The organism is Flavobacterium rivuli WB 3.3-2 = DSM 21788 (genome assembly GCF_000378485.1).
Lineage (GTDB): Bacteria > Bacteroidota > Bacteroidia > Flavobacteriales > Flavobacteriaceae > Flavobacterium > Flavobacterium rivuli.
In genome coordinates, this window is sequence record NZ_KB899968.1 from 403700 (window position 1) to 461243 (window position 57544).

Consider the following 57544-nt stretch of genomic DNA (forward strand, 5'->3'; position numbering starts at 1 on the left):
TAAGGAAAGTTTACGGTGTCGTAAAATTAGGAATAATTATGAGATATAAAAAAAGAACTTATATAATACAATATAATGTTTTTCAGCGTGTGTCGCAGTTTATATAATCTTTAGGGTAAGGCGAAAGGCTTACCTTATCTACAAGCAAAAATATATCTTCTCCGGCAGTAAAAACCTCAAGCGGTTCGCTTAGTGCGGCTTTATTTAATGTTTTCCTGTGGGTAGTGGTATCATACTGGCCAGATGTTTCGCTTATATGGTAGTTAAACGAAATAAGGCTGTTGTAATCATTTTTAAACTGCACCTGCCATACATGCTGCTCGCCACGCTTGCCCTCATGCTTAAGCCTGAACGATATGTTGCTGTAGCAGCTTGTTTTTTGCCATTCGTCCCATCCATCCTGAACCTGCGCAAAGGTTGTGTTGCAGCTTATTGCAAAAATTAGTAACAGTAACATCTTTTTCATAGCAGTGGTTATAAAGTTTCAACTTTTACAATAGTTACATAAAAATCAGCGCTTTTTTGTACAAATGGGTACCAGCCGGTAATTTCTTTACCGGGTTTTACCTTGTCTTTAAGCGTATAGTAAAGGTTTGTAACAGGCTTGCCGTCATCTTCCAGCTTTTCATATTCATCCAGTGTTACCAGTTTATAGTCGGCTGTAATTGGCTTCTCTGTAACAGTATAGGTTATGGTCGCCTCTTTATCAGATGTAAAGAATATTTTTTTACCATACTGGTTTATACCATCTTTAACTTCACTAAAGTACGATACTTTATAGTTAATCCCGCTTGCATCAGTAATCCATTTATCATATTTACCGGCACTATTTTTATCTAAAGCAGGCAGTGGTTTTGCAGTTGTTACCGGTGCCGGTGCGGCGGTGGTAGCAGGTAAAATTTGGGTACGGCCTAAATCAAAGTAATTTACTATTTGTAAACCGCGTTTGTAAGGTATCGCAATAGTATCGGTATCAATACCCTGCGGGCCATATTTTTTAATTACAAAAGTATTTTCTGCACCCGGAGTAAGCGGTACCCTGGCATAACCTATCGTAGCCGGTAGCGATTGCCAGTTGCGTGTATCGGCCTTTTCGGTAAGGGCACCGGCGGCATCGGCACTAAAGCGCACAATATCTTCGGCATCATTTCCTAAAGCTTCTTTAGCAATGGCAGCAAGCAGCGCACTACCTCCTTTTTTTGCAGCAAAGCGCGTTACAAGGTCTATGGTTTCCCTAAGCATGCGGTCTTTAAGGCATTGTTTAGCCACGGTATAAAAATCCTGTGCGGGCTCAAAATATTGTTCTTTACCATTTACAACAAGTGCCGCTCTGCTGTAATAACTTGGGCGGCGGCGGTATTTAGGTATGGCAATGGCATTAACGCTTCCTATATTAATACCGGACGGAATAGGAATCAAAATGTCCTGGGCAATGCCATCGTCAAAATAACTTGCATAGAAAAAACTCCCCGCGCCCGATGCTGTTATAACGATCTGGTCTTTAGCAGGGGCAAGGCCATTTTCCCAAAACACAATCGCTTCGCCCGTAGGCGGGGCAAGTGGTGCTTTAGGTGCAGGCAGGTTAAACTTTTTAAGGTAATCGTTGTACTCCTGTGTAAAGCCAAGCTGTTTTGATGTGCGAAGCAGGTCTTGTTTTAGCTGCTCCGGCAGGGGCACGCCAAAGTAAGTGCCGTTATTACGGGTGTAAATCTCTTCGGCATTGCGGTAAGCAATAAAGGCATTGTTAATATCGCCGGTACCTTCATACAAAATACCCTGTAGTATTTGCGAAAAAGCATCTTCGGCATATTTATTCTTGTTGTTTTTGTACTTATCGTTAAGCTGTAACAGTTTAATGTTTATCCTTTTTGCCTCTACAAGCGCCTCGTTTGGCTGGCCTAAAAAGAAATAGTTAAGTGCCATATAATAATGTATGGTCACTTTCTCAAAATCTTCCCCTTTGTAAGGCTCTGCCATGGGGTTTGTAAATTTTGCTGCAATTGCCTGCCCCGCATTGGTACGTATCCTGTCATCTATAAGTATGTATGCTTCTTCCAGCAGCTTATTGCTTTCGGCATAATTACCGCTAAGGTGTTCCATCTTGCCTTTCTCAAAAAGATAAAGCAGCCTGTTCCTTTTTGCTTTCAGAAACTTATTGGCATCGATACTTTCTGAAGCTTTTTGAAACTGTCCGGTTACAAGCTCGTTCTCAATATTGGCAGTTTTAGTGTTGTAAGTGCTACAGGCCGGCAGGGTAAACAACAGCAACACAATTGCCGCTTTGTGTAAAGCGGCAACGGTTTTATTGGTTGTTTTCATATAGTGATGAATTAGCCTGAGCTTATTTTATCATTTTTTTGATCTTTTTGTCGCCTATCCACACTTTGTCGTTTGTCTGGATGTTTGTAAGCTCAAGATCTATCTGGTAGTAAACTGATTTTTCTTTTTTATTCTCGTCTGTAATAGAGTTTATTGTACCCTGAAGCATAAAATCGGCACCGTTTTCAAGTCCGAATTTTTTCATGGTAGACTGAGATGCGTTGTTTTGCTGATCGGCTCTTTCTGCCCTGATTTCTTCGCGCATGTTACCTGCCTGAACAAGCTTAATACGGCCGGAATTGATAATTGCTTTTTCAATGTCTTTAGAAAAAGTCTCAGCAGATATATGCTCGTGCGATTTGTTGGTAATAAGCCCTACTATAATAACGGGTTTTTTACCTGCATTTTCGGCTGCATAGCTACTGTACCATGCATGGTCCATAAGCTCTGCGGTAATTTCTTCGGCGGTAAGCCTTGAGTCGGTTTCATTCCAGCGGCCGCTAAGGTCGGTAACGGTAGTGTCGCTAACGCGGGTTACTTTAGGGCTTCCGCAGTTTGTAAGAGAAAGAGATAATGCTAAAGCCGCTACAAGGGAAAGAGAAATGTGTTTCATGATCGTTTTATTTGGTTATGGGTATTCAAAAGTAACTAAAAAATTTGTGTTAATATAACTACAAATACAAACAATGTGCCACTATTAAGAAGTGTAAAAAGTAGTATAAATAAAAAATACCCCGAAGGGTATTTTTTTGTCCTAAACCAACTACAAATAACTAAAATAAAATTTTAGTCTACCTGCTCTTTAAAAGAGTAAGCCTGGTGCAAATGTGAGGAATATATTAAAACAAAAAAATACCCACTAATGGGTATTTTTAAGGCCTGGAGGCAATGCACTATGTTAAAATTCGTACTTTTTTTCCATAGAGTATCTAATAAGTTCACTTTTGCCCTGAAGGTTTAATTTTTTCAGGATGTTTTTACGGTGTGTATCTACTGTGGTTTTTCCAATAAACAGCAGTTCGGCTATTTCCAGCGATGTTTTTCCCTGGCCTATAAGCCTTACAATTTCTTCTTCGCGTTTGCTAAGGTGCACTTCCTGCTCTATAGCCATATTAGCAGGGTCTAATGACTCATCGAAAAAAGTTTCCCCCCTGTAAACCGCTCTTATTGCTGAAAGTACAGTTTTTAACGAAGAATTTTTAAGTATGTATGCAGATGCCCCTGCTGCCTGCATTTGATGCATAGCCTCATCCTGCTCAAACATGCTAAAGGCAATTACTTTGCACGCCGGAAATTCTTTTTTTATGATGCGGGTAGCCGCAATGCCATCCATTTTAGGCATGCGTATATCTGTAAGTACCACATCGGGATTTTGGTGGCGCACTATTTGCAGCAAATGTTCGCCATCGTTGGCTTCGCCTACAATGTTTATATCGCTTTCGTATTCAAAAAAAACCTTGAGCCCATCAATAAGCGACTGGTGGTCTTCGGCAATTACAAGATTTATCATATTGGCAGGTCTATAATTATGGTTGTACCCCGCCCCGGGGTAGAGTCTATTGTAAGGGTACCGTCCAGTTGTTCGGTCTTTTTTGTTATCGAGTTAAGCCCCATACCATCGGCACGGGTAAGTTTACTGGTATCCATACCCACACCGTTATCTTCAAAGATAATGTTTATATTAGTATCATGTTGTGTAAGGTGCAATGTAGCCTCTGTAGCACCGGAATGTTTAATAATATTGGTGCCTAATTCCTGTATCATCCTGAAAATGGCAATTTCCAGCGTGTTATCCAGTCTTTCTGTAAAGCCAAAGGGTATTACGTTAATTTGCAGTTTACCGGGAATAGATATTTTTCCTGCAAGTTTTTTTATGGCAGGTATAAGCCCGTCATTAGCAAAAACCCCTGCGTTTTTAGCATGTGCCAGGCGGCGCACTTTTTGGTAAGCCTCCTGTATAAGCTCGTCTGTTTTTTCGTAGAGTTTGTTCTCTTCCTGTCCCTGGTCTGTTTTGCGAAGCCTCAGGTTTTCAAAATTCAGTTTTAAGGTAGCCAGCATGCTGCCCAGGTTATCATGCAGGTCGTTAGCAATGCGCTGGCGTTCTTTTTCCTGTCCCGTAAGCATAATATCAATGCTGCTAAGTTCATAGTCTTTAAGGGCTTTTTCAAACCGCTGCTCGTCTATAAGTTTTTGCTGCAAAGCTATTTTTTCTTTTCTGCGGGAGTTCATAACAATTAATATCCCTATTACAAGAGAAGCTATAAATAAGCCTATTATTATGTATAACACTATATTATTAAATTTCATGTTGTTTTTTAAAACACTGTTTTCCCATTCTTTTTCTTTAGTCTGGTACTTTGTTTGTATATCGTTTATTGCAACATTTTGTTCGGTTACGTTAATGCTGTCGGCAAGCTTTTGCTCAAGCCTTAAATATTTATAGGCTTCTTTAAAATTATTTAGTTCGGCATAGTTAACATGCATGGCTCCATACGCAGCTTCTTTGTACTTTAAAGGATCGCTCTTTAAGGGCAGGCTATCCAGTTTATGTAATAGTTTTAAAGCCTTAGCATAATTTTTTAAGTGATGGTATGCCCCGGCCTGATTTAAATAATTATAATAAAGATCGTCTGGGTCATTACCATTTATTTTAATTGCTTCTGCATTTTTTTTTAGGTAAAATAATGCAGAGTCAGGCATTTTTAGGTTTTCAAAATATAAATTTGCCAGATTATTAATTAAAGATGACTTCATTTTATCGTCATGCCCATCAGTAAATAAAGCCAGTGCTTTTTTATAATACATAAGGCTTTGGTCATACTTACCCGCCCGCTGCTTAAATACAGCTACATAACCATAGCCGCGTGCAATCTTTGATGCATTTTTTGTTTTAACCCAATACGATAAATATTCGTTTATATAATGCCAGTATTCTGTAGTGTTCTTTTCCTGAGAGTCTATCATGTAAGCTATATCCAGGTTAATATCCATAGCTTTTTCCAGACTGTCTGCTTTTATGAATAATTTTTTTGCCTGTATGTAATAGCTCAATGCCGTGTTTTGTTCTGTCTGTTCAAAAATCCCTGCATTTATGTAAGTATATAAAGCCTTATTTGGCAGGGATAATTTTGCAGTATCTATACTTTTAAGCAATGTTGAGGCCTTGTTAGTCTCAAAATCTTTAATGTTTTTTTCTGCCAGCAGTAACTTTTGGTTATATTGAGAATAGCCCTTGCTTACGTATAATAAACAGGTAAAAAGGGCTATTCTTAATAGTATCTTCATATTTTATCTTACATTTTTTTTAGAGCGCCTAACCCTGATTTACTTGGCCCCGATGCGGCGGCAGGAGCAGTTACAGTTAGAGATGCTGAAGTACCAATGGTGTTAAGGTCTAAAAATATTAGCTTTGCAATAGCCTGGTATACTGCCGGGTTTGCCTCATGGAAGGTAAGCAAAATAAAATTATTAGCATAATTAAAGGCAGAGGCTGTTAGTCCTGTATCTGTAAATAGGGGTACAGCGTCAAGATTTATATCTATTGTTTCATAGTTTAAACTGGCCGATGCCAGCGCAGTGCCGGAGTCGGTATTCTTTTTAATAAAAATGAGCAGTGCATTGTATGATGCGTTCGAGATATTTTTGCACTCATACTTATAGCCATCTGCGGGGAGTGTAACCGGCAGTGGAAGCGATATCTCTACCTTTGCCGTTTTTGCAGCGCCATTAAAATACCCAAATCCTGAATATACTTTCATGTTGTTAAATTTACTGATTTATACTACAAATTACAGTAACTTAATTGAATTAAAAAATCCCCATTAATGGGGATTTTTTAATTATTTTTCAAGATAAATTTAAGAGTTATCTTTTGTTAACAACTTAATGGCGAATAGCACCGCTATAAAAGCTAAAAAGGCAATAAGTATGCGGTAAGTGCCCTTGTAATATTTTTTGTGTACTACAAAATCTTTCCTATATACAAATATTAAAACGGTTACAAAAACAATTATAAAAGCTACTGCAAAAATAAGCTGCCCGGTACTAAACATAGTAAAAATATTTTTTGCAAAGTTAAGGTATTACACCTTTATTTTTGGTTATTTTTAGGCCTCAATTTATGCAATTATGAAAAAACAGTTAGATGCCGTTAAGCAGTTTCATACATCCTTTAAACTGGGTATGAGCGAAACCCCAAAAGACTGCCTGGGCGAAAGCGTAAACTTATTGCGCTATAACCTTATGAAAGAAGAAAATGAAGAATACCTGGAGGCAGTGCAAAATAAAGATATTGTAGAAATTGCCGATGCCCTGGGCGATATGCTGTACATACTGTGCGGCACCATTATAGAGCATGGCTTGCAATATAAAATAGAAGAGGTTTTTGATGAAATACAGCGCAGCAACATGAGTAAGCTGGATAACGAAGGCCTGCCCATATACCGCGAAGACGGTAAGGTAATGAAGGGGCCTAATTATTTTAAGCCCGATTTTTCTAAGATACTTAAGGGAGATATTTAAGATTTTAGAATTCAGATTTCAGAATTAGCATCACTCTAAATAAGAAAAAGTGTAGTTCAATCTGAAATCTAAAATCTAAAATCTGAAATCAAAAAATTATATCTTAACCGTCCACCCAAAGGTGTCTTCGGCAAGTTTATGCTGTATGTTAGTAAGCTTGTCTTTTATTTGTAACGATATGGGGTTGTCCTGTTTTGGCAGCTCATAATACGTATCCTGGTAGCTAAAGCCTACAATAGGGTTAATAACTGCGGCAGTTCCTGCGCCAAAAATCTCTTTTAGCGAGCCGTCTTTCGCAGCGTTAATAAGTTCTTCAACCAATACAGATCGTACTTCTACCTTAATATTTTCGCGCTCTGCAAGTTCTAAAATACTTTTACGGGTTACACCGTCAAGTATCCTTTCGCCTGCGGGGGCAGTATAAAGGGTGTCGTTTATTTTAAAGAAAACGTTCATTGTCCCTGCCTCTTCCAGTTTGGTATGGGTGGCATCATCCGTCCATATTACCTGCTGAAAGCCTTTTTCGTTAGCAAGCCTTGTAGGGTAAAATTGTGCCGAATAGTTACCTGCAGCTTTCGCAGCACCTATGCCGCCATTTGCCGCACGGCTGTAATGTTCTGCAATAAGCACTTTAACCTCTCCCTGGTAGTAAGAGCGTGCAGGCGATAATATGATCATAAAACGGTATTGGGCAGATGGTGCTGCAATAACGCCATGGCCTGTAGCTATCATAAAGGGGCGCAGGTACAGCGAGTTGCCTTTACCTTTTTTTACCCACTCTTTATCTATATTAATAAGGTGTTTTAAGCCTTCCATAAAAATCTCTTCAGGAACTTCGGGCATAGCAAGCCTTGTAGCCGACTTGTTAAAGCGGTCAAAATTCTGGTCGGGCCTAAAAAGCCAAATTTCATCGTTCTCGTCCCTATAAGCCTTCATCCCTTCAAAAATAGCCTGCCCGTAATGAAATACCCTCGACGAAGGATCCATAGGCATAGGTGCATACGGCTCTATAACCGGATCGCCCCATGCGCCATCTTTATAGTCGCTATACAGCATATGATCAGTAAAGATGCTGCCAAAAGGAAGGTCGTCAAAATTAACCGAACCTATCTTTGATGTTTCAGCTTTATTTACTTTAATAGTGTAAGTTGGGTTTTCGCTCATCAGGATTTTTTTGTAGTTAATGGTTAGTCGTGTTATGGCAAATTTACTAAAAAATCATCTTAAAGGGCTTTTTAGAAATTAAAAATGAAAATTAAAAAATTAATATGCTGAAACAAAGAGATATAAATAATGGCGTTGCGTTGCAGGGTTTAAAGTTTCTGTATAAATTTGTCACATTAATTTTAATTTTCGTTAAAAAATGAAAAAGACATTTATAATAGGAGCGGCACTTTTAACCCTTGCTGCCTGCAAAAAAGAAACCGAAGTTAAAACCGAAAATACCGTAATAGAAACCGCCACAGATACTCTTAATGTAGATACTGATACTATAAGCAATACCGAAACTCCCGAAGCACCGGAAGCACCGGAAGCTGCTGAAAAACCGGAAGCCACTGAAGCTAAGGAAAAAGCTGAGAAAATTGAAAAGCCCGAAGCTGCTGAGAAAAAAGTTAGCGTAACGGTGACTAAAGATGCAAAAGTAGATTATGCTGCCTTTGGCGATAAAATTGTAGCCGATAAAGCACTTAGCCAGGAGCAGATGTTTGCCAAATATAAAAGCCTTAAAACCGGCGATACTGTAAACATTAAGTTTAAGACCAAAATTAAAGACGTTTGCCAGAAGAAAGGCTGCTGGATGGCTTTGCAGTTGCCCGATGAAAAAGAATCGTTTGTGAAGTTTAAGGACTACGCCTTTTTTGTTCCGCTTAATGCAGCAGGGCAGGATGCGGTAGTAAGTGGCAAGGCATTTGTAAGCGAAGTTTCTGTAGCGCAGTTAAAGCACTATGCTAAAGATGGCGGACAAAGCGATGCCGAAATAAATAAAATTACCGAGCCTAAAAAAACGTATGGTTTTCTTGCCGATGGCGTACTTATAAGTAAGTAACAGGCAACAAGCAAAGGGCAATGAGCAATAAATAATAGGCAATAAGCATAATGCAATTTTGTGTTGTTGTTTGAGCGGAAGCCGCTATGTCATTCTGAACGAAGTGCAACGGAGTTGAAGAATCTCCGGAATAGCCAATTTTTATATCAATAAATGAAAAATAGTTGCATAGCCATTGTGCTCACAATAATTGTTTTTGTTACTGGCTGTACCAAAAAGGAAGCAGCTAAACCCGAACCTGAAAAAGAGGCTGCCGCCAAATGCACCAAACCTCAAAAAAAGGAGTTTAAAATGTATGAGATGAGCCAGATGGCTGCTCTCATGGAGCAAATGTATGTAGATAACCAGCGCCTTAAAGAACGTATTTCCAATGGCGATACCATAGGTGCATTCCCTAAACACATTTTAAACATTCATACGTCGGCATTGACAGATGAAGATGATAACGATGCTTTTTTTAAAGAGCAGGCTGCAAAATTTATAAAGGCGCAGCAACTTATTTACAGCGACTCGGCTAATGCCAAACAACATTTTAACGATGCGGTTTCCAGTTGCGTGCAATGCCATGAAGGTAAGTGTGAAGGGCCAATACCACGCATTAAAAAATTGTATATAAAATAGCCTTAGATGGAATTTTTTGGAGGATTTATATTGGAGTTTTATTCAACGTAGTACTATGCTTTTCCGGAGCTTTATTACGTTAGCTATTTTTATGGAAAAAGAGGAGTTACACATCATTATTAGAAGATAATCAACTAAACTTTTTTATTAGTATATTGTTAATCTTAGTGCCGATTGTAGTTGTAACTTTGTATAAACATTACATATAATTTGAAAAGAGAGATCATAACTACCAATGACGGTTCTGTTACCATATACCTGCCCGAAATGCAGGAAACCTATCATTCTAAATTTGGTGCTATACAAGAGGCTAACCATGTGTTTATACAAAATGGGCTGCACTTAAAACAAGGGCAGCCCATTTCCATTTTAGAGATTGGCTTTGGCACGGGCCTTAATGCATTCATCACATTTTTAGAGTCGGTTGCAACTAACCAGGTTATAAATTACACCGGGGTAGAGGCATACCCCGTAGCGCCGGAACATAGCGCACTACTTAATTATGTAGTCCAAATGGATGCTGCACAACATCTTGACACCTTTAACGAGATGCACAGCAGCCCGTGGGATACTGAAATTGCCCTGAATGACAACTTTAAACTGACGAAGCGCAAACAGTTTTTTGAAGATATAAACGATGTAAATAAGTACGACCTTATTTATTTTGATGCTTTTGGCTATCCATCGCAGCCGCATTTGTGGAGCGAGGAAATATTTTTTAAAATGTATACAGCTCTAAAACCGGGAGGCATTTTAGTAACCTATGCGTGCCGATCAATTATTAAAAACAATATGAAGGCAGCGAGTTTTACAACAACTAAGCTGCCGGGTCCACCTGGTAAACGCGAAATGCTACGTGCAGTAAAATGATAAATTTTTGTTAAAAAATTATTATATCGTGAAAGTCGATATGCTAAAAGTATCTAAAAAAACGTTGTAGTTAAATATTTATCTATACATTTGTTTGTAGATTACAAATCACCTATAACTTAATTACTTAGAGAATTATGCCCGCATCTATGTTTAGCTACACCAAAACCGTGCTGGAAAGTGTAAGTTTCGACCCAAAACTTTTTAGCAAGGAAGTAGAAAAAGCAATAAAAATGCTGCTGCCTTATGAGCTTGAACAATTAGTGAACTGGCTATATAGTTTTACTACCGCCAGGCCAGAGCTTAAGGGATGTCTTGCATACGTTGCAGAATAACAAATATTAAAAAGGCTTTGAGCCACTAATAACTAAAAAAGGTTGCCCTTGTATAAAGGCAACCTTTTTTAGTTTATAAAAACTATAGTTTTATTGCAGGTCTTTAATAAGGCTGCCAGAACCTTCTGGTGTGTTTTCTATATACATTTCGTTACCAAAACGGCGTGTACTCCTTGGGTCTTTAAATTGCTTAAAATCTGTACTGTAATCAGGGGCAGCATATCGTCCGCCAGGAGCAATTATTGATAATGCTTTGGCAAGCAATGGCTCATTAGGATCGCCCAGCGTACCCAGTGTACGTACAGTTTCTTTAAGCTGGTTTAGTGTAGATGGCTCTATTCCATCGGTATAATCGCCAAAACCCTGTGCATTAACCGTTTTTATAACAATAGGCTGCATGGCATAGGTATGACTCCCATTACGGCCGCGCGATGAAAAATCGGGAGAATCGTATAACGTAACCGATCCTACGTTTTTACCCACTGTTTTATCGCCTATTTGTATAACCTCTATATAAGGTTTAAGGCAGTTAATAACAAGCTCGCTGGCAGATGCTGTTGCGGCAGATGTTAATATATATACCTTTCTGAGACGTAAACTGTTTATAGCGGCCCCGTCTGACAATTGTGATGCAAATAAGTTTTGTATTGCCGCAGGGTTTTCGCGTTCATACTTTGCCTGTAATTTTGCATTCCACTGTTGTTTTGCAAAAAGGCGGTTGCCAAACTGCCCTGTAATCATACTGGCAAGATAAGTGGCTGTGCGTACAGAGCCACCGCCGTTATACCTTAAGTCGAGTACAAAATCTGTTACATTAGCCGAATTCAGCTCACCAAAAGCAGCATTAAGCTGTGTATCATAATTACTGTAAAAACCGGTATACATAAGGTAGCCTACGGTGTGGCTGCCACGGGTAATGGTAGTAACTGTATTTACAGGATTTTCAGAAAACTCTGTCCTTGTAAGCGCAACAGATCTTCCGTTTGGCGCTATGCCTCCATCTACAGCGGTAGCAAGGTTAAGCGTATAGTTGTCGCTATTTAACAGCGACTGGTAATTGCTCGATGTAAGCGATACGCCATTTACAGCGTAAAAAAGGTCGCCACGCCTTATGTCTTTGCCGGAGGCATCACTATCAGGCATTATATATTTTACATACCCAAAAATAGGTACATTAGAAAGTCCTTCATCTGACGCATTTACATAAGTAAGGCCAAATTCTACACCATTGCTTTTAGCCACGCCCTGCAGGGCGTTTTCTAAAACATGAAAATCAGGAAATATTACACTAAAGCGGTCAATTTTATTACCTAAAACATCCTGCCTGTAAAGCAGGCTTTCAAACAACGATTCGGGACTGCTGTATGCCTGCAGGAAATTGTTAAGCTCTTCCTGGTTGCCAAAGCGCTCATCGGCAAGGTTAGGCACATCGGCCTGCCATAAATAATAGGCATTAAGGCCTTTCCATATAAAATCGTTTACGGGAACAGCATTATCATCCTGGTCTTCGCATGACTGAAAGGTTACGGCAGCCATAGCAAGCGAAAACAGTAATACAGTTATTTTTTTCATTTAGCAGTTTTGTTTATAAAACGTAAATTTAATTATTTTTAATATCTGTGTAACAAAAATAATCACTATTCGTCTTCATATTATAAACCAATAACAAACCAACCCAATAATGAATCAGGCGGAGTTTATAAAAACCATCTCCCCGTTTAAAGACAAGGTGTTCCGGCTGGCCAGGAGGCTGCTCGTGAGCATTGAAGAAGCGGAAGACGCCACCCAGGAGGTGCTGGTAAAATTATGGAATAACAAAGAAAAACTGCAGGGCTACGGCAGTGTAGAGGCAATGGCCATGACAATGACAAAAAATTATTGCCTGGACCGCCTTAAAAGTAAACAAGCCAGCGAGATGCGTATAGTGCACAGCAACTATACCGACAGGCAGGCAGGGCTGCAACAGCAAACGGAAGACCGTGACAGCTGGGAATGGGCCGAAAAGATAATGAAAAACCTGCCCGAACAGCAAAAGCTTATCATGCAGATGAGGGATATAGAACAATATGAATTTGAGGAAATTGCCAAAATAATGGATATGAACGAGACTGCCGTACGGGTGGCACTATCCAGGGCAAGAAAAACAATGAGAGAAGAATTGACAAAAACACACAGCTATGGAATTAAGAACAATTGAACAATTACTGGATAAATACTTTGACGCAGCAACCAGTACTGCCGAAGAAAATCAGCTTAAGGAGTATTTCTCTTCGCCGGGTGTGGCGCCGCACCTGCAGCAGTACAGGCCTATGTTTGGGTACTTTGCCCATGAGGCAGCGCATAAGTTTGATAAAACCGTACCATTAAAAACCAAAAGGCATTATGCCAAATGGATATCGGTGGCAGCAAGCCTTGTGCTCATGATGGGAATGCTTTTTTACTTTAACTACCAACCCGTTAGCCAGGACAATGACCTGGGCACTTACAACGACCCTGAAGTTGCCTTTAGGGAAACGCAAAAAGCGCTTAACATGGTTTCTAAAAACGTAAACGTAGGGGTAAACAGCATGAACTACATTGGAGAATACGAAAAATCAAGAAAAACAATTTTTAAAGAGTAATAAATCACTCATCAATTAACAATTACTCATGAAAAAAATCATCATCGTTCTATTACTTGCAGTATTACCTACTGTAGCATTTGCACAAAAAGCTTTCAGAAAGCTTAGGCATACTGATGGTATAGCCGCTATAAATGTAAGCAATGGCGGTTATAATGCACTTAACGATAAAGATAAGGTGGCTTTAGGTAGTGTAGCCCGAGATTATTTAAGTAGTGCAAGCCATCTTGATAATCTTAATGTCTTTATATCGTCAGAGAAAAAACATGCTCGAACTATAAAAAGGGCCATGCTGGATTATTTAGGCGAAAAGCAAATGGAAGAGCTAATAAATTTTGAACAGGATGGGTCTGGTATAAGCATTTATATGAAAAAAGACACATCAGGTTCTGATATTACAGAGATGCTGCTGTTTGTAGAAAACAGACAAAAAAATGAATCGGTACTTATATCTTTTACAGGTACCTTGGGTTTAAACAAAAAATAAATAAAAGTCATCATCAAATTTAAAATCAATAATCATGAAAAAAATCATAATCACTTTACTGTTAGCTGTTATGCCTGCAGTAACATTTGCCCAGAACGCTTTTACAAAATACGAAGGTAAAGAGGGTATAGACGTTGTAACCGTAAACAAAAAAATGTTCGAACTGCTGGGAGGCATAGAAACCAGCGGCGGTGGCGAAAAGGCAGATAAATACCTTAAACAGGTTAAAAACCTTGATAACCTTAAAATATTTACTACCACACAGCTTAACTATATTGCTGATATGGAGACAACGGTAGCCAGCTATTTAAAACAAAATTCGCTTGAAGAGCTTATGACATTTAACGATGGCGGTGCTAAAACCAAACTTTACGTAAGATCTGGCAAAAAAGCATCTGAGCTTAAAGAATTCCTGCTATTTTCGCAGGGTGGTAAAAAAAATGAGGCTGTGCTCATGTCCTTTAGCGGCAACATAGACCTTAATGGCCTTAAGTAATTAAATAACCAGCCGGTTGTTTATAAAAGGCAACCGGGGTTATTGCCCCAAAACAAAAACTATTTTAAAATCTGTACAATGAAAAAATTATTTGTAGCCTTTGTATTCCTTCTTATCCCAACTATATTCTATGCCCAGTCGGCATTTACAAAATTTGAGGATAAGACAGATATTACATCGGTAATTGTAAACAAAAAGATGTTCCAGCTTATGGGTGAAATGAAAATGGATCCTAAAGATAAAGAGGCTCAGCAGTACCTTAATATGGTAAAAAAACTGGATAACCTTAAAGTGTTTACCACCACAAACACTAAAAATGCCAACGAAATGAAAGCTACCGTAGATAGCTACCTTAAGGCAAACCCGCTTGAAGAGCTAATGCGTATTAATAAAGATGGGCAAAATATTAAGATCTTTATAAAAAGCGGTGCATCATCATCTCAGGTAAAAGAGTTGCTTATGTTTATGGATGGCAGTGGTAAGGCAAACACGGTATTAATGTCGCTTACCGGAAATTTTGACCTTAACGATATATCTGTACTTACCGATAAAATGAGCCTGCCCGGCGGCCCCGAACTTAAAAAAGCAGCTGCTAAAAAACAATAACATCATGAAACGTACCATAGCCTTATTAGCCCTTACTGCCTTATTATTAACATCGTGCAACGGTAAGCCCACGCTGCAAAAGTATTTTGTAGATAAAGCCGAAGACAAAAACTTTTTAGCGGTAGATATTTCGCCAAGCTTTATTAAGACCGATAAACTACAGCTTACACCAGAGGAGGAGACAGCATTAAAATCGCTTAAAAACGTTAACATTATAGCTTTTAAAGCCAATGATAAAAACGTGGGTGCTTATGAAAAGGAGCTTGAAGATGTGAAAAAGATTTTAAAAGACGATAGTTATGAGGAGCTTATTAAGTTTAACCGTGGTGCTACCGGTGCCTCTATAAACACTAAGGGCGAAGGCCAGGATATAGAAGAGTTGGTTTTGTTTGCCAATGATAAAACTAATGGCTTTGGTGTGGTGCGCGTTACCGGAGAGAATATGACTCCAAATAATGTGATGACTATAGTGGGCCTGCTGCAAAAAGCCAACCTTGATATGGAGCAGCTTAAGCCACTAAAAGCAATGATAGAACGAAAATAGATTTTTTAAAATATAATAAATCCCTTGTAATTAAAGTTGCAGGGGATTTTTTGTTTGGGATAGAACGATTTTACTTCCAATCTCTAATTTCAATTTTCAAATCTTCGATAGTTTTAAATCTTCCATTCTTAAAATCATCTTCCGACTGATCAATACGCCTGTTTAATTCTTCAACTGTCATAGGTTTAAAATCAGGCTGAATTTTTTGGTTTCCTTTTTAAGTAATTTCTCAAGTTGGATAATTACCTCTTCGCTTTGAAGCTTAAGGAATGCCTGCACAAATTCTATTTTTCTTGATTGTAAATCCATGGTCACTTCTTTTTTTCAAAAATACAAAATTAATTGAAAGTAATATATTTAGTTTTTTGACTACATGCAATCATTACTCAAGCAGTTTTTCTATTTCAGTTTTTAATATAGGAATTTGTTTGACTACAATGCCCCAAATAGTTTCATCTGATACGGAATCATATCCATGAATAATCCTGTTTCTTACGTCTACAATTTTTCGGGAATTTGAAATATCTAATGTGTCTGATTGTTTAAGTATACGGCTCATAGCCTCGCCGATAATTTCAAGATTTCGCTCTACAGCCCGTTTTGTCCTGATGTCTCTTTTGTAATAATTAAAATCATGAGGAATATCTATAAAGAAGCTTTCAATTTCGAGAATTGAATTGTGGATATCAAAAAGCCAGGTTTTAACATCTTTATCCATAAATCAACTGACGTTCTTTTTCAAGGCTTTGCCTAAAGTATGGATTTTTTATAGCTGTTTCTTCAAGAAGGTCAACAGGGCGTTTAAGAATTTCCTGTAGGGAAAATTTAAGATCATAATAATTATCTCCGTATTCTAAAATTTCCTGTGGTTGAAAATCTACAACCAAATCTATATCACTATCATCATTAAATCTGTCTGTAAGCACAGATCCAAAAGCATATAAAGATTTAACTTTGTGACTTTTACAAAGTTTATTAATAGCATTTATATGATTTTGTATAAAATTCATATTCAAAGATATAAAATCTATTGATAAATTAGCTTGCTACTTCTTAAAATACTTTAGCGGAAACATCAACATGCCAAAGCATTCGCCCTGGTCTTTACCTAAATGCTTGTGGTGCATTTTGTGGGCACGGCGCACGGCCTTGCCATAGCGACTGGTGGCATTGCGAAATATTTTAAAACGCTGGTGTATAAAAATATCGTGTACTAAAAAATAGGTAAGGCCGTAGGCAAAAATACCCAGCCCAATGGCAAGGCCTATTTTTAAAACATCATACTGCCATAGCAGGAAAAACCCAATGCTTATAACAGCGTAGAATATAAAAAAAGTGTCATTACGTTCAAACCAGGAGTCGTGGTCTTTGCGATGATGGTCGGCATGCAGGCTCCATAAAAAGCCGTGCATAACGTACTTGTGGGTAAACCAAGCCATGAATTCCATCATGAAAAAAGTGAGGAAAAAAACTAATATATAAAGCCACATAGCGGTAACTATTAAATAAATTTAAAACGGTAATCAAGATAGCATTTAGCAAGCAATGTTAGCTTTTGGTAATCAGGCACCCGGATTCGGGTATTTTTAATTTCCAGTGGCGGTGTATTTTTAAGCTTGGTAAGTAACTTTTTGTAATATACATAAGCGGTATAAACACCAAATTTAGCTTCGGCAGGCAACTGCACAATACCTTTATAACCTTCGTGCAGGTCGGCTTCAATTTCTTCAACAATAGCCCTTTTGGTGGCATCGTTAATTTCGTCGAGGTTAAGGGTAGGGAAGTAGTTACGCTCCAGCCCTTCCATATCGGCCTTAAGGTCGCGCAAAAAATTTATCTTCTGAAACGCTGATCCCAATCTCATTGCCGGGCCTTTCAGCTTTTCAAAACGTTCAGCGTCATTAGCTACAAATACCTTTAGGCACATAAGCCCCACAACATCGGCACTGCCGTAAATGTACTCGTTATATTCGGCAAATGTTTTGTAATTTTTCTTAACCAGATCCTGCTTCATACTCTTCATAAAAGCATCAACCATCTCCCGCGGAATATTATAGCGGATAGCGGTAAACTGAAATGCATTGAGAATAGGATTTAAGCTAATACCATTTCTCAATGCGTCATCAAGATCTGTTTCAAGAAGCGAAAACAACCACTCCTTATTGTAGTCATGAAAAGAATCTACAATTTCGTCGGCAAGTCGCACAAAGCCATAAATATTGTAAATGTCCTGCCTTATTTTAGGCGATAGCATTTTTACCGCCGTAGAAAACGAGGTACTGTAGGCACGGGTTACATTCCGGCTGCAATCAAAAGATATAGTGTCAAAAATAGATTTCATACTGTTGATTCAGTTACGGTTTTTTTACTTAATCCGGTATTTTGCTTATTTATTAGTCCTGCAACCAGCTTGCCCGAAATTAAGGCAGGGGGCACGCCCGGCCCCGGTACAGTAAGCTGCCCTGTAAAGTATAAGTTTTTTACTTTAGGGCTTTTAAGCTTGGGCCTTAAAAAGGCGGTTTGCAGCAAAGTATTGGCAAGACCGTATGCATTCCCTTTATAAGAGTTGTAGTCTTTTACAAAATCGTTAAGGCAAAAAGAGTCCTTAAACAATATGTCACCTTGTACTTTCTGGTTGGTAAGCCTCTCAAAACGTGTAATTATTTTCAAGAAATATTGTTCCCTTAATTTCGGTGTATCTTCAATTCCCGGTGCAAGAGGGATAAGAAAAATTCCTGCTTCCTGACCTGCCGGTGCTGCATCTTCATCTGTTTTAGAGGGAAAGCTTGCATAAAACAAAGGCTCATCGGGCCAGCGTGGAGTATCATAAATATCCCTTGCGTGAACATCAAAATCAGTATCGAAAAAAAGTGAATGATGTTCTACATTATCTATTTTTCGGCCAAAGCCCACGTAGAACAATAACGATGATGGGGCAAAGGTTTTATTGTCCCAGTATTTTTCAGAATAGGTACGGTCACTTTCATCAAGCAGCGTTTCACCGTGATGGTAATCGGCTCCGCATACCACAACATCTGCTGGTACACTTACACCATTAACATCTATAGATTTTACATTCCCATCAATACTATGTATTTTTGTTACATTAGCATTAGTATGAATAGTTACCCCAAGCTCTTTAGCCAGTTTAACCATACCCTGTACTACGCTGAACATTCCGTTTTTAGGATGCCATGTTCCAAGGCCAAAATCGGCATAGTTCATAAAACTATAAAAAGAAGGGGTATCGCTGGGTTTAGCGCCCAAAAAAAGCGCAGGGAATTCTACTATCTTGACCAGCTTTTCATTTTTAAAACGCTTTTTAGCATCGCGCGATATATTACTTAAAAACTGGCCTGCTTTAGTAATTGTTTTTGGCGTAACTAATTCCAGAGCAGATTCTCCGGGACGGTAAACCAAATCTTTAATAGCAATATCATAATTACTTTTAGCTTCGGCCATAAAATCCAAAAGCACCTTACCGCTTCCGGTTTCTATAGCTTCAAAAGTAGCCGCAATAGCTTCGGGGCTATCGGCAATGTTTACAAAGTCGCCATCGCCAAAATATACGCGATATGCAGGTGCCAGCTTTATAAGGCTGTAATAGTCCTGCGGAGTCTTATTAAAATCGGCAAAAAAACGTTCAAAAACATCGGGCATCCAGTACCATGTAGGGCCCATGTCAAATGTAAAACCATTTTTCTTTAGTTGTCTTGCCCTGCCACCTATTGTCGCATTTTTTTCGTATATTGTAACAATATTTCCTGCTTTAGCAAGGTAGCATGCTGCCGCTAAAGATGAAAATCCTGAGCCAATTATTTTTATATCTCTTTTCATATCTTGTTTAGCAAAAATAGGTTAATTGTTAAACAAAACAATTCAAATGTTGCTTAAATGTTTGTTAATTAGAGGGTGTCTGCAAAATCTTTTATATTATTAAAGGTTTTAATCTTAGTGCTAATTTTTGCATCTACGCCGGTAGCTGTTCTTCCAAATACATATAACTCTGTATGTTCGTCGTTAAGCACCTCTTTTGTCATTGTTTCAATATACCGATTTACCTCTGCGTGGTTGGGCTCCAGCGTAATATATGTAATATAGGTAACATTGTCAAAATAGTTTTTAACGTCTTTAACCCCTGCTATAGAAACATTTTGTCCTACATAAATGGCTTTATATCCGTTAAGTATAAGTTCGTAGTTAAGTAACATAAGGCCTATTTCATGTACCTCACCCTGCGGTAAATACAATGCAAACACCCTGTCTGTTTTTATGGGTGGGGTAGCCTGTATCTTTTCGGTATTTGCCGCAATCTTTTGTTTAATGAGGCTGCTTATAAAGTGTTCATGAGCCGGTGTTATAGTGTCTGTTTGCCATAATACGCCTATTTCTTCCAGTAGCGGTATAAAACAGCCGTAAAATATTTCTCTAAACGATTTTTCGTTAAGCAGGCTGTTATAGGTGTTAAAAAATAATGCCTGGTCAAAATTCATCATAGCCAGTTTAAAATTATTTATTACGTGGCTGTTTAATGTTTTGTTAGAGAGTATTTCCCTTACCATTACAGGTATTTTTTCTTCGGCTAACTTTGCAATGGTGCTTATCTTGTACCCAAAAGAATGCAATGCGCATATATTAAGCAGCTTTTGCAGGCTATGCATATCATATACCCTTATGTTGGTATCTGTACGCATAGGTTCAAGAATGTTATATCTTTTTTCCCAGATCCGTATGGTGTGTGCTTTAATACCCGACAGGTTTTCCAGGTCTTTAATAGTAAATACATTCTTTGGAGTGTTCATGCTTTTAGGGTAAAAGTTAAACAAATGTATTAAATTATCATTCATTTTGTTCTGCTTTTGTGATTATTTTGGCGGATAGCTATACAGCTTTTACTAATTTTGGAATATAGTGATGGTGGTGATTTTGTGTAACGTTTTAATTGTAAGGTTAATAAAATGGTTACTTTTTTACAGATCATAATCCGGTAGTTAGTCAGGATATATCTGTATTTTTATTTAAACATGCCTGCATTTGAGGGATGCATACATGTTGTTTATAGTTTTTACGATATTTAACAGAGGGCGGTTTTGTAAAAAAAATGTTAATGTTTTTAAGTGAATTTTAAACTAATGAAATACAGCAACTTGGTACCCTATGTAGAGCTAAAATAAAATTTGATAAATACATTCTACTTTAATTTTATGTACAATTTACACTGTACTCTAAATTTATTTGTGAGTCTTATAAATACTGTTTGTGTAAAGAAACCATTATTAAATGTGTGCCGGCGCAATACATTTATTACTAATATGATAACCCTAAGCTAATACACTCGCATTAAAGTTTTTTTTCTCGAAAAAATATGTACCTTTGCAGCTTCAAAAAAAGACTGATGGCTGATATTAGAAACATTGCAATTATTGCCCACGTTGACCACGGTAAAACTACGCTGGTTGACAAAATTATGTACCATTGCCAATTGTTCCGTGATAACGAGAACACAGGTGACCTGATACTTGACAACAATGACCTGGAACGCGAGCGTGGTATTACCATTACCTCTAAAAACGTTTCTGTTGTATATAAAGGTACTAAGATCAACATTATTGATACCCCGGGTCACGCCGACTTTGGTGGTGAGGTAGAGCGTGTTCTTAACATGGCCGATGGTGTTTGCCTTTTGGTGGATGCTTTTGAAGGCCCAATGCCACAAACGCGTTTTGTACTTCAAAAAGCGTTAGACCTTGGCCTTAAGCCTTGCGTGGTTATTAATAAAGTAGATAAAGAAAATTGTACTCCGGAAGAAGTACATGAAAAGGTATTTGACCTGATGTTTGAATTAGGTGCAACCGAAGAGCAATTGGATTTCCCAACTGTTTACGGATCGGCTAAAAACAACTGGATGTCTGATGATTTCAGGAACCAGACCGAGAACATTGAGCCATTACTTGATATGGTTATCAATAATGTACCTGCACCAAAAGTATCTGAAGGTACTCCGCAGATGCTTATTACTTCATTAGACTTTTCTGCATTTACAGGCCGTATCGCTATTGGCCGTTTAGAAAGAGGTGTTTTAAAAGAAGGTATGCCTATCTCTCTTGTAAAAAGGGATGGTACGGTTACAAAATCAAGAATTAAAGAACTACACACTTTTGAAGGTCTTGGGCGTAAAAAAGTACAGGAAGTAATTGCAGGAGACATTTGTGCGATTATTGGTGTTGAAGGTTTTGAAATTGGAGATACTATCGCTGACTTCGAAAATCCTGAAGCATTACAAACTATCGCTATCGATGAGCCTACAATGAGTATGTTGTTCACGATTAACGATTCGCCTTTCTTTGGTAAAGAAGGTAAATTTGTAACTTCACGCCACATTAGGGATCGTTTAACCAAAGAGTTAGAGAAAAACTTAGCGATGAAGTTAGGTGAAACTGACTCTGCTGATAAATTTATGGTTTTTGGCCGTGGAGTACTACACTTGTCTGTTCTTATCGAAACGATGAGAAGGGAAGGTTACGAACTACAAATTGGTCAGCCTCAGGTTATCATCAAAGAAATTGACGGTAAAAAATCTGAGCCTATAGAAGAATTAACTATCGATTTACCTGAAAACCTTTCTGGCCGTGCTGTAGAGTTTGTAACTATCCGTAAAGGAGAGCTACTTTCTATGGAAGCTAAAGGTGAGCGTATGATCGTTAAATTTAATATTCCATCTCGTGGTATTATTGGTTTAAGAAACCAATTGCTTACAGCTACTGCAGGTGAGGCTATTATGGCTCACCGTTACATTGGCTATGAGCCTTACAAAGGCGAAATACCGGGACGTAACAATGGTTCATTAATATCTATGGAGAATGGTAAAGCTATTCCTTACTCTATTGATAAATTACAGGACCGTGGTAAATTCTTCGTTAACGCTAACGACGAAATTTACGAAGGCCAGGTTATTGGAGAAAACAGCCGTAGCGATGATATGACTGTAAACGTAACTAAGATGAAAAAACAATCTAACGTACGTTCTTCAGGAAATGACGAAAAAGCAAGGATTATCCCTCCAATTATCTTCTCTCTTGAGGAAGCTTTAGAGTACATCCAAAAAGATGAGTATGTAGAGGTAACTCCTAAGAGTCTTAGGGTTCGTAAAATTTACCTGAGCGAAACCGACAGGAAACGTTACAAATTCTAATCTTTTAGATTATAAATATTGAAAAGTCCCGCCATTGGCGGGACTTTTTTTTATATATTTTCGGGTTTTGATTAAATGAGAAGTAGGAGATGTTTACTTGCTACCTGAAATTTTTTTCGTAAAATTTACCTTTAAGTTGGATTTTCGTATTCCTAATCCTTTCCAAAAACCTGCCGGATATTTTAATTGAAGGCTATCCGGTTTACCCATCCAGCCATTTGTAAGGTTTAGTTCGTACCCCTCATTAAGTTTTTTGTATTCTGTAGAATTAACAGCCATCTCGTCCCAGTCACCTTTAAATTCAAGGCTATCCATCGAGGCCGGATAATAACCATGCCTTAATTTATATAATTCGATAAGTGATATGGCAGTTTTAAAATGCTGGTCGCCAAATTTCTGATTTGCTTCCTCCTCAAATTCCTTCATTTTTTGAGTGCAGCTGCAAAGCAACAGGGTGGCGAGTAAGGAAATAAGTAGTAATTTCTTCATAAAAACTGGTTAGTTAAATTTGATGCGAATATAGCAAGATTTAAATATAAACCAACTTTAATAGAAATTACCGTATCAACGCAAAATGCCCTTTTACGGTACGTCCGTCTTCAAGTGTAATAACAAACCAATAATCTGTAGCGGGGAGTTTGCTCCCGTTTAAAGTACCGTCCCAACCTAATGACGAGCCATTAAAGTTTTTTATCAGTTTGCCAAAACGATCATATATTATTACAGATATTCCGGGGCGGTTCCTCATAAAAGGAAGTGTCCACAGTTCGTTTATAGCATCCCCGTTTGGTGTAAAGTATTTAGGGTAATCTAATACGATCACTGATTTTTTTAGTATTGGGCCACAACCATTTTCGTCTTTTATATATACTGTATATTGTCCTGCCGATAGGTCATTAAATACGGGGCTGTCCTGATAATTTATACCATTAAGCGAATACACATAAGTGCCAACTCCCTGAGGGGTAACAGTAATAGTGTTGTTATCGCCCGTAAAATCATCTATCCTTATTTCTGCATCTGTAGCCTGTCCTGATGCTTTAACTGTAAAGGTTTTTGTTCCTGTACAATTAAACGTATTAGTTACCGTAACTATGTAAGTTCCGGGCTGTACAACGGCAAGTGTTTGGTTTAATATAGGGGGGGTGGTATTCCAGGTGTAAGATGTAAAGCCTGAGCCTGCATCCAACAAGATGCTATTTACATTTTGGCATAAAAACAGCTCTTCATCCCTTAGGGAAGTACCAAAAGAATGTACCACAAGTTTAACCTGTGCAGTACCATAACAATCGCTGCCACTGCTTATGCGGGCATATAGTGTTTGGTTGTATGCAATAGTATTTGTAAAATCCTGCGGGTTTGCAATACGATTTGTAAACGTTAGAGCATCATTATAAGTTGGGTAATAATCTACGTTTACGCCTGCCGGTAGCGCAGCAGTAATTTGAGCAGATGTAGTGGTAAGGTTAAAGGTTGTAAAACCATCATCATTACCATCGGTATCGCATTCTTCAACCACGTCAGGATCAGTAACCGTATTGGCAGATGTTGCCAGTGTTACCGTAGCAATACCCACGCAGCCATAGCGGTTTTGCATCCTTACATAAATATCCTGATTTGCGCTTGTGTTGCGGTATGGGGTATTAGCAGGCAATTCGTTAGTATTAGCCTGAGCATCGCTAAGCCCTGCAAAATAGTTAACGCTGCTAAGGCCGGGCTCGCTGTTCTGTACCAGTTCGCCGGCCTTTATTAAATTGAATGTTGTAAGGCCATCATTGTTATCGTCGCATTGTAAAAGGGTATAGGTGCCCAGGGCTATTGCAGGGGCATATTCCAGTTTAATGTTGCCCGTTGCAATGCAGCTTGGTGTAAAAGTTACTTCTACCTTATAATCTCCTGCCGGCGTTGCATCTATAGCAGGATTTACGGTATAGACGGCATTTGTAGCTCCGGTTATTGCGGTGTTGTTTTTATACCACTGATAGCCGGTTGCGCTCGCCGTTGTAGCATCTATGTTAAAGACCTCGCCATCGCATAGGGGGTTAGATGTAGCTAACAGTCTGTCCGCTCCCAGTTCTGTCTCCATATTAAAACTGCCGCCGCCTATAAATATGGCCGAATCATAGCGGTAGTTGCTTTCATCGGCAATTACAAGCTTTATATGGTAGCGTACTCCGGCGGTTACGCTTGCGCTTGCTGTTAATACTGCTGTTTGCCCATTAAAGTTTGTAGGATGCTCCTGCCCGTTAAACGCTCCAAAATATTGCTCGTTTATTGCCGGGCAATTGCCTGGAATATCAGGGTGAACAGATGTTACTTTTACAGGTGTATTTGTTCCCGGTATTACCGCAAGGTTTTGATATGGATTTGTACTGCCGGCTTCTTTAAGCAGGAATGCAAACCCATCTGAATAGCGGCAGGGTGCATTATCATGATACTCTTCAGACGACAGCATGTAATCGAAACTAATGTGGTTAGAGAGTGGAATAAAATCAAACTCTAATACTGTTGCATTTACAGAGTTATTTAAATCTAACGCTGCCTCAAGGTCGCGGTCGCCCACCCAGCTGCTGTCGTTACCATCGTCTAATAGTGAGGTGTTAGGCCCCTGTGCCATAACAGCCCTGCCCGTACTCAAAATAATACCGTTGGCGAAAGGGAAACCCGATCCGTTGCCGGAAAAGTAACCATAACTTTGCGCGCCATTAATTGTAAAACCTGTAGCAGAAATATTTGATACCGATGCACAGGCATTATTTATAAGCACATCTTCTACAAGTTGTTGCGGAGTATAAGTGTCGTTAACCTGTATGTACTGTGCTGATGCTATTGTGCTTAACACTAAAAGCAGCAGCGTAATGCCGTAGTGAAATCGTGTAATCATAGAGGGCGCAAATATACTTTACAAATCCCTCTTTTTCAAAATCCTATATGACATTAACATAAATATAATGGTCCATACTATAACTACTATAACATTGTCCCAGTGAATACTGTAGTCTTTAGGCAGGGCATTGGCATTCATTTGTGTTTCTATAGCTTTATAGGCCTTAAAACGTGTAACAGGTTCTACTATAAGGTTGCTTATAGAAATTAACGGAAAGTATCCTGTTACCTTATTTGTAAGGTCCATATTGTTGAATACTTTGTTAAGTAAGAAACCGTATGTAATCCACTCGGCTAAGTACCATACCACTATAAAACCAATAGCAAATGCCGACCTTTTTATTAATATACCTGCAAAAAGACAAAATGAAAAGAATGCCAGCAGGTCTAAAAAGAAGGCACCTAAGTAAGCAATATCCTGAAATACTATAGAGATTTCTGTAAAGGACGAAAAGCTATACCCCAGTATAAGTGTAAGCAGAAAAATAAAGACTGTAGATGAAAGCGCAAACAGGAAAACTACCAGGAATTTAGATTGTATAATTTCTTTTTTGCTTAGCCCGTCTATAAGGTTTTGTTTTAGCGTGCCATAAGTATATTCGTTAGCCATCATAGACACTATTACTATAGCAAGAAATGCCTTTAAGTATACAGCCACATACGTATTAAAATGCCATATATAAGGGAAGTTAAAAATACCCTGATCGGCTAATTTAAATTCCATTCCAAAGAAATCCAGTTTTACAGATGCAATTAGCGCTATAAAAGATAGGATTATAAAATAAGAAAGTATAAGTACTTTACTCGACCTGTTTTTCCAGAGTTTCTGGAATTCTATACTGATTAGTCGTTTCATGGCGGTAAATTATTTTTCTGGTTGGTTAGATGTTAACTGGATAAATTGTTCTTCGAGGCTGTTTTTGCGTTTAACCAAATGATTTAAATATAAACCATTAGTTGCTAAATAGCGGTTAAGCTCGGCAGCCTCAAGAGAGCCTTTAAGGTATACGGTAAGTTTACCGTCGTGTGGCTCTATTTTATCTACCGCTGCATGCTGCTGTAGTAACGCGGTTAGCTGTGCATTATCATCAGCCTGAAGTTCAAAAAATCCTTCGCTGCTAATCATCCCGTTTACAGTACCGGTATACAATATCACTCCTTTGCGTAATACCACTACGTGGCTGCACACTTTTTCTACCTCGTCAAGCAAGTGCGAAGCAAGTAATATGGTAGTTCCCTGAGAGGCTATTAGTGTTATAATATCCCTTATCTGGCGAATGCCCTGTGGGTCGAGGCCATTGGTAGGCTCATCTAATATTAATATTTCGGGGTCGTTAAGCAGGGCAGAGGCTATGGCAAGGCGCTGTTTCATACCCAATGAAAAATTACGAAATTTGCTGTCTTTGCGTTCCAGTAAGCCTACAAGAGCCAGTTTTTCGTCTACTTTGCTTACGGGCGCACCTTTTATTTTGCATACCAGCCTTAGGTTATCATAAGCGCTCATGTATGGGTAAAAGTTAGGGCGTTCTATAATGGCACCCACTTTTTTAAGGGCATCGTGCGTTTCTGTAGTGCCGCCAAACCAACTGTAAGTACCGGCAGTTTTGTTTACTACGTTAAGCACTATACCCAGGGTGGTACTTTTACCACTACCGTTAGGGCCTAAAATGCCGTATACATTGCCCTTTTGTATCTCGAAAGAAACATTGTTTACAGCGTGTATTTTGCCAAACCTTTTATGAAGTCCGCTAATTGATAATATCGTTTCCAAAATGTGTGATTTATTGGTTGTTAAAGGTTAGACGATAACACCTCACTTTTGTTACGGATATTTGTTAAAATAAAATAATTTGCAATAAGCAATTGGCAATAAACAATTGGCAATAAGCGATGGCAATAAGAAATAAGCAATTGGCAATAAATAGACAATAAGCAATTTAAAAGTTCCAGCAACTACAAACTACAAACCACAAACCATCAGCTAATAACTACTTATATGGCACAACATCGGGTTTGCCCACCTGGAAATCAGGCAGTATGATATCATTGTTTTGCAATGTGTTTGTCCTGAATACATTGTAACCACGCCCCGGTAAGTTTGGCGAGAAAGAAAATGAAAGCTGAAAACTATTGAATATAAGGTAGTCATTATAAATAAGGACTCCTATGCCTATTGTACCGTATGCTTGGCTTTCATAAAATTTCTTAGCTTCGGTACTAAGTACTCCAACAGTTAAATTTGCGAAAGGATTTATACGAAAGCCAAGCACATTCCACGGAGAGTAGGATTGTGTTTGCAGCGTAAGCACAAATTTTTTAGTACCCTGTACCTGCTTTTCGCTCTGGTAAATACCCAGCTCATTTACAAGGTTAAGCTGATCTGTAATTATGGGCAGGCGATGATCGCCCAGGATAAGTGCCGGTTTTATAAAATGCCTGAAACGCCACTTACCCCAGTTACGTATATTGGTAAAATACAGCATTTCCAGGCTAAGGGTAGTCTGGTCGGTACGGTCGCCATAAAAAAAGGAGCCTACTTGTATATTAGCGCTAAAAAATCCCCACTTGTAATAGTTACCCCAGGCATACCGCCCGCCCAGGTAAAGGCGCCGCTCGTTATTTTTATCCTGTACACCAAAGGTTGCACTATATACTTTACCAATAGGTATATCCTCTACAATGTCATAATTAAAAAGGAATTTATCCTGCACGAATTTTCGCGATGTCAAACCTATGCTGCCCATATAAAACCGCTCGTTAGAGTAGTAACTTATAGAGTCATATTCTATAGTTGGCCTTTCGCTGTATAGTCTTGCAAAATATCGGGCCGTTGTTACAAGCCTTGTAGTACGGTTTTCTTCGCCGTCGCCCTTATAGATCTGGAATGCATAACCACCCCAAATGTCGTGCATGTTAGATTTAAAAACCTGTTCTTTCCACTCTTCCTGCGCGTTAGGTAATGAGTCGCGCTGAAACCGCGACTCTACATAAACCCCGCCTGCCCACTTGGTATAGGCTGAATAAAAGTCGCGCTCAACATCAATACTCTTAAGTGAATTATAGCTTTGCCATATCTGGTATTGTACGGTGGTGTTTATGTAAGTGTTCATGATATTGGGCACGCTGTACCGGGCAAGGTATGCTGTCTCGCCGGTATTAAAACGCTTGTCAAAATCATTTTCGAACTCATGGCCAAGGCCAAAAAAGTTCCTTTCGGTAATTTTAATTGAGGTGCCGGAGCTGGATGCCGACCCATTGGGGATAAGGCTCCAGGAATCGAGCACACGTATGTAAACGTCTACCGAATCTTTAGTAGTGGCGATTGTTCTTGGTGTAATGTTAACCCGCCTTACATAGCGCTGCTTACGTATTAAACGTTCAGAGTCGAGTACGAGAAGTGAATCGAGTGGTTTATTACGTTTAAAAAGTAGCAGGTTACGTATAGTAAGTTCCTTGGTTTTTAAATGTATACGATTACCAAATCGTTCAACACCATTATTTGGTTTGCGTGTAGTATCTGTAACCGAGTTACCAAAAGGATCGAGCGTTTCGATAATTATCTTTCGCACTATCTTACCCTCATATCTTTCATAAGTGTTTAAAAGCTCCGGAGTTTTATTTTTTATGTTTTTACGTGTTGTAGAAAGCTTTTGTGGCTGTACCGACCTGAATATTAACTTGTGTAAAAACTTTGTAAATTTTTTGCGCTTGCTGTAATCTTCCAGCTGCTGGTACATTTGGTCGCGCCTGTCTTTTACGGTATCTTTAGGTTGTACAGGCTTGTCCTGTGCCCGCAGGGGCGCTATGGCAAAAAACGCCAGCAGTATTAGCAGCCTGTAATGTAATGTCATTTTATATCCCTCCAACTATTTACTGCGAAAATAAGGTAATAAAGCTCTAATAAAATCCTAAAGCGGGCTTAATACCTCTAATTTACAATAGATTTAACAAGACAAACGTAGTTTTTATTTTCTACATCGTCCTATGTTTTTAAAGCATATTATAACCCGTAGTTTTTTATAACTTTGGCGTTAATACAAATTATTATGGGACTTGATATTTTAGTAATTACAGATAATTTTGAACAGATTGTTAACGGACATGTAAATGAGTATACTGATGTTTCTAATGAGCACAGCCTGAGCAGGACCTTTTGCGACTTTATGTGTCGCAGGGTAATTGTAGAGCATACACCCGAGCTGGATCAAATAGGCAATATAACAGGAGTAGACATCATTCCGTTTTATGATATGGAGGCATACCCTGACCAGGAAGGCCTGGAGTTTTTTCTTGAAACTGCCGAAAGCGAAGAGGAGCGCATGCAAATTTTAGCCGAAGCCGAAACTGATAAAGCCAAAGTAAGTAACAATATAGATTTGATCTTACAAATACTATCAGTACTTATAGAGCGGTTAAGCACCATAGATAACCTGCCGGATTTATTACTGGAAACGGATGTAGATACCCTTAATAACGCAACTTACTTTGCCGATTTCAATATTGATAAAGGTGAAGGGTACATAGGTAATAACTTTGGGCAGGACCTGCGTAATTTTAAACGTTTTCTTGAGTATGCAAAATTACATGGCAGTAATACGGTTTGGTTTGAGTATAATTAACATAAGAAAAAATTAAAGAAGCCTGCAATTATTAAGTTGCAGGCCTTTTTTTAATCTTTCAGGATATGTCTGTCATTTCCTGTTTATTATCTGGATATCACTACTCCAGTATATTTAAAAATTTAAGGCCAAAAACAATACCATCAGTTTGGTAACCGCCCTGGTAAGCACGCACATAATCTATGCGCAGCATCCTGAATTTTCCAAAGCCTATGTTATCAAACCCGGCGGTAAATTCCTGGTATGGTTTATTATCGGGAGTAGCAAGGGCATGGTAACCCACAACAAGATTCCATTGCAGCAAATTAAGTACCGGTATCTTGTTCATAATGTAGCCTTTAAAGTTATGTTCAGCATGTAACTCAACGTAAGCATCGTTAGTACTGTGGGTATAATACGGCATCAGGTTAAATACATTAAGGTATCTTTCTGTCATACCTATATGGGTCTGGTTACCGTTAAAATGCTTGTAGTCTACAAACGATATCCCATCGGCATTAAAAAATTTACCGGCCTTTAAGTTGATGCCAAAATCTCCTTTGTTACCTATAGTAGTATTGTATGTTGTGCGTGCTGCTATAAAATCGTACTCATAGTTTTTTTCGCTTCCGGCAAAAGCCTTTTCATACTGCAACGATAAGGTAGGGTAGTTGCTATTGCTTACGTTAAGCCTGCCATCGGGGCGGGTAATGTATTTTTGCCCAAAACGGATGTTTGCAATAACACCGGCTTTCGCTAAATGATGCGTATCAAAAGCGGCAAACTCATCTGTTTCCGGCATCAGCGGATTGTTAGATGTATAATCATCGTTAGCATCTTTAATTAAAACCCAGTCGGCATTATTAAACAACGCTTTCCTGCGCGAAAATTCACCGTAACCTGTTAACGTTAAGCCTGTAAAAGCTTCCTGGCTATATTGTATGCGTGCAAACGTTTTATCGTACAGCTTCATGTAATTGTCTTTAAAAAACAACGTGCTTATAGAGTTTACAAGAGGTGTTATAGGTTCGGCAGGGTTAAACTGTGTTGCCACGCTACCTCCAAAAACACTTATAGTAGCATAGTTTTTCCTGTTAAAGCGGTGGCTAAAACTACCCTGCACACGCAGGCGGTCTTCAGCAAAACCGTAATTAAATTTAGTGCCTATGTAGGTGTACTTTCCGGTTTCCTCGTCATATTTATTAAAAGAGAATCCTGTGCCTACGCTCCATCCCTGCACCGTATTGTAACTTAAAGAACCAATATCTAAAAGCCCGTCATACGTAAAACGGGTTTTCTTAAAAGAGTTATGGTAGCTATAGCCTGTAAGTACATCAAAAACCTTAAATTTATTCGACTTTTTATCAATCGAGTCCATATAAGTTTTAGAGGTGTGTAGCGTTTGTATACTGTCTTTCTTTACATAATCTGTAACTTCTTCATCCGTTAATGGTATTGGCCTTATAGTATTCCAATATGTTGAGTCTTTTTTGTTAGACCCTTCCTCTACAAAAACGATCTCTTTGCCAAAGGTTTTTTTATCAAACTGGTCATGAAAAACATAGTTGGTATATACGTGGGTAAATTTACCGGTAAAGGTTATGCCAAACATACCTGCTTTAAAATCAAAGCTCTGTGAGTTTTTTGCCCAGATGCGGCTCGTGGTATTGTAGCTGAAATTCTGTTTCAGGTTTAGCGTTTCCATAACAGGTTGTTGCGAGCGGTAGCCTTTAATATCTACATCTATGGCATAAATGGCCCAGCTGCCCTCTACAATATAAATATACCCTTCAAAAACAGGCTCTTTATCACGGCGTGGTATCAGTTTTATCTTGTTTATCTGGTTGTTGTTCTCGTCAAAAAATGTCCCTTCAAGCTTAAACTTATAATAGTTAAAGGCATTGTTAGATAGTGGCGATACCATATTGATGTTAAAGTCTACATAATTATTATAGAAATTATAGAACGTTCCAAGGGCGGTATTGTAACTAAAACCCCTGTCGTTACCACTTATTTTAGAGGCTACTATGCGCTCTTTAATATTGTTAGGCTGCTCAAAAATAATGTGCGATACGGTTTCGCTCAGGTATAAAATACCACTGCCGGTACTGTCTACCATACCTTCGGGAGCTTCTATCTTTTGCCCGAATATCTTTTTAGGCAGGTCTTTTACCCTAAAGATACCTTTAGAATAAAAGTCGGCTTCAAACTTACCCGTCTTTTCAGAATTTTCTTTTTTGTGGGCAATCGCCTGGCGCATTACAGCATAAGCAGGGTCTTCGCTGTTAGAGATCACCACCTCGTTAAGCTCATAATTTTCGTCCTCAAGCTTTATGTCCAGCGCGTAAGGAAATGAAGCGATATTTACAGGGACTTTTTTAGTTTTAAAACCTATCGACTGGAATATTACATTGTACTTCCCGGTCTGGCGCAGGTTAAGTTCATACGTGCCTTCTTCGTTAGATGTTGTACCCGTGTAGGTATTCTCTATCGTGATGCTTACAAAGGGGATTCCCTCGCCGGTGGCCGATGTTACTTTGCCCTTTATTTGCGCACTGCCTGCCAGTCCTGTTAGCAGTAATAATGCGATTAAAAATTTGTACATTGTGTTTATTGATTAAGATTGGTTACTTGGTATAATGGTACAGACGTTTTGTGTTAACAAAAGGTTGCATGTACGTTAAAAAATAATTGGTTATTGTATAACGAAGCCTGCATTATTTTCTTACAAAAAAAATTATTGCATAAAAATAGATGTTAATTGCAAAGTTTGTGTGCCATAGCTTGAAATTGTTACCGTTTACTTTTATTTTTGCAGAATGAAAAAAATAGGGCTGTATTTTTTAGTGATAATTATTGCCGCTTATAATACAGGCCTGTATGAGCTTGCCAAATTACCCGCGTTCTTTATTCATTATACCGAACATAAAGAGCAACAGGCTACTATAAACATTAAAGATTTTATTGTCATGCATTATTTAGGGCACGACCTTAACGATAATGACGATAAAAAAGACAACCAGCTGCCTTTTAAAAACTACCATGCGCCCTCGCACCCCAATCTGCTTTTTGTGCCGGTGCAGCATAATTACACGATACCATTGGCATTTGCCGAAACCATAATTGATATACCTTACCAACCCGTTTTTGCTCCCGAAACAGCATCATCCATATACTTCAGGCCTCCCTGTTGCTCATAGTTTGTAGTTACTGCCCTTATATTGGCACATAAAAATTATTAAACTATTAAAACCATTGTTATGGAACAACCCGTTAACAACCCTGCTACCAAGGCAGCATTGAAAACTACGCTTACGGGTATTATTGTAAGCCTTGCACTGGCTGTAATTAAGGCATTGGGAGGGATATTCGGTAATTCGTATGCGCTTATTGCCGATGCGATAGAGTCTACCACCGATATTATAACGTCGAGCCTCCTGTACATAGGCCTTACCTGGTCGTCTAAACCAGCAGATAAAGAACACCCTTACGGGCATGGCAAAGCCGAAGCGCTTATTGCATTGGGTATTGCCCTTGCGCTGGTAATTGCAGCCGTAATAATAGGTATAGAGAGTATACATAACATTCGCACACCACACGAGTCGCCAAAGGCTTTTACCCTTTTAATACTTGGAGGTGTTATCCTTACCAAAGAATTATTGTACCGTTACGTGATTAAAACGGGCAACGAGATAAACAGCGGTGCGGTTAAGGCTGATGCTTTTCACCACCGTAGTGATGCCATAACATCGGGGGCAGCATTTATAGGTATTACTATAGGGCTTTGGGGAGGCCCCGGCTATGAAGTGGCCGACGACTGGGCTGCGCTGCTTGCGGGTGTCATCATCACAATTAACGCTTATCTCATTGCACGCCCTGCCATAGGCGAATTGCTTGATGAAGAGCTTGAGCCACAACTTAACGAGCAGGTTAAAAAACTGGCTGCCGAAGTAGCGGGTGTAGAATTTATAGAAAAATGCTACATACGCAAAATGGGACTTAAAAGCCATGCCGATATGCACGTATGGGTAAATAAAGACCTTACCGTAGAGCAGGGGCATACCATAGCCCATGCCGTGCAGGACCACATACAGGAACAACTGCCGCAATTTGCCATTATAAACATACACATAGAGCCAGCCGGTACTATACACTAAAATCACACTTATGAGAGAAACACGTTTTAACCTTGCCAGCCGCCTTATACACTGGGCTATAGCTTTTGTTTTTTTATATATTTTACTAACGGTATTACTTCGACTGGGGTGGATGAACAAAGGCCACATGGGCGATATTATACAGGAGAATTTAGCCAAGGACGGCATTAATTTAGATAAGGATGCCGCCGGAACGCTTGCCAAAAAAGTGCGCCGGCCAATGTGGGAAACGCATACCATTGCCGGTTATGTTCTGGTAGGCCTCTATGTTATAAGGATGATAATTAATTTTGTACAGGGCTTTGGGTTTGAGAGTCCGCTTAAAGCAGGATTGTCCGGCTATAAGAAATTCAAGTCGTGGGTATATGTACTATTTTATATATGCCTTGCAGGCTCGTTGGTAACAGGCCTTATAATAGAATTTGGCCCGGACAGCATACACGATGTAAGCGAAGAAATTCATAAACTGTCACTGTATTATATGATAGCATTCATTGCTGTACACCTTGTGGGAGTTGTTATAGCCGATGGTACTAAAGAACGCGGTATTATCTCCAAGATTATCAGCGGCGACAGGCCATTGTAGGCATGTTGCATTGCAACGTTTCTACGGGATTAAAATTAATCTTGTACCTTTATATAAAATTATACCATGAACAATATAGAAGATCTCCGGATGGCCGTTTTAATAGATGCCGACAATGTGCCTTATGCGAATGTAAAAGGTATGATGGCGGAGATCGCTAAATATGGTACGCCCACCTTTAAACGCATTTATGCCGACTGGACCAAGCCAACCGTTTCGGGATGGAAAAAAGTGCTGTTGGAAAATGCCATAACGCCGGTACAGCAATACAGTTACAGCACCGGAAAGAACGCTACCGACAGCGCCATGATAATCGACGCTATGGATATCTTATATTCGGGTAAGGTAGATGGCTTTTGCATAGTTTCCAGCGACAGCGACTTTACACGCCTTGCCACCCGACTGCGCGAAGCCGGTATGAAGGTTATTGGTATGGGCGAAAAGAAAACTCTTATCCCTTTTATAGCTGCCTGCGATAAGTTTATTTACCTTGAGATATTGGGTAAATCAGAAAAAGAACATGAAGATGAAAAGGAGCACGGAGAGGATAAAGACTCGGGAGACGAGAAAGGTACTGCCGCCGCGCCAACTGTACCTAAAGAAACTATAAGTGTTGTAGATAAAAAACTTATAAAGCTTTTAAGCCACAGCATTAACGACCTTGCCGGTGAGGATGGATGGGCGTTCCTGGGCGACCTTGGGAATTTTATCCTGAAAAAACAACCAGATTTTGACCCGCGTAATTATGGTTTCCCTAAAATGATAGCGCTTATAAAAAGCATCGACAGGTTTGAGGTAGATGAGCGCGATACAGGAAAAAGCAACCGCAAGCATGTATTTGTAAAAAATAAATAACAAAAGAAATTGCCTTACAGCATGAAGAGGAAAGTTAATGAGGAGATATTAAGGAAAGACAGCTCCGTTAATAAAGTACAGTTTGACAGGGAATGGTTTTACTCCATTAAAGATATGGCCGATTACCTCAGCGAAGACTTAACAGGTGTAGAATATGTTACCCTGCCCATGGTTATAGATGAGCTTACTTATAATGTAAAATGTGCTACATGGGAAGATATTACACGCTTTCTTCAAAAAGAGCCTCTTGAAGATTTTAGGGGGAGCGTGTTGAAAAATAAAAGTTTATTAACGGCAAAACCTGCAGCTAAGACAAGGAAGAAGAAGTAGACTGCTAATCTTTCACATTATAAATAATACCTTCATAATCAAAATCAGATTTGAAATTTTAAGTTAGTAATTAAACTATTATCTTTGGTATGCTGATATTAATTAAAGCGATATTATCATGAAACAATTAGTAATTAACGTAAAAGACAATAAACTGTCTTTTTTCTTAGAACTGATAAGAAATTTTGATTTCATTACGGTAGAGGATAACGCAGATTGGTATTCTTCGCTTTCGGTATCCCAAAAGCAATCTATCGAAAAAGGTCTTGAAGATCTTAGAAATGGAAAGACCAGGACAAATGCCGAAGTGATGGATTCAGTTAAGACTAAAATTCAAAGTTTAAAAGATCGCTAATGAATATTATATGGTCTATAAGTGCTCTGAAATCAATTATTTAGATATACTTGAGCAGGTTTACGAAAAGTGGAATTTGAAGATAATGCAGCTGCTTGAAAGTCAGGTTAATGATCTTTTAAATAAAATCTCAATTCATAATCATATCTGTCCTGTATCAAAAATTACTGATTTACATAAATGTGTTGTTAACGAACATATTTCTATGATTTATAAAATGAAAAATAATTTCATAGAAATCGTTGCTTTGATATTCAATCAAAGTAATCATCAATTTTAATTAATAATCAAATCTATTCCAAAAAGTCTATAAAAGTTAGCCCAAGTATTACCCCGTTTTTCGATCTGCTATTGCCATTTATCGAGTGAATATAGTCTATACGCAGCAGCCTGAATTTACCCCAACCCACGTTGTCTAAGCCTATAGTAGTTTCCATGTAAGGTTTTTGTTCCGGTATTGCAAGGAAATGGTAACCTGCTACAAGATAGTAATTCAGCTTTTCAAGCACAGGTATAGAGTTCGTTAAATACCCCTTAAAGTTGTGCTCTAAGTGGGCTTCAAAATACTGATCGTTAGTACTGTGTGTGTAGTAGGGCAGCAGGTTAAATACATTTAAGTACCGCTCTGATTTACCCACATACGTTTGGTTACCGTTAAAGTGCCTGTAATCTGTAAAGGCAATATTTTTCGAATTAAAAAATTTACCCGCCCTTAGATTTACGCCCAGTTCTCCTACATCGCCCATAGCAAGGTCGTAGGTTACGCGTGTAGAAAGATGGTCAAAATTATAATCGTTAATACTTGCAGCAAAGCCTTTCTCATATTTAAGGTACAGGCTTGGGTACTTGTCATTACTTATCGTTTCCCTTCCGTCAGGCCTTGTGCGGTAGGTTTGCCCAAAGTTTATGCGCGTTGCAACAGATGTTTTTAGCATATTGTGCTTTAAAAAAGCCGGGGCATCATGGTCTTCCGGCAATAACGGATTATTAGACAAATACGGGTCATATAAATCTTTAAGCGTACTAAAATTTGTATTGTTGAATAACGATTTTTTTCGTGTATACTCAAAACTACCAAATAATTTAATACCGTTTAGCACCTCTTCCTCATACTTAATCCGAACAAAATTATTATCAAACAGCTTCATATAGTTGTCCTTAAAGAAAAGGCTGCTAATACTGTTTACAATCTTGTTTATAGGGTTTTCGGGGTTAAACTGTTCTATGCTGCTACCGCCTGTAAGGGTAACAATACGTTTGCTGAAATTGTTGAACTTATGCGAAATGGTACCCGTTGCCCTGAAACGTTTTTCGGCGAAACCATAATTAAGATCGGTGCCAATGGTAGTGTAGGTATTATTGGGGTGAAATTTAGTATAGTAAAAACCCGGTGCAAAAGCATAAGCCTGTACCGTATTAAAGCTTAAACGACGTATAATGCCTGTGTAGCTTGCCTCCCAGTTTTCGGCAGTATTGTGGTAGGTATATCCTACAGGTATAGACGTCCATTTAAAACGGTTACGCTGCCTGTCGGTACTGTCCTGGTAGGCTTTAGTACTACGCAGTTCTTCCAGTTTTTCTTTCCTGAAATAATCATTACGCTCCTGTGCTGTTAAAGGAATAGGGCGAATGGTGTTCCAGTAAGCAGCAGCTTTTTTATTAGATTCAGGTTCAAAATATTGTATTTCGGGGCTAAACCAGTTTTTATTAAATCCCGGCTTAAAATTATAATTACTGTACACATAGCTAAACGTTCCGTCAGATTCTACACCCAGCAAACCTATGTGGAAATCTATAACCTGAACATTTTTACTCCACAGTTCCTCTTTGGCATTGTAGCCAAAAGTCTGCCTTATGTTTATACGGTCTAACAGGGGCTGTTTTATGGCGCTTCCTGCAATGCCCAGTTCTGCTGCCGATATTTCTCCGGTGCCTTCTACTATATAAATATATCCGTCTAACGATGCCTGGTTTTCACGTTTAGGCATAACCTTTATTTTATTAATGGTCTGTCCGCCGGCATCAGTAAAAGTACTTTCAAGGGCATAGGTATAATAATCAAAAGCATTATAGGCAATAGGCGATATAACGCTAACTTCAAACGGAAGGTAATTAGCATAGAAGTCAAAGTCGGCGGCATCGGCATTATTATAGCTAAATTCACCTGCTTCGCCACTTACCTTGCTGGCAATAACTCGCTCGTTTATTTTACCGGGACGTTCGTATTTTATTTTAGAAACTGTTTCAGATAAATATAAAATACCATTACCACTACTGTCTACAGATGCACCAAGGTCGCCTATTTCCTGACCCAGTATTTTTTTAGGCAGGTCTTTCAATGTAACCACACCACGCGAGTAAAAATCAGCTTCATACAATGCAGTTTTTTCTGCATTGGCAGTACGGTTTTGTATGGCGTTTGCAATAATAGTATTGGCAGGATTGCCCTGGTCTATCACTAACTCTTTAAGTTGGTAATTTTCGGGATCGAGCGTAATATTCTGATTTTGGGATGCGCCGCTAACGGTAACTGCCACCTCTTTAGTTTTATAGCCAATAGATCTTACTATAAGCGTTTGTTTGCCTTTAGCAACTGCAAAGCTATATTGCCCATTCTGGTTGGCAGAGGTGCCGGTATAAGTACCTTCTACAGTAATAGATGCAAAAGCAACAGGCTCGCCATTTTTAGCGGTTACCTTACCCTTAAGCTGCGCAAAGGCAGGCAGGGCAAACAGGAACAATATAATAACGGCAGCGTGTTTCATGTAATTTTTATAAAAATGATTGTAATGCAAGCTCATAGCTTTTTAGCCCAAAGCCAATAATAACTCCCGCAGATACAGGTGATATAAACGACTGGTGCCTAAAGGTTTCTCTCGAAAATGTATTAGATATATGTACTTCTATAACCGGAGTGGTTACGGCCTTAACAGCATCGCCTATACCTATGGATGTGTGGGTATAAGCACCTGCATTTAGTATTATACCATCATAATTAAATCCGGTTTCCTGTATTTTGGTTATAATTTCGCCCTCTATATTGCTTTGAAAGTAATGTAATTTTATTCCGGGAAATTTTAATTGCAGCTCTGCAAAATAATCTTCAAACGTGCGGCCACCGTATATTTCGGGTTCCCTTTTGCCTAAAAGGTTAAGGTTGGGGCCGTTAATAATAACAATATTCATTTGTGCATTAATTTAAAGTAAATGTAAGTATTAACTGAAATGGATGTATATGGGTTAATAAAAAATTTAACATATAAGCCAATAAAAAAACCGGTTTTATCTTAAAGACAAACCGGTTTTTGTATAATATTTAAAATTTTTAGAAAAAGTACCCTACAGATAACTGGAATACACCATTCTTAACATCGCCTCTTACTTCGCTGTCATTAACATTGGTAAGGCCAATGTTGTAACGTGCCTGAGCAAAAAGGCCTGCAATAATTTTTAGTTCTAAACCACCGGAAGCGGCAAGGTCGAATTTTTTAGTTTCAAAAATGTCATCGGCATCATTAACAAGGAATGAGAACTGAGGTCCTGCAGTAATGCTTAGTGTATTAGGCAATATGTAAAATTTAGCCAGTACCGGTACCGATATGTAATCAAGTTTAATATCTCTTGCTACACCTACCACACCATCTGCCTCATATTTAGCTTTACCTCCCTGAGAAGAGAAAAGCCCTTCTGCCTGTACAGAGAATGTAGGCACAATGTTAAGTTCTAATACTGCACCGGCATGAAAGCTGGTAATTCCGTCAGTATCAAGATCGCCCTGAAAGTTAGAGAAGTTAGCTCCTGCTTTAATACCAAAGTTTAATCCTTGTGCCTGCGTGGCAAATGTGCCTGCAAGCAATACTACTGCTAAAAGAAATTTTTTCATGGTTTTAAAAATAGTTAAGTTGGTTTATAATTAAAAAATAAAACCTAAAGAAGCCGAAACAACGGTGTTCTTAAGATCTGTGTTATTTGTTACGTCTTTAGTACCCTGGTAATAGCGTGCCTGTACAAAAAAGCCATCGGTAATAAAATATTCCAGTCCGCCGGTTAACCCAAAATCAAATGTTTCACTATTGTACCGGCTAAAATTGTCCGACTCGCTTAGCAGCATCCCAAATTGTGGGCCTGCCTGGAGGTTAAAACCATCTGTAACGTATACTTTAAGCAATACGGGAACACTAAAATAATTAAGCTTAATTTCTTCATTGCGCAACTTTGCACCCTGTGCAGAGTATAAAAATTCCGGCTGAACGCTTATAAAGCTGTTTAAATCGGCTTCATATAATACACCTATATGCCAGTTTGTAAGAACATTAAAATTATCGGGGCCATCGCCCTTTAGGTTCGCAAAATTAAACCCGCCTTTTATTCCAAATTGTGCCTGTGCTGTAAAACCTGCAAAGGCTAAAAAAATTGTGAGTAGTACTTTCTTCATGTATGCTCTAAGGATTACACAACAAAAATAGAGAAAAGTAGTATTAAATATTTCAATTTTAATTTCACTTTAACCATTTTAATTTAATCTTCATTTTAACCATATAATTTTATTATAACGTAAATATTTGTTAAACAGCAGGTAGGGTTTTTATTTTTAAAAATGTTTAACATACAGCAACCAAACAATCTCTCTTATGAAAAAACAAATACTCATGCTTTTTGCCATGATGTTAATGGCTACAAGCACATTTGCACAGGCTACGGCTTACCCAGTGCCAGACCTGGTACAATGCAATTACGAAATTTTTGACCTTACCGTACAGGATGCTATTGTGCTGGGCGATCAGGATCCGGGGCTATATAGTGTTACTTATTTTGAAACGTATGCCGATGCACAGTATAATAGGAATGCTATTACAAATCCGACGGTTTATGTACCTGTTATGATTAACCCGGTACTATACATACAGGTTGCTAATGTAACTAATGATGATATTGCAATAACATCCTTTAACGTAGTAATTAACAGTGTACAATTACAAAGCTTTCCTGATGTTCATGCCTGTACTTCATACACGCTGGCTCCATTAAATTCCGGAAATGAGTACAGGACTGCCACAGATGGCGGAGGGTCTCAATTGTATGCCGGCACTCAAATTACATCTTCGCAAACAATTTACGTATATAGCCCATTATGTGGCGAAGAGTCTGTCTTTGTAATTACTATTGGGGCTATAGCATTACCATCAATAGAAAATGTACAGGCCTGCGGATCGTATACATTACCCTTACTTGCTGTAGGTAATTATTATACTGCACCTAACGGTGCAGGTACGCAAATTGCTGCGGGCACAACTATTACAAGTACACAAACTATATATGTGTTTGCCCAGGAGGAAAGCTGTACAGATGAAGATAGCTTTACTGTAACTATATCGCCCACAATGGCAATAGACCCGGAAAATGTAGCGGTTTGTGGATCCTACACTTTGCCTGCCTTAGAGGCTGGTGGATATTACACAAGCCCTGACGGGCCTAACGGCATCGGAGTTTTAGTGCCGGCAGGCACTGTTATTACAACATCGCAAACACTTTATTTATATCTTGTATATGGTGCCTGCGTTATAGAGGGCGAATTTGTTATAACCATACTTACAAGCGATACCATACAGCTAACGCCGCTAACTGCCTGTGGTAACGACACCGGTATTGCAACTTTCGATCTTACACAGGCTACCGCACAAATACAGCAAACCATACCTAACGCAAGGGTGCAGTTTTTTGTAACTCCTATGGATGCCGCAACGAATACTAATCCTATTGTGAATGCCAATGCTTATTTTACACCATCAACAACTATATATGCGGGAGTTACCATTCCGGATAATTGTTACTATACCCTTGCGCTCAATTTAGTTATTACAGAGTGTACAAACTCTGTACTTACAGGAATAGTAAGGTATGACGCAAATACTAACGGATGTGATAGTAATGATGCGGGTTTTGCAGGCACACAGGTAAGTCTTATTATGGGCAACGTTATTTATAACACTTTTACCAATGCAGCGGGAGAGTATGCTTTTTACAATATAACTAACGGCTCAGGAGAGGTTGTACTAAGTGCAGTAAATACTAATGTTTATAATGTTTCGCCGGCAGGGTATGATGTTGTAATAAGTAATGAGCCTTATACAGCTGATTTTTGCGTTAGTCCTATAGATCCTTTTACAAATGTATCTGTTGCTATATGGCCGTCTACCACAGTTGTGCCCGGGTTTGCGGCAGGATATTATATAGCCATTTACAATGATGGCACTAATGTAGAGAGTGGCCAGGTTACATTTACTTTTGATAGTTCTAAATATACCTTCCTGTCTTCATCAGAAACCGGAACGGTATCAGGAAATACCGTAACATTTGATTATGCCAATCTGTTACCGGGAGAGCAACGGTATATTTTTGCCGACTTTACAGCTGCCCAGCCGCCGGTACTTAACCTGGGCGATGAGGTTGTGGTGAGTGCTTCGATTACACCGCTGACAGAGGATACTTACCCGGAAAACAATACATACACGCTAACTCAAACTGTTGTTAACTCTTACGACCCTAATGATATAACGGTAGATAAAGGCGAATTCATTACTTTAGATCAGGCTACAGGCTATCTGCAATATACCATCCGTTTCCAAAATATGGGTACTGCCAATGCTACTAATGTGAGGATAGCTACGGTCCTCGATCCTAATCTTGACTGGGAAACATTTGAACCTGTGGGCGCAAGCCATACGTATCGCGCAAATCGTACAGGACAGGATGTGTATTTTAGTTTTGAGGGTATACAGTTACCTTATGAAAGTGCCGATGAACCTGCAAGCCACGGATCTGTAAGCTACCGCATAAAACCAAAAGCTACTATAGCAATAGGAGATGTAATGACGGCGCAGGCAGGTATTTACTTTGATTTTAATGAAGCAATTATAACCAATATTGCCACAACAACGGTAAGGGCTGTTGCAGGTTTAAATACTGTAAGCAATAATAGTTTTAAAATATACCCCAACCCGGCTACAGGCATTGTAAACCTTGAGCTTAATAATGTTATTAATGCAACTGCTGTAACTATTACCGATGTGTTGGGCAAAACGGTACTTAAAGATGTTATTAGCGGTACACAGGCTACGGTAAATATAACATCGCTAAAAAGCGGGCTATATTTCGTGACCCTTAAAACCGATGGTAAACAACTAACAGAAAAATTAATTGTAAAATAAATATTTGTGTGTTTTTAATTTTAAAAATGCCCCTTGCGAAAGCAAGGGGCATTTTAGTTTTAAAGAATTATTTTTTATAAAGCAGTAAGCAATCCCGCCATGTTTATGTATTTACCTTCCCGGCCGGTTATCCTGTAATCAAAGGTATACGTTAGGTCGCCTTCTAAAAAATCTTTATAATATCGGGTATCGTGTACCATACGATCATGTTCGGTAATATCGGGTGGGGGCAGGGTAAGCTCTGTATTGCTTATGCCTTCAACAATAAATTCGTAAGTGTCTTTCTCAAATGTTTTTATTACTCCCGATAGTTTAAAATCATCACTATCGGTATTATTATAAATGTCCATATCCAGTTTTATGGAATGCTCTCTATATTCGGCCGCAATGCTGTGCTCATTCTCTTTAAACTTAAAATGGCCATCGGCTTTAAAAAATTCTTTAAAACCGTCAAATATCTTTTTTATTTCTTCACGTTTTAATTCTTTACGCTTGTACTCATACTTCCTTTTATATTCGTCGTGTTCGGCTTTTATGTCAATTTTTATTTTCAGGTATCCTAAATCCATGGTAAGGGTAGTTTAATTTTAAAGTTCGACAACTTTGGGTTTATAAAAATTTACATAAAAAAAGGAATCAGGGTTAACGCCTGCCTCTACCACCTTAGCCTTAACTAATTCTGTTTTGGCCGCATCGTTTTCAATATCAAGAAAAGTAATGAACTCGGCAAGGTTTGTAAATTTAAAGCTCAAATCGGTATTAAGAGAATACTCTGTAATACTGTATTGTGCCGCAGATATTTCTATCCCTGATTTTTTAAAAGCCTCGTGTATGGTGTTCAGGTTTTCGTTCATGGCAGGTATATTTTAAGCCCGGTTAATTAATATTAGTTTATATTTCTTAGAGGTAATTATCTTACTAAGAAACAATCACAAATTATTAATTATATTTTAATCAGGGTCTTAAAATAGCCATAAAGTTTAAGTCTTTATAATGCTATTTCTTTAATAATGTATCTATGGTAAGCTGCATCGCGGCAATGGTTTGTTCCTGCGCAGCAATGGTTTTAAGAAGGGCATCTTTTTCGGTAGAATAATCAGATAAGGCGGGCTCAGCAACTGTGGTAGTGTAATTTGTTGTAGCGGTATAGCCCTTATATTTTAAGTAGAGGTCTAAATTTACAAATTCGTCGAGGGTAATGCTATATTCCTCACAAATTTTTTGCATTATTTCAACCTTAGGGTAAGAAATGCCACGCACATAAGTTCCTACAACACTTTTTTTAAGTCCGAATTTAGCACCAAAGTCATCCTGCGATAAAAAATTGTTTTCGCATAGATATTTAATATTCAATCCTATGTAGTTCTTGATGGGCATATTAATTATTTATAAAAAGAATTTTATTTGTTTTTACGATTTAAATTTCTATATTTAACTTTATAAATATACAGAAAATATTTGCAAAATACCAGAACATGACAGTTAGCGAATTTTTGAAAGAAAGGAACACAAAAATTATAGAACGTTATAAACAACTCAGGGATGATAAAGTATCCGGTAGCGAGGCAAAGCAAATTATAAGCAGTGAGTTTGCAGGGCTCTCAATACACACAATAGGGCAAATAGTTTACAATAAAGAATATTCTAACAGCCCACATAAAGATAAGTCATAAAAAAAGCTCCGGTAATATACCGAAGCTCTTCCTGAATTAATAAGTAAGATATATTTTTTACAGTTTATCTGTTTCCACTATTTGCAGTTTGCCTGCAGGTACAGTATCTGTAGTGTCTTTAATAAGTAGTACCCCAAAAATATTTAACGGTATGTCTATACCTTCGTCAGAGTTGCGTATTTCTTCCAGTATCGTTTCATAATCGGCAGGGTTAAGTATAAGCGAATCGCCTTTATCTATTTTTTTAGCTAAAAGATAATCCCTGAGTGAGGCTATAGAAATACCGTGTGCAACAACTACAAATTCTGACATATAATTTTTTTTATAATGCTAATTTAGCATCATAAAATCTAATTTTATAAAAGGTTTTGTTAAATTAGGTATTCCTGATAATAGTGTGTAGTACTTACTACCTTAACATATATAAGGTGCACTCATTTTTTTAGCCTGAAAATCTTTACTTACTTCTAATAAACTAAATAGTATGGTAAGCTTATTTTGGGTTTATTTATAAGTGTTTAAAGTATTTACAATCGTTTTAACTTCATCATCAGTAAGTACCGGGCTTATTGGAAGGCTTAAAACTTCTTCATGAATTTGTTCTGTAACAGCAAACGTTAAGTGATTGTACTCGGCATAAGCCTCCTGTTTGGCAGGCGGGGTAGGGTAGTGTATTAATGTCTGGATATCATTCCATGCCAAATATTGCTGCAGCCTGTTGCGTTCTTTAGTGCGTATAACAAAGAGGTGCCACACATGCGCGTTTTCATCTGCCGGGTATAGTGGCAAGATAATATCAGGATGGTTAATGTTGTCTATGTAATACTTTGCTATTTCGCGGCGGCGGTCATTCTCTGCATCAAGATATTTTAACTTAACATCCAGCACAGCAGCCTGAATTTCGTCGAGCCTTGAGTTTAACCCCTGGTATTTATTTACATACTTTTCTTCGCTGCCATAATTAGCCAGAGTGCGTATGGTTTGTGCTAAAGCATCGTCGTTTGTGGTAACAGCACCGGCATCGCCCAGTGCGCCCAGGTTTTTTCCTGGATAAAAGCTAAACCCGGCAGCATCGCCCAGGTTACCGGTTTTAGTGCCCTTATATTCGGCACCTATGGCCTGTGCATTATCTTCAATAATTTTGAGGTTGTGTTGCTGTGCCAATGCTTTTAACCCATCTGAAAATACTGCCTGGCCGTACAAATGCACAATCATTACAGCCTTGGTTTTAAGAGTAACTGCCTGCTCAATTTTATTCAGGTCTATATTATACGTTTCAATATCAGGTTCAACAAAAACAGGGGTAAGGTTATTATCTGTAATGGCTAAAATGCTTGCTATATAGGTGTTAGCAGGCACAATGACTTCGTCTCCCGGTTGCATGATACCAAGTTCTATATATGTTTTAAATATAAGGCGAAGGGCATCGAGCCCGTTTGCTACACCAATGGCATGTTTAATCCCAATATATTTTGCAAGGTTTTGCTCAAAGCCTTTTACCTCGTTGCCCAAAAGATACCAGCCACTACGAAATGTTTTTAGCATACGCTCTTCAATTTCCTGTTGGTGGGCAAGGTTTACTTGTAAAAGGTCGAGAAATTTTATCATGGTATAAAAGTACTAAATACAGATTAAAGAAAAAATAGTGGCTTTTAGTATTAGGATTTAAAGCAGTTTACATAAACTTGTGGTCGTGCTGATACAGAAATTTCTATATTTGCCATCCGCATTTTAGGGGTATGTAATGAAAATTACATAAATTGTCGTAAGCTGAAAGATTTAACAATATACCAGGGATTTTAGATGAAGATAAAGAGTTTATTTCTCAAGACGAATGCGAAGAGGGATTATTATTTTGGGAAGTATAAACTTTCATTAAGCAAGCACCACGTGCTTGATAAGTATATGGAAAAATATCCGCTATACGATCGTTTCCTGCCATTGTTATGCTCAGGCTTTAAAGGGCTTATAGTAGATATTGGTGCTAATATAGGCGATACCAGCATTGCTATTTTTGCCCAGAACAACGATGCATTTATTGCAGGTGTAGAACCGGATAAGCTGTTTTTTAATGAGTGTATTCATAATATAAAAATTAATGGTTTGTCTCACAGGTTTTTGGGTATAAATAAGTTTGTTACTACCCAAACAGGAAATTTTGTGGTTAAAAAAAGTAAGAGCCTTTCTACAGGATCTATTGAAAAAGCAGAGGACGGGGCTGCTATAAATTCGCTGTCGTTTTCTGAACTTATGGATCTTATTCCGACAGAAAAAAAGCAGACATTTGATATTTTAAAGATAGATACTGATGGTTTTGACTGGGATATATTAAAATCGTTCTCAGAATTTGCTAAGGATGATGCTAATGTTCCTGAATTTATTTTTTTTGAAATGCAAACATTTCTTAATAACCGCGAAAAGGATATTGATGGAAGGGACGAGATTATTAATAAATACAAGGATGCTTTACACAGTATTAGTAAATTGGGCTATACTAATTTTGCCCTGTTTGATAACTTTGGTACGTTCCTGAAAAAAGTTACATCAGTAGATGAAATTCATGAATTTAACCAGTATATAAAGCGTTCGCAAATAACTAACCTGCACTCTACATTTTACTTTTTAGATGTTTTGGCTTACAAAGCACCGTCTGACACTTATGTAGATGAGGTGCTTAATAAAATGTATACTAAATGAAAATTCTTGTAGACCCTCAAATATATAATTCTCAGGTTTATGGGGGTGTTTCAAGGTACTATACAGAGGTATTTTCGCAATTAAGCACAAAAGATGGCGTGCAGATAGAGATACCCATTTTTTTTTCTAAGAATGAGTATTTAAAAATTAGCAGCTTATATAAAAAGGAGCACAGGCGCTTTAATGCCATACTTAATTTAATGTCTAACCTGGGTATAAGCACCCGGAAGATGGTAAAAAAGAGGAGTAAAAAGAAAGCAATTACTGCGCTCAAAAAACAAAAATATGATATTTTTATACCTACTTATTACGACACTTATTTTTTAGATTATATAAATGGTAATCCTTATGTGCTAACTGTTTATGACATGATTCATGAGCTTTTTCCGCAGTATTTTAACGATGCAAAAGAGATAGTTGCAAACAAGTTGCTGCTCATGCAAAAAGCTGCCAAAATTATTGCTGTTTCGCATAATACTAAAAAGGATATAATAAAGCTCTACCCGGATATTGATGCCTCTAAAATAGAAGTGGTGTATCATGGGAGTTCTATTAATATTACTGAAAGCAAAGCAGTTGATTTACCCGATAACTACATTTTGTTTGTAGGTGTGCGGGACCACTATAAAAATTTTGATTTTTTAATAGCGTCAATTGCATCTTTATTGCAAGAAGATAAAACCCTGCAATTAGTTTGTGCCGGTGGCGGAATGTTTACCACGAAGGAAATAGAATTGCTTGAAAAATATGATCTTAACGGCCGTGTATTACAAAAAAGTTTTAAGGAAGATGAGTTAGGTCAGTTTTATAAAAAAGCAAAGTGTTTTGTTTTTCCGTCTGCTTATGAAGGTTTTGGTATACCGGTTTTAGAGGCAATGGCCTGCGGTTGCCCCATAGTTTTAACCAATAACAGTTCGTTTCCTGAGGTGGCAGGCGATGCCGGTATTTTTTATGAGTTGGGCAATATGTCAGATCTGAAAGAAAAAATAGAATGGGTTACTTATAATGTAAATGTGAGGGCAGAGTATAGTGCTAAAGGCCTGCAACAGGTACAAAAATTTACATGGATGGACGCTGCAGAAAAATGCTTTGCTATATATAAAGAAGCAGCAATTCAAAATAAATAATAGGATTTATATACAAACCACACATGAAATTTTCGATAATTACAGTTAATTACAATAACGCGGCAGGCTTAGAGAAAACCTTTAAAAGCGTTTTTTCTCAAACCTATGCTGATTTTGATTTTGTAGTTATTGATGGTGGAAGTACCGATACCAGTACGAATATTATAGAGCAGCACAAGGATAAAATTTCGTACTGGATAAGCGAAAAAGATACGGGTGTTTACAATGCTATGAATAAAGGCATCAGGGCAGCAAAAGGAGATTTTGTGATATTCATGAACTCCGGCGATGTGTTTTTTGATGCAGATGTATTACAAAATGCATACCCGCTAATAACTCCCGAATATGCAATTTACTATGGGAACAACATTAAAAAAAGCCCCTCTTCAGAGAGGTTAAAGACCTATCCTGCAAAACTTAATTTTTCATTTTTTTATTCGAGTTCGCTTAACCATCAGTCAACTTTTATAAAAAAGTCGTTGTTTGATGATATCTTTTACTACAATGAAAATTACAAGATAGCCTCCGACTGGGAATTTTTTGCGTATGCTATTTGCCTGCAAAACGTACCATATAAATACCTAAACCAAACCATCTCAATTTACGATTTTACAGGAATTTCGTCAACCCAATCTGAGTTGCTCGCAAAAGAAAAACTGGACAGTATAAAAAAATACTTTCCCGCCTTTGAAGATGATTATGTAGACATATCGTTGCTTACATCTAAGCGGGTACAGCAAATTTTCCATATCCAGAAATATCCTGTTGCCTGGAGAATTTTAAAGAATTTTATATCGGTTATATTACTGTTTTTGCCAAAGCTAAAGAAATAATAGAAGGCGGCGGCTGTAACACAGTAACTATAAAAGTCTTTGACCGCAAATTATTTATATTAACTTTGCTATCAAAATTGCACCCCTATGAAAAAAATCCATGTAGGTTTTTTACTTTCTTATGATTTCGATAAACTGCGGTTATCTATCCCACCGGTATATAAACATGCCGACAGGATTTTTATAGCGCAGGACGAAAACTTTTTAACCTGGTCTGGTAATAAATTTGAAGTAGACCCTGCCTTTTTCGAATGGCTTAAGGAGTTTGACGTTGATAATAAGATAGAAATATACAGGGATAATTTTTATATACCTACAATAACTCCTATACAAAACGATACGAGAGAAAGGCACATGCTGTCGCTTAAAATGGGAATAGGCAACTGGTTGATTCAAATAGACAGCGACGAGTATTTTGTAGATTTTGGCAGTTTTGTAAAACAAATGCGAAAATATGATTCGTTTTTAGATAATCCGGCGAAGACTCCTGTACAATTATCAGGCTTTCATATAGATATATATAAGTATGTAGATGAGGGTATATTGTATGTAAAAAACACCTGTAAAGCGCTGTATGCCACAAATTATCCTAATTACAAGCAGGCAAGGCAAACACGCGAAAGGATTATTTACTTAGATGGTTTTACATTTCATGAATCGCTTTCAAGATCTGAAAAAGATTTAGAGAATAAGATTAACAACTGGGGTCACCGTGATGAGGTAAATCCTGAATTTATGGATAAATGGAAGAGGGCTAATAAAGATAATTACCAGGAAATAAAAGATGTATTTTATCTGAATGGTACACAATGGAAGGAGTTAGGTTTTGTACCGGTAAAGAAAATGGACGAAATTAAACGCCATTTTGCCGAAACTAAGGAGATGGAAATAACACCTTTTTTCCTATGGAAGAAAAACTTTGGACAGTGGTTTAAATTTCTAACTAAAAAAACCAACCACGATTACGAGAAGTATTTTTAGGCAATATCAAATACAAAAGAGCCGCTTCCTGATTTAGAAAGCGGCTTTTCTGCATAATATCAATTTTTACCACAAAGCACACAAGGTTTTTCACGAAGAGACACAAAGTAAGCCTTACACTTGCATAATGATAACAATCCTGGGAACCAGAATTGAAGAACACAAGGCTTTATGTGATAGTATAGCTTAGTGTCCCCCCGCCCATGGCGGAATAGAGGCATGCTTTTATTCATGTAGCCTTGTGTTCTTAGTGAAAAACTTCGTGTGCTTTGTGGTAAAACTTTGCATAAAATGATCGCATATCGGTCTAATATATATTCATAAATGATATGAATTACAACCGGTAAAGCGAAATGTACTCTTCGGCAGCTTTATCCCAACTAAAAAAATCAGCGCGGGCTTTTATTTTAGTAAGGTATAAATCAGGGTTTTGTTTAAACTCGCCTAATTTTTGCAGGACAAAATCCCTCATATACTCCGGTTCAAAATTATCCCAGTAAAAAGCAGCATCGCCGCCTATTTCCGGTAATGATGTAAGCGTACTTAAAAATACAGGTTTGCCAAAACGCATGGCTTCTACAGGCGGCAGTCCAAACCCTTCGCGTATAGACGGGAATAAAAAGGCTGCGCAGTTAGCTAAAAAATACTGTTTGCCCTCTTCACTTACCTTTCCCGTCAGGAAAACCCTGTTTTCTAAATTTTTAAGTTTAATATACTCTTTTACTTCCTGTCCATAGGCTTTATCATTCCCGCCGGAAATAACTAAGTTATAACCATCGGTAATTTCAATCATTTTTACAAGGGAGAGAAAATTTTTGCGTTCTACGAAATCGCCTATGCTGTAAAAAAAAGGTTTATCTGTAGGTATTCCGGCGTTGTAGCCGTCAAAATTTACAAGGGTAGAAATTGGGTTACCATTATAAATTACCGTTTGCTCTACATGCGGAATTTGGAAGTAGTTATGTGCCTGTTGCTTTGCAAATTCAGATATATAAGTAATAACATCTGCACGCTTTAATTTTTCTTTAAATATCTTAATGTTAGCTTCGGCCTCTATTTCGTTTTGCTCTTCCATAAAATTTACATCATGAATGGTCAGGATATATTTTCCGGGGGCAAACATGGGTTCTACTTTAGTATTTTGGTTCAGGCTGTGCCACACATCAAATTTTTGCCTGATCCTGAACATAGCATGGCGTTGCAGGCTGGTGTATTTTTTATATTTAAAGATGTCTTTAAACTCTTCAGCGGCCTTTTGCGGGTTTTTCAGGTTTAAGTAAATTTCAAGATCTGTTAGCGGTTTCCCGGCAATAGCCTTAATAAGTTCATAATTAAAAGTGCCAAGCCCACCGGCCCGGTTTTTCATATTATGCGATTCCAGAAAAACAGATTTCATAACTTTTTTTCGTAAAAATATCATTTAATTTAGATTCACTGCCCAGTAATACTTATTTTTGTTCAAATTATTTTTATGCAGTTCCGGATTCACCAGGATTTTAAAAACCTTACTCAAAACCTGATTTTAGTTATTGATAATTTTAAAGATCAGGGCAAAGATTTTGTTATTGGTACACGGAATATTATAAAAGAATTTGATGTAGATGGCAATAAGGTTATTGTAAAATCTTTTAAAATACCTAATGTATTAAATAAGCTTATATACAGGTACTTTAGGAAATCTAAAGCTAAGCGCTCTTACGAGTATGCTATTAAACTGCAGGAAAAAGGCATAGGCACACCACAGCCGTATGCATGGTTTGAAAATCACGATATTTTAGGGTTAACAGACAGCTACTACATAAGTGAGCATCTTTTTGCCGACCTTACCTTTAGGGAGCTGGTAGAGATTCCTGATTTTCCTGACCACGAAAACATACTAAGGCAGTTTACCCATTTTTGTTTTTTACTACATGAAAAAGGTGTAGAATTTACTGACCATTCTCCCGGCAATACCCTGATTAAAAAAGTGGCAGATGGCAAGTATAACTTTTACCTGGTAGACCTTAACCGTATGAATTTTCATGACAGCATGAATTTTAACCTGCGAATGGAAAACCTAAAAAGGCTTACGCCAAAGCAGGAAATGGTAGCTGTTATGAGTAACGAGTACGCTAAATATTACAATAAGTCCGAAGCTGAGATATTTGAAAGCCTTTGGCATAAAACGTCCGAATTTCAAAGAAAATTCTGGAGGAAAAGAGCTTTGAAAAAGAAGCTAAAATTTAAAAAAGCATAATTTTCTTAAAAGTTTATACATGAAAGCATCTGTTATAATGAGTACCTATAACGCCGAAGAATGGCTTGAAAAAGTTATTTGGGGCTTTAGTGTGCAATCCGAAAGTGATTTCGAGATTATTATTGCAGATGACGGATCTGGCCCTAAAACAAAAGAATTGATTGACAGGCTTAGGGGCGAAATCAAAATGCCACTAATACACGTATGGCAGGAAGACAACGGTTTCCAGAAAACACAAATTTTAAACAAAGCTATAGTAGCATCATCGTCTGACTATCTTATTTTTACCGATGGCGATTGTATACCCCGCGCGGATTTTGTGGCTACACACCTTGCAAAAAAAGAGCAGGGTTATTTTTTATCGGGTGGATATTTTAAACTCCCTATGGATATTAGCAAAGCTATAACTAAAGAAGATATAGCTGCCCAAAATTGTTTTAATGTAACGTGGCTTCAAGAGAGAGGGTTACAATCGGGCACATTAAAACTTTCTGCAAAAGGTTTAAAAGAAAAATTACTAAACCTTTTAACACCTACAAAAGCAAGCTGGAACGGGCATAACGCATCTGCTTATAAAGCAGAGCTTATTGCTGTAAACGGTTTTAACCAGGAAATGCAATATGGTGGCGAAGACCGCGAAATGGGAGAGAGGCTTTTTAATAAAGGCTTAAAATCTAAACAAATAAGGTACAGCGCCATTTGCGTACACTTAGATCATGCCCGAGGCTATGTAAACCCGGAGATGTGGAAAAAGAATAATGATATAAGGGAGTACACTAAGAAAAATAAAGTAGTTCGCACTACTACAGGTATAGACTTTAATTAAGGTCTGTATATTTTTTAAGTGCGGGCAATATAAGGTCTGGTGTAAAATCTTTGTATAACCGCAATGCCTCTTTTTTCATTTCTTTTGGCGAATTACCTCCATACAGTTCCGGTTTAAAATCATTTAAGTGTACAGATACTGTTTTAATACCATCATCAAACGAGTTCCATGCATCTTTATTAATCCATGTAGAAAAAATGGTAAACGTAGGTATATTAATAGCCTTTGCCATATTAACAGCGCCACCCTCGTTACTAATAAGGGCATCACAATGGTATAGTATAGATAAAAATTCTCTTATACTGCCCGGTGTAATATCCATTTTAATTTTAGCTTGCGTTTGCGGCTGGCACAAATTATAAATTTCTGTAGCCTGCTCTATTTGAGACGGTACATAATTAAAAAGCAGGCAAACATCTTTTTGCGCAATAACGTCGAGCAACTGGGCCATGTAAGGCGCAGGGTATGTTTTGTTTATACCACTGCCCAATACGCCAATCATGTAAAGTTTTGATGCTTTGTTAAGCCCATTCTTTGCAACAATAACACGACCGCTTTCAATCTCTGCATCTGTCATATATATAACAGGCTTGCTCACTAAAGGAGCATCCGGCTGTAATACTTTTAGTAATTGCAGGCGATTATCAAGCGCAAGCCCGGCATTGCTTAGAGGGGTCTTTAGTTCTTTAACCGTATGGGTGTAGAGAAAACTGGTATACCTTTTATAAAAACCTATTTTTTTCTTCGCGCCCGAAAATGCAACAATAAGGTTACTTTCCAGGATGCCGTAAGCATCTATAATAATATCATACTTTTCATTTCTGGTTTCAAAAAGAAACTTAAGGAAAAGCCACTTATTCCTGCGGTACTTATTATCAAATAAAATAACCTTGTCTATATTGGGATTGTTCTCTACAACCGGCTGTGTAAACGGATAGATAAGGTATTCTATACTCGACGCCGAATAGATGTTCTTTAAATTATTGCAAATTATAGAGCTCACCAGTACATCGCCTATCATTTTTTGCTGAATAACCAGTATTTTCAGCTTGAGTAATTGCGGCTCTGCCTGTTGCATTTCTACCAGGTACACGTAGCGCATATACTCATCGGTACTTAATATGCTCGCAATTTCATACCCGCGCCTTCCGTTAAGGAATCCCAGTTTTAAAACAAAATATTTAAAGAACCTAAACCTGGGGCGTATACTAAAATGGTAAAAGTTTGGGGTAATGTTTTTATCCAGTACTTCTTTAGCCTTAAGTTTAGAGTACATAAGCCTTTTGCTTAAAAACTCTTCCTTGTTCTTAAAAGAATAATGGTCTATGGCCGCTTTAAGCAAGCCGGTTTTACCCTGAATAATAAGCTTTTCGTGAACCAGCTTTTTAGAGTACCAGCATTTAGATGTCCTAAAAAGCCTTATAGTTTTATCAGTATTAAAACTATTGTTTATAAGTGGTTTGCCTTCATAATAAAAGGTACGCTTTACAAGAAAAGCAACCTCCTCCGGCTCACTGTTTATTTTTTTTAAAATTTCGGTTATTCCCTTTTGCGATACTCTTTCATCGGCATCAAAAAAGACCACCCAGTCATTAGTGGCCAGTTTTATGGTATAATTTCGTTGAGAAGAAAAATCGTCAAATACCCGCTGGTAAAATCTTACATGCGGAAATTCCTGCTTAATAATTTCCGGAGTCCTGTCGGTACTAAAAGAGTCTACAACAACAATCTCGTCGGCAAACGACATGTTTTGCAGGTACTCCCTTATATTATGCTCCTCATTATAAATTATGGCAAGGGCCGATATTTTAGTGGGGTTACTGTTCATTATTAAACAGCTACATCATATTCCCTCAGGGCATTATTAAGCGATGTTTTTAAATCAGTAGATGGTTTACGTTTGCCTATAATCAGCGCACACGGAACCTGATATTCTCCGGCAGCAAATTTTTTAGTATAGCTGCCCGGTATAACAACACTGCGTGCAGGCACAATACCTTTCATCTCTACAGGTTCATCTCCGGTAACGTCAATAATTTTAGTGCTTGCAGTAAGGCATACATTTGCTCCAAGCACAGCTTCGGTTTCAACACGAACACCTTCTACCACAATACAACGGGAGCCTATAAAAGCGCCGTCTTCTATAATAACCGGTGCAGCCTGTAGTGGCTCGAGCACACCGCCAATACCCACACCGCCGCTAAGGTGTACATTTTTACCTATTTGCGCACAGCTGCCTACCGTAGCCCAGGTATCTACCATAGTACCTTCGTCTACATAAGCACCTATGTTAACATAACTTGGCATTAAAATTACGCCGCTTGATATATAAGCACCGTAGCGTGCTACAGCGTTAGGCACCACACGAATTCCTTTTTCGGCATAGTTACGTTTAAGAAGCATTTTATCATGATATTCAAAAATACCGGCCTCAAGAGTTTCCATTTTCTGGATAGGGAAGTAAAGTACCACCGCTTTTTTAACCCACTCATTAACCTGCCATCCGCCGTTAACAGGTTCAGCAACACGCAGTTTCCCGGTGTCTAATAATTCTATAACCTCACGGATAGCGTTTGTAGTTGTTTCTTCCTGTAAAAGCGCGCGGTCGTTCCACGCCTGTTCTATAATAGATTGTAAAGTATTCATGTCGATATTTGTGATAGGGCAAAGATAGCAATCTGATTAAATTATGGAAGCTTTTACACTAAATATCACTATTTCGAATATTAAATTTACGTATTCTCGTGCCCGGTTTTTGTACCTTTATATATAGTTACAAAATATAATGAAAGACAATTTTTCTACACAGGCAAAAGCCTATGCACAGTACAGGCCATACTATCCGCCCGAAATGATATCCTATATAGTTAGTTTAGTGCCACATAAGGATACTGCTCTTGACGTTGCCACAGGAAACGGACAGGTAGCTGCCGCCCTTGCACCTTATTTTAAAGAGGTGTATGGTACAGATATCAGCGCAAAACAACTGCAAAATGCCATACCGGCACCTAATCTTATATATAAGGAAGGAAGTGCCGAAGATACCGGTTTTAATAATGAACAGTTTAACCTTGTTACCGTTGCCCAGGCTATACACTGGTTTAAGTTTGATGCTTTTTATGCCGAAGTAAAACGGATACTAAAACCCGATGGTATTTTTGTAGTAATGGGCTATGGGTTGTTTTCTACCAATCCTGAAACAGATGTTATAATTAACCACTTCTACAAAGATATCATTGGCTCGTATTGGGATCCTGAACGTAGCTATATAGATGAGAATTACACTACGATCCCTTTTCCGTTTAAAGAAATTGAAGCCAAAAAATTCACTAACCGTTTTACCTGGACGTTCGAACAGCTAATAGGGTATTTAGAAACATGGTCGGCAGTACAGCACTACATAAAACAAAAAGGCACTAACCCTGTAGATCTTATTTGCGGAGAGTTGCAATCGTGCTGGGAAAAAAGCGATAAACAGGTAACGTTCCCGCTATTATTACGAATAGGAAAAATGTAATTATTCTTTATATATAACCA

Annotated in this window: 61 protein-coding genes; 28 read left to right on the top strand and 33 right to left on the bottom strand. The window is 38.1% G+C overall.

Features of this window, described 5'->3' with window-relative positions; all coding sequences use genetic code 11:
• Window positions 1-82 precede the first annotated feature (82 nt).
• The 6 genes from F565_RS0108625 to F565_RS0108650 form a co-directional block, all read right to left on the bottom strand.
• Window positions 83-466: a hypothetical protein gene (locus F565_RS0108625; protein WP_020212818.1), complete on the bottom strand. Its 384-nt coding sequence runs from the start codon at window positions 464-466 to the stop codon at window positions 83-85.
• Window positions 467-474: 8 nt separating this feature from the next.
• A complete protein-coding gene (locus tag F565_RS21375; RefSeq protein ID WP_020212819.1) occupies window positions 475-2319 on the bottom strand; it encodes a COG3014 family protein in 1845 nt (614 codons plus the stop codon).
• Window positions 2320-2341: 22 nt separating this feature from the next.
• Window positions 2342-2932, bottom strand: a complete 591-nt coding sequence (locus tag F565_RS0108635) for a penicillin-binding protein activator LpoB (protein ID WP_020212820.1) — start codon at window positions 2930-2932, stop codon at window positions 2342-2344.
• 285 nt (window positions 2933-3217) lie between these two features.
• Window positions 3218-3829, bottom strand: a complete 612-nt coding sequence (locus tag F565_RS0108640) for a response regulator (protein WP_020212821.1) — start codon at window positions 3827-3829, stop codon at window positions 3218-3220.
• Entirely contained in the window at window positions 3826-5604 is a 1779-nt protein-coding gene (locus tag F565_RS0108645) for a tetratricopeptide repeat-containing sensor histidine kinase (RefSeq protein WP_020212822.1), read from the bottom strand. Before F565_RS0108645 ends, F565_RS0108640 begins: the two co-directional genes overlap by 4 nt.
• An 8-nt stretch (window positions 5605-5612) precedes the next feature.
• Window positions 5613-6077 (bottom strand): hypothetical protein, encoded by a 465-nt coding sequence (locus tag F565_RS0108650; RefSeq protein ID WP_020212823.1) that lies wholly within the window; start codon window positions 6075-6077, stop codon window positions 5613-5615.
• Between the two features lie 370 nt (window positions 6078-6447).
• Here F565_RS0108650 and F565_RS0108660 point away from each other — a divergent pair, with 370 nt between their 5' ends.
• Entirely contained in the window at window positions 6448-6840 is a 393-nt protein-coding gene (locus F565_RS0108660) for a pyrophosphohydrolase domain-containing protein (RefSeq protein WP_020212825.1), read from the top strand.
• A gap of 96 nt (window positions 6841-6936) precedes the next feature.
• On the opposite strand, the gene F565_RS0108665 is transcribed toward F565_RS0108660, so the two are convergent.
• Entirely contained in the window at window positions 6937-8004 is a 1068-nt protein-coding gene (locus tag F565_RS0108665) for a branched-chain amino acid aminotransferase (RefSeq protein ID WP_020212826.1), read from the bottom strand.
• Window positions 8005-8203: 199 nt separating this feature from the next.
• On the opposite strand from F565_RS0108665, the gene F565_RS0108675 reads away from it, so the two are divergent.
• From F565_RS0108675 to F565_RS0108690, 4 genes are all read left to right on the top strand, one after another.
• Window positions 8204-8887 carry a DUF4920 domain-containing protein gene (locus F565_RS0108675; RefSeq protein WP_020212828.1) on the top strand — a complete coding sequence of 228 codons (684 nt, stop codon included), beginning with the start codon at window positions 8204-8206 and terminating at the stop codon, window positions 8885-8887.
• A gap of 153 nt (window positions 8888-9040) precedes the next feature.
• Complete coding sequence (locus F565_RS0108680) at window positions 9041-9508, top strand: hypothetical protein (protein WP_020212829.1); 468 nt, start codon at window positions 9041-9043, stop codon at window positions 9506-9508.
• A gap of 210 nt (window positions 9509-9718) precedes the next feature.
• Window positions 9719-10378 (top strand): tRNA (5-methylaminomethyl-2-thiouridine)(34)-methyltransferase MnmC2, encoded by a 660-nt coding sequence (gene mnmC2 / locus F565_RS0108685; protein WP_020212830.1) that lies wholly within the window; start codon window positions 9719-9721, stop codon window positions 10376-10378.
• 137 nt (window positions 10379-10515) lie between these two features.
• On the top strand, window positions 10516-10713 hold the full coding sequence (locus F565_RS0108690) for a hypothetical protein (RefSeq protein WP_020212831.1): 198 nt from the start codon (window positions 10516-10518) through the stop codon (window positions 10711-10713).
• 90 nt (window positions 10714-10803) lie between these two features.
• On the opposite strand, the gene F565_RS0108695 is transcribed toward F565_RS0108690, so the two are convergent.
• Window positions 10804-12285: a S41 family peptidase gene (locus F565_RS0108695; RefSeq protein ID WP_020212832.1), complete on the bottom strand. Its 1482-nt coding sequence runs from the start codon at window positions 12283-12285 to the stop codon at window positions 10804-10806.
• Between the two features lie 109 nt (window positions 12286-12394).
• On the opposite strand from F565_RS0108695, the gene F565_RS0108700 reads away from it, so the two are divergent.
• The 6 genes from F565_RS0108700 to F565_RS0108725 all read left to right on the top strand — a co-directional run bounded on the left by F565_RS0108700 (window position 12395) and on the right by F565_RS0108725 (window position 15467).
• A complete protein-coding gene (locus tag F565_RS0108700; RefSeq protein WP_020212833.1) occupies window positions 12395-12910 on the top strand; it encodes an RNA polymerase sigma factor in 516 nt (171 codons plus the stop codon).
• Window positions 12891-13334, top strand: coding sequence for a hypothetical protein (locus F565_RS0108705; protein WP_020212834.1), 444 nt, complete (start codon window positions 12891-12893; stop codon window positions 13332-13334). The genes F565_RS0108700 and F565_RS0108705 overlap by 20 nt, the downstream gene beginning before the upstream one ends.
• Window positions 13335-13362: 28 nt before the next feature.
• A complete protein-coding gene (locus tag F565_RS0108710; RefSeq protein ID WP_020212835.1) occupies window positions 13363-13821 on the top strand; it encodes a DUF4252 domain-containing protein in 459 nt (152 codons plus the stop codon).
• Between the two features lie 34 nt (window positions 13822-13855).
• Window positions 13856-14317, top strand: coding sequence for a DUF4252 domain-containing protein (locus F565_RS21380; protein ID WP_020212836.1), 462 nt, complete (start codon window positions 13856-13858; stop codon window positions 14315-14317).
• 78 nt (window positions 14318-14395) lie between these two features.
• Window positions 14396-14923: a DUF4252 domain-containing protein gene (locus F565_RS0108720; RefSeq protein WP_020212837.1), complete on the top strand. Its 528-nt coding sequence runs from the start codon at window positions 14396-14398 to the stop codon at window positions 14921-14923.
• Between the two features lie 4 nt (window positions 14924-14927).
• Window positions 14928-15467 (top strand): DUF4252 domain-containing protein, encoded by a 540-nt coding sequence (locus tag F565_RS0108725; RefSeq protein WP_020212838.1) that lies wholly within the window; start codon window positions 14928-14930, stop codon window positions 15465-15467.
• 177 nt (window positions 15468-15644) lie between these two features.
• On the opposite strand, the gene F565_RS23305 is transcribed toward F565_RS0108725, so the two are convergent.
• The 7 genes from F565_RS23305 to F565_RS0108760 form a co-directional block, all read right to left on the bottom strand.
• Window positions 15645-15776, bottom strand: coding sequence for a hypothetical protein (locus F565_RS23305; protein ID WP_262486811.1), 132 nt, complete (start codon window positions 15774-15776; stop codon window positions 15645-15647).
• A gap of 73 nt (window positions 15777-15849) precedes the next feature.
• Window positions 15850-16185 carry a HepT-like ribonuclease domain-containing protein gene (locus tag F565_RS0108735; RefSeq protein ID WP_020212840.1) on the bottom strand — a complete coding sequence of 112 codons (336 nt, stop codon included), beginning with the start codon at window positions 16183-16185 and terminating at the stop codon, window positions 15850-15852.
• A complete protein-coding gene (locus F565_RS0108740) occupies window positions 16178-16477 on the bottom strand; it encodes a nucleotidyltransferase family protein (protein WP_020212841.1) in 300 nt (99 codons plus the stop codon). The genes F565_RS0108735 and F565_RS0108740 overlap by 8 nt, the downstream gene beginning before the upstream one ends.
• 36 nt (window positions 16478-16513) lie before the next feature.
• The gene (locus F565_RS0108745) at window positions 16514-16957 is read right to left on the bottom strand and encodes a sterol desaturase family protein (protein WP_035643001.1); all 444 of its coding nucleotides are present in this window, start codon (window positions 16955-16957) and stop codon (window positions 16514-16516) included.
• Between the two features lie 11 nt (window positions 16958-16968).
• Entirely contained in the window at window positions 16969-17808 is an 840-nt protein-coding gene (locus tag F565_RS0108750) for a phytoene/squalene synthase family protein (protein WP_020212843.1), read from the bottom strand.
• Window positions 17805-19304: a phytoene desaturase family protein gene (locus F565_RS0108755; protein ID WP_020212844.1), complete on the bottom strand. Its 1500-nt coding sequence runs from the start codon at window positions 19302-19304 to the stop codon at window positions 17805-17807. Before F565_RS0108755 ends, F565_RS0108750 begins: the two co-directional genes overlap by 4 nt.
• Window positions 19305-19372: 68 nt before the next feature.
• Complete coding sequence (locus tag F565_RS0108760) at window positions 19373-20269, bottom strand: MerR family transcriptional regulator (protein ID WP_020212845.1); 897 nt, start codon at window positions 20267-20269, stop codon at window positions 19373-19375.
• Window positions 20270-20862: 593 nt separating this feature from the next.
• Here F565_RS0108760 and typA point away from each other — a divergent pair.
• Window positions 20863-22659 (top strand): translational GTPase TypA, encoded by a 1797-nt coding sequence (gene typA / locus F565_RS0108765; RefSeq protein WP_020212846.1) that lies wholly within the window; start codon window positions 20863-20865, stop codon window positions 22657-22659.
• 93 nt (window positions 22660-22752) lie between these two features.
• Here typA and F565_RS0108770 read toward each other — a convergent pair whose 3' ends face one another.
• The 5 genes from F565_RS0108770 to F565_RS0108790 all read right to left on the bottom strand — a co-directional run bounded on the left by F565_RS0108770 (window position 22753) and on the right by F565_RS0108790 (window position 29396).
• Window positions 22753-23148, bottom strand: a complete 396-nt coding sequence (locus F565_RS0108770; RefSeq protein ID WP_026299967.1) for a hypothetical protein — start codon at window positions 23146-23148, stop codon at window positions 22753-22755.
• A gap of 67 nt (window positions 23149-23215) precedes the next feature.
• Window positions 23216-25543, bottom strand: coding sequence for a T9SS type B sorting domain-containing protein (locus F565_RS0108775; RefSeq protein ID WP_020212848.1), 2328 nt, complete (start codon window positions 25541-25543; stop codon window positions 23216-23218).
• Window positions 25544-25561: 18 nt separating this feature from the next.
• A complete protein-coding gene (locus F565_RS0108780; protein WP_020212849.1) occupies window positions 25562-26401 on the bottom strand; it encodes an ABC transporter permease in 840 nt (279 codons plus the stop codon).
• 9 nt (window positions 26402-26410) lie between these two features.
• Window positions 26411-27316, bottom strand: a complete 906-nt coding sequence (locus tag F565_RS0108785) for an ABC transporter ATP-binding protein (protein WP_020212850.1) — start codon at window positions 27314-27316, stop codon at window positions 26411-26413.
• A 217-nt stretch (window positions 27317-27533) separates the two neighbouring features.
• On the bottom strand, window positions 27534-29396 hold the full coding sequence (locus F565_RS0108790; protein ID WP_020212851.1) for a hypothetical protein: 1863 nt from the start codon (window positions 29394-29396) through the stop codon (window positions 27534-27536).
• Window positions 29397-29591: 195 nt separating this feature from the next.
• Here F565_RS0108790 and F565_RS0108795 point away from each other — a divergent pair, with 195 nt between their 5' ends.
• Window positions 29592-30164, top strand: coding sequence for a hypothetical protein (locus tag F565_RS0108795; protein ID WP_020212852.1), 573 nt, complete (start codon window positions 29592-29594; stop codon window positions 30162-30164).
• Between the two features lie 100 nt (window positions 30165-30264).
• Here F565_RS0108795 and F565_RS0108800 read toward each other — a convergent pair whose 3' ends face one another.
• Window positions 30265-32748 (bottom strand): DUF5686 and carboxypeptidase regulatory-like domain-containing protein, encoded by a 2484-nt coding sequence (locus F565_RS0108800; RefSeq protein WP_020212853.1) that lies wholly within the window; start codon window positions 32746-32748, stop codon window positions 30265-30267.
• Between the two features lie 214 nt (window positions 32749-32962).
• Between F565_RS0108800 and F565_RS21390 the strand changes: the two genes are divergently transcribed.
• The 6 genes from F565_RS21390 (at window position 32963) to F565_RS0108830 (ending at window position 36426) form a co-directional block, all read left to right on the top strand.
• Entirely contained in the window at window positions 32963-33343 is a 381-nt protein-coding gene (locus F565_RS21390) for a hypothetical protein (protein ID WP_020212854.1), read from the top strand.
• Window positions 33344-33403: 60 nt separating this feature from the next.
• Window positions 33404-34300 carry a cation diffusion facilitator family transporter gene (locus tag F565_RS0108810; protein ID WP_020212855.1) on the top strand — a complete coding sequence of 299 codons (897 nt, stop codon included), beginning with the start codon at window positions 33404-33406 and terminating at the stop codon, window positions 34298-34300.
• Window positions 34301-34310: 10 nt separating this feature from the next.
• Entirely contained in the window at window positions 34311-34886 is a 576-nt protein-coding gene (locus tag F565_RS0108815; protein WP_020212856.1) for a cytochrome b/b6 domain-containing protein, read from the top strand.
• A 66-nt stretch (window positions 34887-34952) separates the two neighbouring features.
• Entirely contained in the window at window positions 34953-35741 is a 789-nt protein-coding gene (locus F565_RS0108820) for an NYN domain-containing protein (protein WP_020212857.1), read from the top strand.
• A gap of 21 nt (window positions 35742-35762) precedes the next feature.
• Entirely contained in the window at window positions 35763-36071 is a 309-nt protein-coding gene (locus tag F565_RS0108825; RefSeq protein WP_020212858.1) for a hypothetical protein, read from the top strand.
• A 118-nt stretch (window positions 36072-36189) separates the two neighbouring features.
• Window positions 36190-36426 carry a hypothetical protein gene (locus F565_RS0108830; protein WP_020212859.1) on the top strand — a complete coding sequence of 79 codons (237 nt, stop codon included), beginning with the start codon at window positions 36190-36192 and terminating at the stop codon, window positions 36424-36426.
• A 293-nt stretch (window positions 36427-36719) separates the two neighbouring features.
• Here the strand turns inward: F565_RS0108830 and F565_RS0108840 are convergent, their stop codons facing one another.
• The 4 genes from F565_RS0108840 to F565_RS0108855 form a co-directional block, all read right to left on the bottom strand.
• The gene (locus tag F565_RS0108840) at window positions 36720-39191 is read right to left on the bottom strand and encodes a DUF5686 and carboxypeptidase regulatory-like domain-containing protein (RefSeq protein WP_026299969.1); all 2472 of its coding nucleotides are present in this window, start codon (window positions 39189-39191) and stop codon (window positions 36720-36722) included.
• Window positions 39192-39198: 7 nt separating this feature from the next.
• Window positions 39199-39612, bottom strand: coding sequence for a type II 3-dehydroquinate dehydratase (aroQ, locus tag F565_RS0108845; protein WP_020212862.1), 414 nt, complete (start codon window positions 39610-39612; stop codon window positions 39199-39201).
• 139 nt (window positions 39613-39751) lie between these two features.
• Complete coding sequence (locus F565_RS0108850) at window positions 39752-40309, bottom strand: porin family protein (protein WP_020212863.1); 558 nt, start codon at window positions 40307-40309, stop codon at window positions 39752-39754.
• A gap of 30 nt (window positions 40310-40339) precedes the next feature.
• The gene (locus F565_RS0108855) at window positions 40340-40861 is read right to left on the bottom strand and encodes a porin family protein (RefSeq protein ID WP_020212864.1); all 522 of its coding nucleotides are present in this window, start codon (window positions 40859-40861) and stop codon (window positions 40340-40342) included.
• A 196-nt stretch (window positions 40862-41057) separates the two neighbouring features.
• On the opposite strand from F565_RS0108855, the gene F565_RS0108860 reads away from it, so the two are divergent.
• Window positions 41058-43634 (top strand): DUF7619 domain-containing protein, encoded by a 2577-nt coding sequence (locus F565_RS0108860; protein ID WP_020212865.1) that lies wholly within the window; start codon window positions 41058-41060, stop codon window positions 43632-43634.
• 74 nt (window positions 43635-43708) lie between these two features.
• Here the strand turns inward: F565_RS0108860 and F565_RS0108865 are convergent, their stop codons facing one another.
• From F565_RS0108865 to F565_RS0108875, 3 genes are all read right to left on the bottom strand, one after another.
• A complete protein-coding gene (locus F565_RS0108865; protein WP_020212866.1) occupies window positions 43709-44203 on the bottom strand; it encodes a hypothetical protein in 495 nt (164 codons plus the stop codon).
• 18 nt (window positions 44204-44221) lie between these two features.
• Window positions 44222-44488: a hypothetical protein gene (locus F565_RS0108870; protein WP_020212867.1), complete on the bottom strand. Its 267-nt coding sequence runs from the start codon at window positions 44486-44488 to the stop codon at window positions 44222-44224.
• Between the two features lie 142 nt (window positions 44489-44630).
• Window positions 44631-45011, bottom strand: a complete 381-nt coding sequence (locus tag F565_RS0108875) for a helix-turn-helix domain-containing protein (RefSeq protein WP_020212868.1) — start codon at window positions 45009-45011, stop codon at window positions 44631-44633.
• A gap of 98 nt (window positions 45012-45109) precedes the next feature.
• Here F565_RS0108875 and F565_RS0108880 point away from each other — a divergent pair, with 98 nt between their 5' ends.
• The gene (locus tag F565_RS0108880; protein ID WP_020212869.1) at window positions 45110-45307 is read left to right on the top strand and encodes a hypothetical protein; all 198 of its coding nucleotides are present in this window, start codon (window positions 45110-45112) and stop codon (window positions 45305-45307) included.
• Between the two features lie 57 nt (window positions 45308-45364).
• On the opposite strand, the gene F565_RS0108885 is transcribed toward F565_RS0108880, so the two are convergent.
• A complete protein-coding gene (locus tag F565_RS0108885; RefSeq protein WP_020212870.1) occupies window positions 45365-45619 on the bottom strand; it encodes a hypothetical protein in 255 nt (84 codons plus the stop codon).
• Window positions 45620-45811: 192 nt separating this feature from the next.
• Window positions 45812-46915 (bottom strand): DegT/DnrJ/EryC1/StrS family aminotransferase, encoded by a 1104-nt coding sequence (locus tag F565_RS0108890; protein WP_020212871.1) that lies wholly within the window; start codon window positions 46913-46915, stop codon window positions 45812-45814.
• Between the two features lie 195 nt (window positions 46916-47110).
• Here F565_RS0108890 and F565_RS0108895 point away from each other — a divergent pair, with 195 nt between their 5' ends.
• From F565_RS0108895 to F565_RS0108910, 4 genes are all read left to right on the top strand, one after another.
• Window positions 47111-48004: an FkbM family methyltransferase gene (locus F565_RS0108895; protein WP_081621326.1), complete on the top strand. Its 894-nt coding sequence runs from the start codon at window positions 47111-47113 to the stop codon at window positions 48002-48004.
• Window positions 48001-49131 carry a glycosyltransferase family 4 protein gene (locus F565_RS0108900; protein ID WP_020212873.1) on the top strand — a complete coding sequence of 377 codons (1131 nt, stop codon included), beginning with the start codon at window positions 48001-48003 and terminating at the stop codon, window positions 49129-49131. Before F565_RS0108895 ends, F565_RS0108900 begins: the two co-directional genes overlap by 4 nt.
• Before the next feature lie 23 nt (window positions 49132-49154).
• Window positions 49155-49964 (top strand): glycosyltransferase family 2 protein, encoded by an 810-nt coding sequence (locus tag F565_RS0108905; protein WP_020212874.1) that lies wholly within the window; start codon window positions 49155-49157, stop codon window positions 49962-49964.
• 87 nt (window positions 49965-50051) lie between these two features.
• On the top strand, window positions 50052-50945 hold the full coding sequence (locus F565_RS0108910; RefSeq protein ID WP_020212875.1) for a hypothetical protein: 894 nt from the start codon (window positions 50052-50054) through the stop codon (window positions 50943-50945).
• A 334-nt stretch (window positions 50946-51279) separates the two neighbouring features.
• On the opposite strand, the gene F565_RS0108915 is transcribed toward F565_RS0108910, so the two are convergent.
• Window positions 51280-52341, bottom strand: coding sequence for a glycosyltransferase family 4 protein (locus F565_RS0108915; RefSeq protein ID WP_020212876.1), 1062 nt, complete (start codon window positions 52339-52341; stop codon window positions 51280-51282).
• A 75-nt stretch (window positions 52342-52416) separates the two neighbouring features.
• Between F565_RS0108915 and F565_RS0108920 the strand changes: the two genes are divergently transcribed.
• A complete protein-coding gene (locus F565_RS0108920; protein ID WP_020212877.1) occupies window positions 52417-53181 on the top strand; it encodes a protein kinase family protein in 765 nt (254 codons plus the stop codon).
• A gap of 19 nt (window positions 53182-53200) precedes the next feature.
• On the top strand, window positions 53201-54007 hold the full coding sequence (locus F565_RS0108925) for a glycosyltransferase family 2 protein (RefSeq protein ID WP_020212878.1): 807 nt from the start codon (window positions 53201-53203) through the stop codon (window positions 54005-54007).
• On the opposite strand, the gene F565_RS22655 is transcribed toward F565_RS0108925, so the two are convergent.
• Both F565_RS22655 and F565_RS0108935 read right to left on the bottom strand, forming a co-directional pair.
• Window positions 54000-55835 carry a glycosyltransferase gene (locus F565_RS22655; RefSeq protein ID WP_020212879.1) on the bottom strand — a complete coding sequence of 612 codons (1836 nt, stop codon included), beginning with the start codon at window positions 55833-55835 and terminating at the stop codon, window positions 54000-54002. The genes F565_RS0108925 and F565_RS22655 overlap by 8 nt on opposite strands.
• A 2-nt stretch (window positions 55836-55837) precedes the next feature.
• Complete coding sequence (locus tag F565_RS0108935) at window positions 55838-56653, bottom strand: 2,3,4,5-tetrahydropyridine-2,6-dicarboxylate N-succinyltransferase (RefSeq protein WP_020212880.1); 816 nt, start codon at window positions 56651-56653, stop codon at window positions 55838-55840.
• A 139-nt stretch (window positions 56654-56792) separates the two neighbouring features.
• Between F565_RS0108935 and F565_RS0108940 the strand changes: the two genes are divergently transcribed.
• A complete protein-coding gene (locus tag F565_RS0108940) occupies window positions 56793-57524 on the top strand; it encodes a class I SAM-dependent methyltransferase (protein WP_020212881.1) in 732 nt (243 codons plus the stop codon).
• Window positions 57525-57544: the final 20 nt, after the last annotated feature.

Excerpts from the sequence above, each read along its gene's own strand:
- F565_RS0108625 (WP_020212818.1), bottom strand. The coding sequence starts at position 466 with ATGAAAAAGATGTTACTGTTACTAATTTTTGCAATAAGCTGCAACACA.
- F565_RS0108695 (WP_020212832.1), bottom strand. The coding sequence starts at position 12,285 with ATGAAAAAAATAACTGTATTACTGTTTTCGCTTGCTATGGCTGCCGTA.
- F565_RS21375 (WP_020212819.1), bottom strand. The coding sequence starts at position 2,319 with ATGAAAACAACCAATAAAACCGTTGCCGCTTTACACAAAGCGGCAATT.
- F565_RS22655 (WP_020212879.1), bottom strand. The coding sequence starts at position 55,835 with ATGAACAGTAACCCCACTAAAATATCGGCCCTTGCCATAATTTATAAT.
- F565_RS0108890 (WP_020212871.1), bottom strand. The coding sequence starts at position 46,915 with ATGATAAAATTTCTCGACCTTTTACAAGTAAACCTTGCCCACCAACAG.
- F565_RS0108665 (WP_020212826.1), bottom strand. The coding sequence starts at position 8,004 with ATGAGCGAAAACCCAACTTACACTATTAAAGTAAATAAAGCTGAAACA.
- F565_RS0108800 (WP_020212853.1), bottom strand. The coding sequence starts at position 32,748 with ATGTACAAATTTTTAATCGCATTATTACTGCTAACAGGACTGGCAGGC.
- F565_RS0108700 (WP_020212833.1), top strand. The coding sequence starts at position 12,395 with ATGAATCAGGCGGAGTTTATAAAAACCATCTCCCCGTTTAAAGACAAG.
- typA (WP_020212846.1), top strand. The coding sequence starts at position 20,863 with ATGGCTGATATTAGAAACATTGCAATTATTGCCCACGTTGACCACGGT.
- F565_RS0108850 (WP_020212863.1), bottom strand. The coding sequence starts at position 40,309 with ATGAAAAAATTTCTTTTAGCAGTAGTATTGCTTGCAGGCACATTTGCC.
- F565_RS0108770 (WP_026299967.1), bottom strand. The coding sequence starts at position 23,148 with ATGAAGAAATTACTACTTATTTCCTTACTCGCCACCCTGTTGCTTTGC.
- F565_RS0108840 (WP_026299969.1), bottom strand. The coding sequence starts at position 39,191 with ATGAAACACGCTGCCGTTATTATATTGTTCCTGTTTGCCCTGCCTGCC.
- F565_RS0108815 (WP_020212856.1), top strand. The coding sequence starts at position 34,311 with ATGAGAGAAACACGTTTTAACCTTGCCAGCCGCCTTATACACTGGGCT.
- F565_RS0108935 (WP_020212880.1), bottom strand. The coding sequence starts at position 56,653 with ATGAATACTTTACAATCTATTATAGAACAGGCGTGGAACGACCGCGCG.
- F565_RS0108880 (WP_020212869.1), top strand. The coding sequence starts at position 45,110 with ATGACAGTTAGCGAATTTTTGAAAGAAAGGAACACAAAAATTATAGAA.
- F565_RS0108900 (WP_020212873.1), top strand. The coding sequence starts at position 48,001 with ATGAAAATTCTTGTAGACCCTCAAATATATAATTCTCAGGTTTATGGG.
- F565_RS0108810 (WP_020212855.1), top strand. The coding sequence starts at position 33,404 with ATGGAACAACCCGTTAACAACCCTGCTACCAAGGCAGCATTGAAAACT.
- F565_RS0108720 (WP_020212837.1), top strand. The coding sequence starts at position 14,396 with ATGAAAAAATTATTTGTAGCCTTTGTATTCCTTCTTATCCCAACTATA.
- F565_RS21380 (WP_020212836.1), top strand. The coding sequence starts at position 13,856 with ATGAAAAAAATCATAATCACTTTACTGTTAGCTGTTATGCCTGCAGTA.
- F565_RS0108740 (WP_020212841.1), bottom strand. The coding sequence starts at position 16,477 with ATGAATTTTATACAAAATCATATAAATGCTATTAATAAACTTTGTAAA.
- F565_RS0108915 (WP_020212876.1), bottom strand. The coding sequence starts at position 52,341 with ATGAAATCTGTTTTTCTGGAATCGCATAATATGAAAAACCGGGCCGGT.
- F565_RS0108875 (WP_020212868.1), bottom strand. The coding sequence starts at position 45,011 with ATGCCCATCAAGAACTACATAGGATTGAATATTAAATATCTATGCGAA.
- F565_RS0108940 (WP_020212881.1), top strand. The coding sequence starts at position 56,793 with ATGAAAGACAATTTTTCTACACAGGCAAAAGCCTATGCACAGTACAGG.
- F565_RS23305 (WP_262486811.1), bottom strand. The coding sequence starts at position 15,776 with ATGGATTTACAATCAAGAAAAATAGAATTTGTGCAGGCATTCCTTAAG.
- F565_RS0108775 (WP_020212848.1), bottom strand. The coding sequence starts at position 25,543 with ATGATTACACGATTTCACTACGGCATTACGCTGCTGCTTTTAGTGTTA.
- F565_RS0108725 (WP_020212838.1), top strand. The coding sequence starts at position 14,928 with ATGAAACGTACCATAGCCTTATTAGCCCTTACTGCCTTATTATTAACA.
- F565_RS0108690 (WP_020212831.1), top strand. The coding sequence starts at position 10,516 with ATGCCCGCATCTATGTTTAGCTACACCAAAACCGTGCTGGAAAGTGTA.
- F565_RS0108645 (WP_020212822.1), bottom strand. The coding sequence starts at position 5,604 with ATGAAGATACTATTAAGAATAGCCCTTTTTACCTGTTTATTATACGTA.
- F565_RS0108905 (WP_020212874.1), top strand. The coding sequence starts at position 49,155 with ATGAAATTTTCGATAATTACAGTTAATTACAATAACGCGGCAGGCTTA.
- F565_RS0108795 (WP_020212852.1), top strand. The coding sequence starts at position 29,592 with ATGGGACTTGATATTTTAGTAATTACAGATAATTTTGAACAGATTGTT.
- F565_RS0108910 (WP_020212875.1), top strand. The coding sequence starts at position 50,052 with ATGAAAAAAATCCATGTAGGTTTTTTACTTTCTTATGATTTCGATAAA.
- F565_RS0108925 (WP_020212878.1), top strand. The coding sequence starts at position 53,201 with ATGAAAGCATCTGTTATAATGAGTACCTATAACGCCGAAGAATGGCTT.
- F565_RS0108860 (WP_020212865.1), top strand. The coding sequence starts at position 41,058 with ATGAAAAAACAAATACTCATGCTTTTTGCCATGATGTTAATGGCTACA.
- F565_RS0108710 (WP_020212835.1), top strand. The coding sequence starts at position 13,363 with ATGAAAAAAATCATCATCGTTCTATTACTTGCAGTATTACCTACTGTA.
- F565_RS21390 (WP_020212854.1), top strand. The coding sequence starts at position 32,963 with ATGAAAAAAATAGGGCTGTATTTTTTAGTGATAATTATTGCCGCTTAT.
- F565_RS0108640 (WP_020212821.1), bottom strand. The coding sequence starts at position 3,829 with ATGATAAATCTTGTAATTGCCGAAGACCACCAGTCGCTTATTGATGGG.
- F565_RS0108920 (WP_020212877.1), top strand. The coding sequence starts at position 52,417 with ATGCAGTTCCGGATTCACCAGGATTTTAAAAACCTTACTCAAAACCTG.
- F565_RS0108660 (WP_020212825.1), top strand. The coding sequence starts at position 6,448 with ATGAAAAAACAGTTAGATGCCGTTAAGCAGTTTCATACATCCTTTAAA.
- F565_RS0108705 (WP_020212834.1), top strand. The coding sequence starts at position 12,891 with ATGGAATTAAGAACAATTGAACAATTACTGGATAAATACTTTGACGCA.
- F565_RS0108650 (WP_020212823.1), bottom strand. The coding sequence starts at position 6,077 with ATGAAAGTATATTCAGGATTTGGGTATTTTAATGGCGCTGCAAAAACG.
- F565_RS0108755 (WP_020212844.1), bottom strand. The coding sequence starts at position 19,304 with ATGAAAAGAGATATAAAAATAATTGGCTCAGGATTTTCATCTTTAGCG.
- F565_RS0108635 (WP_020212820.1), bottom strand. The coding sequence starts at position 2,932 with ATGAAACACATTTCTCTTTCCCTTGTAGCGGCTTTAGCATTATCTCTT.
- F565_RS0108680 (WP_020212829.1), top strand. The coding sequence starts at position 9,041 with ATGAAAAATAGTTGCATAGCCATTGTGCTCACAATAATTGTTTTTGTT.
- F565_RS0108895 (WP_081621326.1), top strand. The coding sequence starts at position 47,111 with ATGAAGATAAAGAGTTTATTTCTCAAGACGAATGCGAAGAGGGATTAT.
- F565_RS0108830 (WP_020212859.1), top strand. The coding sequence starts at position 36,190 with ATGAAACAATTAGTAATTAACGTAAAAGACAATAAACTGTCTTTTTTC.
- F565_RS0108885 (WP_020212870.1), bottom strand. The coding sequence starts at position 45,619 with ATGTCAGAATTTGTAGTTGTTGCACACGGTATTTCTATAGCCTCACTC.
- F565_RS0108750 (WP_020212843.1), bottom strand. The coding sequence starts at position 17,808 with ATGAAATCTATTTTTGACACTATATCTTTTGATTGCAGCCGGAATGTA.
- F565_RS0108865 (WP_020212866.1), bottom strand. The coding sequence starts at position 44,203 with ATGGATTTAGGATACCTGAAAATAAAAATTGACATAAAAGCCGAACAC.
- F565_RS0108780 (WP_020212849.1), bottom strand. The coding sequence starts at position 26,401 with ATGAAACGACTAATCAGTATAGAATTCCAGAAACTCTGGAAAAACAGG.
- F565_RS0108745 (WP_035643001.1), bottom strand. The coding sequence starts at position 16,957 with ATGTGGCTTTATATATTAGTTTTTTTCCTCACTTTTTTCATGATGGAA.
- F565_RS0108735 (WP_020212840.1), bottom strand. The coding sequence starts at position 16,185 with ATGGATAAAGATGTTAAAACCTGGCTTTTTGATATCCACAATTCAATT.
- F565_RS0108790 (WP_020212851.1), bottom strand. The coding sequence starts at position 29,396 with ATGACATTACATTACAGGCTGCTAATACTGCTGGCGTTTTTTGCCATA.
- F565_RS0108820 (WP_020212857.1), top strand. The coding sequence starts at position 34,953 with ATGAACAATATAGAAGATCTCCGGATGGCCGTTTTAATAGATGCCGAC.
- F565_RS0108870 (WP_020212867.1), bottom strand. The coding sequence starts at position 44,488 with ATGAACGAAAACCTGAACACCATACACGAGGCTTTTAAAAAATCAGGG.
- F565_RS0108825 (WP_020212858.1), top strand. The coding sequence starts at position 35,763 with ATGAAGAGGAAAGTTAATGAGGAGATATTAAGGAAAGACAGCTCCGTT.
- F565_RS0108675 (WP_020212828.1), top strand. The coding sequence starts at position 8,204 with ATGAAAAAGACATTTATAATAGGAGCGGCACTTTTAACCCTTGCTGCC.
- aroQ (WP_020212862.1), bottom strand. The coding sequence starts at position 39,612 with ATGAATATTGTTATTATTAACGGCCCCAACCTTAACCTTTTAGGCAAA.
- F565_RS0108855 (WP_020212864.1), bottom strand. The coding sequence starts at position 40,861 with ATGAAGAAAGTACTACTCACAATTTTTTTAGCCTTTGCAGGTTTTACA.
- F565_RS0108760 (WP_020212845.1), bottom strand. The coding sequence starts at position 20,269 with ATGAACACTCCAAAGAATGTATTTACTATTAAAGACCTGGAAAACCTG.